Below are 54,581 nucleotides of genomic sequence, written 5' to 3'. Positions count from 1 at the left end.
AGCCGACCGACTCGCAGCGTTGATCGGCGACGAGCAGCGCATGAGCCACTTGCTGTTCACGTTGACGCTGTTCAGCCAGTTCGTGCTCGAAGAGCTCGGCTACGAACCCGACCCGGCGGACCTCACCGCGCTCACGAAACGCTTGCACGACAAGCACTACCGTCCTGGGGGCTCGTTCGAGGCGCTGCGCGCCGAGGCGATGGTCCGGGCTGTCACCGTCGAATCGGTCCTGCTCACCGAGATCCCGCACCTTGAACAGGGCGCCTACATGTGGGTCGTCATCGACGAACTCGCCGATCACACGACGTCCGAAACCGAACTGGCCGAACGCTTCGACCTCGCCCAGGAGGCCGGCGCCGAAATGTTCGACGAGGCGCTCGAATCGCCGATCCTCGCACCGATGCGACGCAAAGCAGCGCAAGCGAGACCGCCCGCATCGGACACCACCGCCACCACCACCGACACGACCGAAAGGGCCGAAGGGGCCGAGGCAGCAGAGGCGGCCGAAGCGACCGAGGCCGCCGAAGGTGTTGAGGCGGTCGAGGCGGTCGAGGCGGTCGAGGCGGTCGAGGCGGTCGAGGCGGTCGAAGGGTCGTCTGCGGCCACCGCACCCGCCCAAACCGCTCCCGTCCAGACCGCTCCCACCCAGGAAGGAACCGACGCATGACACCCGATGCGCTCCACCGCACCCACCTCACCGCGCTCGTCACCGGCGAAGTCGAAACCGCCGCGAAGCTCAGGCAGCAGTTCCAGACGAAGGACCACGGCATCGCCGCCGAACACCTGCGGGCCGCCACCGCCGTGACCCTCGAATACCGCTTCGGCCCCGGCGCCGGACTCGGGGCAGGCCCGATCGACTACACCCGCCTCGCCGCGTTCATGACCGAACTGCGCCAGGCCGGGCGCGGCGTCGTCCCGCCGCACGACCACCTCGCGGTCGAAGCCATCACGCGGGCGCTCTACGGCGAACCGCACCTCACCGAACCACTCTCCGACCAGCGACGCAGCCAGGCGCACTACACCGCGCTCGCCTACGAGCTGCGCCGCTACGCCTGGCTCAAGGCGAACCCGGAACACCTCGTCTACTTCGCGAGGAAACGCATGACCACCTGGACCCTCGGCCGCCCCGAGGAATAACCAGAAGGGGGCCGCCAATACCAGCAGCGCCGCACCGGTGCCGGTCGGCGGCCCCCGGTTCCCCGGCGACCCCTGGAATCAAGTCGCGAGCATGTAGACGATCGCGGCAGTGCCGACGACCGCGATGGCGCCGCGGAGGGCGGGGGCGGGGAGCCCGCGTCCGATGCGGGCGCCGATGAGACCGCCGAGGGCGGAGCCGGTGGCAATGAGGGCGACCGCGGGCCAGTCGAGGCTGGCGGGGGCGATCAGGGCGAAGGTGGCGGCCGCGATGAGGTTGACGACCATGACCAGGAGGTTCTTGAGACCGTTGAGGGACTGGATCGTCTCGGCCGTGAGCAGACTGAGCAGGCCGACGATGAGGATCCCTTGGGCCGCACCGAAGTAGCCGCCGTACACGCCGAGCAGGAGCACCCCCGCGAACGTGCCGGCGGTCTTCCACCACGGGACGCTCGCGGACTCGGGCCGGGAGGCCGCGCGGCGGGCCGCGGCGCGTTGCACGAGCGGTCCGAGCAGGGCCATCGCGATGCCGAGCGCGATGAGCGCGGGCACGATCAGCTCGAACGCCTCCGACGGCAGCAGGAACAGGAGCGCGGCACCGGCGGCGCCGCCGACGGCCGAAGCGGGCAGCAGGAGCCGCGCCAGGTGCGCGGTGGCGCGCAGTTCGCGCCGGTAGCCGAAGGTGCCGGAGAGGCTGCCGGGGACCAGCCCGAGCGTGTTGGAGACGTTCGCGACGACCGGCGGGTATCCGAGCAGGAGCAGCACCGGGAAGGAGATGAGGGTCCCCGAGCCGACGATGGTGTTGATCGTTCCGGCGCCGAACCCGGCGGCGAAGATCGCGGTCCACGCGAACCAGTCGGCGCCCGCGCCCGCCTGGCCGAGGGACGCGATCACCATCAGACGTTGCGGTCCCAGATCATTCGGAGGCCGTGGAGGGTCAAGTTCGGCTCGTAGTGGGTGACCGTCTCGCACTGCTCGATCACGACCGGAGCGAGGCCGCCGGTGGCGACGACCGCGGTGGGTTCGGCCCCGAGCTCTTCGGTGATGCGCCGGACCAGACCGTCCACTTGCGCCGCCGTGCCGTAGACCATGCCCGACTGCAGGCACTCCACGGTGTTCTTGCCGATGACGCTGCGCGGCTTGACGAGCGGGATCTTCAGGAGGTTCGCCGCGCGTGAGGCGAGGGCGTCGATGGAGATCTCGATGCCCGGAGCGAAAGCGCCGCCGAGGAAGTCGCCGTGCTCGGAGATCACGTCGATGTTCGTCGAGGTCCCGAAGTCCACTGTGATGCACGGACCGCCGTAGAGGTGGAAGGCCGCGTGCGTGTTCGCGATGCGGTCGGGGCCGGCCTCGCGCGGGTTGTCGATGCTCAGGCGCACCCCGGTCTTGATGCCGGGCGCGATCTGCACGAGGTGCGCGTGCGGGTAGTACCGCTGCACCATCTTCGCGACCTCCGCGCCCTGCTGGGGCACGGTGGAGGACAGCGCGATCCCGCTCAGGTCCACGCCGTCGCCGTCGAGCAGGGCCCGGAAGGTGAGCCCCAGCTCGTCGGCGGTGGCGTGGGGATCGGTGCGGATCCGCCACGAGTGCTTGAGGGTCTCGCCCTCGAATACGGCGAGCACCGTGTTGGTGTTCCCGATGTCGACGCACAGCAGCACGGTCTTACTCCTCGAAGTCGAGTCCGATGTCCAGGATGGGCGAGGAGTGCGTGAGCGCGCCGACCGAGATGTAGTCGACGCCGGTGGCGGCGTAGTCGACCACGCTGTCAAGGTTGATGCGCCCGGTCGCCTCCAGCTCGGCGCGGTCGCCGACGGACTCGACGACCTCGGCGAGTTCCTTGGGACTCATGTTGTCGCACAGGAGGAACACGGCCCCGGCGGAGACGGCCTCGAGCGCCTCGTCGAGGGTCTCGACCTCGACCTGGATGTCGATCTCGGGCTCGGCCGAACGGACGGCGGCGAAGGCCTCGCTGATCGAGCCGGCCGCCTCCTTGTGGTTGTCCTTGATCATCGCCACGTCGTACAGGCCCATGCGCTTGTTGTCGCCGCCGCCGGCACGCACCGCGTACTTCTCGAGGGCGCGCAGGCCGGGCGTGGTCTTGCGGGTGTCGAGCACGGTGGTGTGCCAGTCGGCGAGCACGTCCGCGAAGCGGCGCGTGTGGGTGGCGATGCCGCACATGCGGCACAGCAGGTTCAGGGCGGTGCGCTCGGCTGCGAGGAGCGAGCGGGTGGGACCCGAGACGCGGGCGAGGACCTGCCCGGCGCGGATACGCGCGCCTTCCTTTGCCAGATAAGTGAACTCGACGTCGCCGGGCATGGCGTGGAAGACCGCGTGGGCGATCGGGAGCCCGGCGAGGAGCCCGTCGGCGCGGGCGGTCATGGCCACAGTGGATTTGTGATCGGGGCCGAAGATCGACTCAGAGGTGACGTCGCGGCGGGCGTGGGAGAGGTCTTCGTCGAGGTAGTCCTGGACGGCGACGTAAACGTCCTCAGGGTCGAGGCGGAGGGCGAGCAGGCGCTCGTCCAGTCCGGCCCCGCCGGGCGCTTCGGCGAATCGGCTCATGCGATGGGCTCCCAAGTGGTTTCGAGCTCCCCGTCGGAGCTGATGGAAAGGCTGAGGTGGCCGAGCCAGTCGGCTTCGGCCTCAGGGTGGTCCTCGCGCCAGTGGCTGCCGCGCGTCTCACGCCGGCGGTGGGCGGCGGCGGTGACGGCGGCGGCAACGGTGAGCAGGTTCGTGGCCTCCCATGTGGCCGGTCGAGGACGACCGGACACATTGTCCCCCAAAGCCGTCAGCGACTGCGCGGTGGCCTCCAGTGACCGCTCGGAGCGGAGCACCCCGGCCCCGGCGGTCATGGCCTCCTGGATCGGCGCGCGTGAGGTGGTCGAGCAGACGTCGCCTTCGCCTTCGGGCGCTTCGGCAACGCCCGGGCTGGGCTTGTTCTCGGCGAGGTCGTCGGCGATGCGCTGGGCGAACACGAGCGCTTCGAGCAGCGAGTTGGAGGCGAGGCGGTTCGCGCCGTGCAGGCCCGTGCAGGCGGCCTCGCCGGCGGCGTAGAGGCCGGGGACGCTGGTGCGGCCGAACAGGTCCGTGCGCACCCCGCCCGAGGAGTAGTGGGCGGCGGGCGCGACGGGGACCAGGTCCGTGACCGGGTCGATGCCCTGGGCCCGGCAGGACGCGGTGACCGTCGGGAAGCGCGTCTCCAGCATGTCCTTGCCGAGGTGGCGGGCGTCGAGCCACACGTGGGACTGGCCTTCGGCGCGCATCCGCGCGGTCGCGGCCTTGGCGACGACGTCGCGGGGCGCGAGCTCGGCGAGCTCGTGGGCGCCGACCATGAACCGGTCGCCCGAGAAGTCGCGGAGGAGGGCCCCCTCGCCCCGGATCGCCTCGGTGATCAGAGGCTGTCGGTCCCCCTCGGTACCTTCGAGGTAGAGCGCCGTCGGATGGAACTGGACGAACTCGAGGTCGGTCACGGTCGCCCCGGCTCTGAGGGCCAGCGCCACTCCGTCGCCGATGGACACCGAAGGGTTGGTGGTCGACTGGAAGATCTGACCGAGGCCTCCGGTGGCGAGCACGACCGCGCGGGCCTCGACGCCGCCCACGCCGTACTCGACGCCTTCGCCGAGGACGTGGAGGCTCACGCCGGCCGCGTGCCCGCGGGCGTCGGTGAGCAGGTCGAGGACCATGGCGTGCTCGATGATGCGGATCCAGGGGTCGCGCAGGACCGCGGAGTGCAGGGCGCGCTGGATCTCGGCGCCGGTGGCGTCGCCGCCGGCGTGCACGATGCGGCGGGCGCGGTGGCCGCCTTCGCGGGTGAGCTGGAGTGAGCCGTCGGGGTGCCGGTCGAACTCGGTGCCGAGGTGGATGAGGTCGGCGATGCGGGCCGGGCCCTCGGTGACGGTGACGTCGACCGCGGCCGGGTCGCAGATGCCGACGCCGGCGATCTGGGTGTCGCGGGCGTGGGCCTCGGGGCTGTCGAGCGGGTCGAGGACGGCCGCGACGCCGCCTTGGGCCCAGCGGGTGGAGCCGTCGTCGATGCGGACCTTGGTGACCACGGTGACGTGGAATCCGGCCCGGCGCAGGTTGAGGGCGCAGGTGAGCCCGGCGACGCCGGAGCCGATGACGCACACGTCGGTGGTCTCGGTCCAGGACGGCGCCGCGGCGCGCAGCCGCCGTGGCAGGCGCGGCAGGTCCGGTAGCGGCACTGAGTGAGGCATGGTCGCGGGTGGCACGTGCCGTTGCCCTTCTAGCGGTGGGCGCCCGGTCGCCCGGGTGCCCGTTCGATGGGTGCGCCGCCGATGGGCTCGGCGGACGGCTCAACTGTGCCCCCGTGGACACGGTGGGTGCCAACCGGGTGTGGCGTGCGTCCCGGAATCCGGGCGACGAAGGCGGGGACGGGACGCTGCGGGCGGCCCGTGAACTTGAAGTCGGAGCACGCCGACGGTCCGCCGCGCCTCTGGGAAAGGGCCCCCGGTTGCAACGCTAGCGGGGCGAACCTGAAGGAGAGCTGAAGCGGGCCGCCGAGGCCGGTCAACGTACACGGCCGGGCCCGGCCTGGGCCGCTGTGCGCGGCTCCTGCCGGGCCCGGATACGTGTTCACGCTGGTGCTAGCCCCGGTTCGCGGTGCGCTGGATGAAGTCGGCGAGGTCGGCGGACTGCTGGACGCGCGACTCCTCGTGGACGTACATCATGTGCCCGGCCGGGTAGGTCTTCGTCTCGATCCGGTCGCGGTCGGCGAGCGGGATCTCGAGGTGGTCGAGGGTGTACTCGATGGCCTCGATCGGGACGCCGCCGTCGTAGCGGCCCATCGCGACGTGGACCTGCAGGAACGGGTTCAACCGCATGACGTTGCCGAGCTTGCCGATGACGTCGACGGCCTCGCCCTCGAACTCCTTGTACGACCACGGGTGCACCGCGCGCGACAGCCGCTCGTACACGTGGTCGTTCTCGTACTCGAGTTCGGAGCGCACGTAGTACTGGAGCGCGGCCGAGTAGGGGCCGTCGGTGCCGACCAGGAACGGGTCGTACGGCATCTGCTCGTGCGTGTAGTGGTCGGCGGGCCCGGTGAAGCGGGTGTCGAGGCGACCGGTGATCAGGCGCTTGTGGCGCAGCAGCTCGGCGTAGAAGCGGGTGTGCTCCAGGCGGAGGTTGGCGCGGTCGACGTAGTCCTCGCTCACGCCGGCGAGCGAGGCGATCTTGGCGACGGCGGCGGCGCGCTCCTCGGGGTCGAGGTTCTGGCCCTTGGCGAGGATGCCGCGGAACTCGTCGGCGTAGGCGCGGGCCTCGTCGACGACTTCTTCGAGGGTGCGGTCCGGGTGGAGGCCGTGGTAGTGGGCGGTGGCCGCGTAGGTCGGGAGGAACAGCGGGTCGGGAAGTTCCGAGCGGCTGGCGTGGTACAGGGTCTCGGTGTTGAACGCGGGGGCGATGAACATGACGCCGTTGAGCGTCATGCCGAACCGGGTCTGGAGGTATTCGGCGATACCGGCGCCGCGGGTGCCGCCGTAGGACTCGCCGATGAGGAACTTCGGCGAGAGCCAGCGGTTGTTGCGGGTCGTCCACAGCCGGATGAGCTCGCTGATGGACTCGATGTCCTTGGAGAAGCCGTGGTAGTCCTTGGCCTTCTCGCCTTCGACGGCGCGGGAGTAGCCGGTCGAGACCGGGTCGATGAAGACCAGGTCGGTGTGGCGCAGCAGGGTCTCCTCGTTGTCGAGCAGGCCGAACGGCGGCGGGGTGAGCGATCCGGCGTCGCCGGAGTCGACACGGCGGGGCCCGAGCAGGCCCATGTGCAGCCAGATCGAAGAGGAACCGGGGCCGCCGTTGAACGCGAAGGTGACGGGGCGTTCGGTGACGTCGGCGTCGTTGAGGGTGTACCAGGTGATGGAGACCTCGGCCTTGGGCTTGCGGCCGTTGAACTTGTCGTCCTCGGTGATCTCCTCGTGGAGCACCATCCGCCCGGTGGTGGCGGTGTACGCGAGCTTGCCGAGGGTGTGGTGGGTCGTCTTGAGGTCGTCGACGGGTTCGGCCTTGTCGGCCTTCTTCGCGTCGTCCTTTTCGGCGCCGTTGTCGGCGGCCTCGTGCTTCGGTTCTTCGGTCATGTGGACAGAACTTACCGCGCGGCTAGTGGCGACGCCACCGGGTTGCCTGCAGTGCCCGGCGCGGGGTGCGCCTTGTCCGCGTTGACCTCGATGATCTCGTTCCGCTCGTTCACGTGGACGACCGCGGGCGTGTACGCGCGGGCCTCGGCGTCCTCCATCTGCGCGTAGGAGATGAGGATGACGAGGTCGCCGGGCTGGACGAGGCGGGCGGCGGCGCCGTTGATGCCGATGACGCCCGAGCCGCGCTCTCCGGCGATCGTGTAGGTCTCGAGGCGGGCGCCGTTGGTGATGTCGACGATGGCGACCTGTTCGCCGTCGAGGATGTCGGCGGCGTCGAGCAGGTCGGCGTCCACGGTCACCGAGCCGACGTAGTGGAGGTCGGCCTGGGTGACGGTGGCGCGGTGGATCTTGGACTTGAACATGGTCCGGATCATCGGGGGTCTCCAATCCATACGGCTGCATTGTCGATGAGGCGGGTGGTGCCCGCTTTGGCGGCGATGAGAAGCCTCGCGGGCCCCTGTGCGGGGGCCTCGCCGAGGTCGGTGGCGCGGACGACGACGTAATCGACGTCCAGGCCGGGCTCGGCGGCCAGGGTCTTCTGTGCCGCGGCGAGCGGGTCGGTCGAGTCTTGAGCGGCCTTGACGGCGCTCGGGATGGCAAGGGCGGCAGCGCGTTCGGCCTCCGAGAGGAACACGTTGCGGCTGGAGCGGGCGAGCCCGTCGGCCTCGCGGTCGGTCTCGACGGCGACTATCTCGATCCCCATGTCGAGGTCGGCCACCATGCGGCGGACCATCGCGAGCTGCTGGAAGTCCTTCTCCCCGAAGCAGGCCGCGTCGGGCTTCGTCAGGTGGAAGAGCTTCGAGACGACGGTGAGCACGCCGGTGAAGAACCCGGGCCGCGATGCGCCCTCGAGGATCTCGCCGTCCGGTCCGGCGTGGACGGTGGTCAGCCCGTCGCGCCCTTCGGGGTACATCTCGTTGACGTTGGGCGCGAACACCAGGTCGACGCCCTCGGCCTCGCACATGACGAGGTCGGCGTCGAGGGTGCGCGGGTACTTGTCCAGGTCCTCGTTCGGACGGAACTGGAGCGGGTTCACGAACACCGTGACGATCACCGAATCCGCGATCTCCTTGGCGCGCTTGAAGTTCGCGCGGTGTCCGTCGTGGAGCGCACCCATCGTGGGGACGACGGCGACTCGCCCGGGCAGGCCCGCGCGGGCCTTCGCCAGGTCGGCCTTGGTGTGCACAAGCACCGTCACGGCGTCTCCTCCTTTTCGGGGTGGGCCAGGACCTCAAGGAGCCCTTCGGCATCGGCGCTCTTGAGACGACCCGAGGCTAGGGCGCGCTCGGCGGTGCGGCGGGCCATCGTCCGGTAGACCTCTTCGATCCCGGTCCCGGCCAGCGCCTCCAGGTGGCGGGCGACGGTCCCGGCGTCGCCGCGCGAGACCGGGCCGGTGAGGCCGGCGTCGCCGTGGCGCAGGGCGTTGTCGAGCGAGGCCGACACGAGCGGCGAGAGGAGCCGCTCGGGGTTGGCGACGCCGATGGCGCGCAGCTGCTCGGCCGCGTCGTTGACGAGCGTCATGAGGTGGTTGGCGGCGTAGACGAGCGCCGCGTGATAGCGGGCGCGGTCGGCCTCGTCGACGTGCTCGGGGTCGCCGCCCATCTCGAGGACGAGCGCTTCACCGATGAACCGGGCCTCGGCCTCACCGGTGATGGCCCAGGAGATGCCCGCGAGGCGCTCGAGGTCCTCGTCGCGGCCGGTGAAGGTCATGGCGGGGGCCAGCGCGACGGTGAGGGCGCCGGCGTCGCGGGCGGGGCGCAGCACGTCGGCGCCGAGCGCGCCGGAGGTGTGGACGACGATCTGGCCCGGCCGGATCGGCAGGGAGGCAACGAGCGGCGCGATGGCGTCGTCCGGGACGGCGATGAGCAGGAGCTCGGCCGCGGCGACCACGTCAGGGGCGGGGAGGATCTCGGCGCCGGGGAGGTGGCGGGCGGCGCGGGCGAGGGAAGCGTCGGATACGGCTGAGGCGGCGACGACCCGGTGGCCGGCGCGGGTGAGGGCCGCTCCGACGATGGAGCCGACCCTGCCTGCGGAGACGACCCCGACGGCGAGCCGAGAGGCCGGCCGCTGCGGGGCTGAGCTGCGCTGCTGATCCATGATGCTGATCCAGTCCTTGTGGAGGTACCGGTCATTGCTTACGCGTTAATTGTGCTTCGCAGGATCGTGAACGCCAGCCCGGGAGGCTCCGAGTGGCAATTCTCACTCGCGGTCTATGGTCGGGCTCATGACGGGGTTCGAGCGCTGGAGCGCGGCGATGGCTCGGGCCCTGTACGGGCCGGGCGGGTTCTACCGACATGAGCTGCCCGGAGGCCACTTCACGACCAGCGCGCAGACCCCGGCGTTCGCCGAGGCGATCGCCAGGCTCGCAGACCAGATCGACGAGCGCCTGGGCCGCCCGGAGGCCTTCACCGTGGTGGACGTGGGCTCGGGAGACGGCGAACTCCTGGAACGCCTCGCGAGTCTGCTCGACGACCGCATCCGCCTTGCGGCGGTGGAACTGCGCCCGAGGCCGACGCATCTGCCCGACCGCATCGATTGGCGGGCTGAACTCCCCGAACGGGTCGAGGGCCTCGTGATCGCCTGCGAACTGCTGGACAACGTCCCTTGCGACGTGGCGGTGGTCGACGCGCACGGCCAAGCCCGCTACGAGGAGGTCGACGAGCAGGGCGAGACCCGCCTGGGCGAACCGGTCGCCGACGCGGACGCGGCCTGGCTGGCCGAATGGTGGCCGATCGCTGCGGAGAGCGAACGCGCGGAGATCGGCAGGCCGCGCGACGCGATGTGGCGCAACCTGACCGCCCGCCTGACCCGAGGCACGGTCCTCGCCGTCGACTACGGCCACTTGAAGGGCCGGCGCCCGGAGGCCGGAACGATGACGGGCTTCAAGGAAGGCCGGGAGACCCCGCCGATCCCCGACGGCACCAGGGACATCACGGCGCACGTGGCGGTGGACGCCATCGGCTGCGACCGCCTTGAACCCCAACGGGAAGCCCTGCTGCGCCTCGGCCTCGACCCGATCCTGCCGCCGCTGTCGACGGCGTTCCAGGACCCGATCGCCTACGCCGAGGCGCTGGCGAGGGCCGGAGCCTCGGCGAGGCTCACGGATCCGGCGGGTCTGGGAGCCCACTGGTGGCTCAGATCCGACCGCCGGCCGGATCTCCCAAAGACCTTGCAGCCCTGACACCTTGCGGCCCTTCACAAACGGACGACGATCAGGGAGACGTCGTCGTGGGTGCCGCCCGCCACGCCGAGTTCGTCCAGCAGCGCATCGGCCATCTGCCGCGGACTCTGGGCGCAGTGCCGCGCCAGGCTCTCGCGCAGTCGGTCCAGACCCGCGTCGATGTCCTCGCCGCGCCGTTCGATCAGCCCGTCCGTGTACAGCACGAGCGTGTCTCCTGAGGTGTAGGGCAGCCCGGACTGCGAGCAGGGGACGTGCTGCGGACGTGCGCCCAAGGGCGGGTCAAGGGCCTGGTCCAGCAGTTCGCAACGGCCGTCCGGGTGAACCAGGGCCGGGGGCGGGTGTCCGGAGTTGCTGTAGATGATCAGTCCGCTGAGGGGGTCCACCATCGCCTTGACGGCCGTGCAGTTCAGCGCGCCCTCCATTGAGCGGGCGTACAGGCCCAGGACCTCAAGGGCGTGAGCGGGCCGCTCCAAGGCACGGATGGCGGCGTTCAGCACGCTGCGGAGCATGCCCATGACCGCGGCGGCCTCCAGGCCGTGGCCGACGACATCGCCGACGCCCACCGCGAAGCGGTCGCTCGACAGGTCGATCACGTCGTACCAGTCGCCGCAGACGTTCAGGTTCTCGATCGAGGGTAGGTATCGCACCGCGACATCGCTGTGGCGCTCAAGGTCCGGAGTGAGCAGCATGGCCTTCTGGAGCGTGACGGCGACCTCGCGGTCGCGTACGTTGGCCTCGCTCAGTTCCACGTTGAGGCTCTGCAGCTCACGGGCGCGTTCAAAGAGCTCGGCCTCCACCGCCAACGACTCGGACGGCGGGTCGGTGGGCGGGCGGTGGCGGGGGTCGTGGGTCTTCACGAACGCCGTCACATCCTCCGCCCGGATGAGGAGCCATTCGACCGGGCTGTTCGGGCCGGGGACAGGCGAGTTGATGAGCGACCACCAGCGTTCCTCGAATTCGGGAGGTGTGCCGCCGAGGGGGACGTCGTACTTCAGGAGGGCCATGGTGTGCTGCATTCCGGTCTCCAACACCCGGTTCAAGGAGGCCCTGACGTTTCGTTCGCCGCTGGCGTCCGGGTCGGGGAAGACCTCGAAGAGGGGCTGCCCCATCAGTTCGTCGTGCGTCTTGCCGGTGGCCTCCATGTAGGCCGGATTGAACGCGACGATCACGAAGTCCCGTGTGATGACGACGCACGGCGTCGGTATCGCCGCGAACAGTGCAGCGTAATCCAGATCAGCCATTTCCGACCGCCCCCTGCGCCTCGAGCGAGGCTCCCTAAGTCCCCTTTTTCACGCTACACGTCGGTACGGGGACGAAAGGAAAACGCGGAAATGCGCCTCCGCGGTCGCTCCAGGCCGCTGCCGCAGCTCGCGGCGCGGCGACGGGGTGATCCCTGGATTCCCGCGCCGCCTGTCGGCGGCTGCCGAGCCGGCAGCCGCCGTCAGGTTGTGGCCTTGGCGCGGAAGGTGGTGGGGCTCAGTCCTTTTCGGCGTTTGAAGGCGTTGCTGAAGCCGAACTGGTCGGCGTAGCCGATGCGGCGGGCCACTTGGGCCACGGTGAGATCGGGGTCGGCGAGGAGTTCTTCGGCGAGTTGCATGCGCCATTCGGTGAGGTAGGTGAGCGGAGGCTCGCCCATGATCTCGTTGAAGCGCTTGGCGAGGAGGGCGCGGGAGACGCCGGCCTCGCCCGCGAGGTCGGCCACTGTCCAGGGCTTCGCGGGGCGGGTGTGGATGGCTTCGAGTGCCGGTCCCGCAACGGGATCGGTGAAGCCCTGGTACCAGACCGGGGCGCGCTCGCCCTGGTCGTCGAACCAGGTGCGGAGGGTGCAGACCAGGCCCCAGTCGAAGAGCCGGTCGATGAACGCCTGCGTGCCGGGCTTGCGGCCTTCGAGGTCCATGGCGCAGGCGTCGAGCCAGGCGCACACGTCGGAGCCGTCGTCGATGACGAGGACCGGCGGCAGGGCGCGCATGAGCCGTTCGTGGCGGCGGCCCGAGGCCCGGTAGGCGCCGACGAACAGCGCCGTCGCCTCCCCTTCGTCCGCAACGAGATTCGGCGGCGAGCATTCGGCGGAGGCGCCGGGTTCGAAGCAGGTGAGCCAGTAGTCGAGGTGCGGGCGGTCGACGGAAGCGGTCTCGTCGGCCATGCAGAACGACTCGCCGCCGTTCACGACCGCGGTCTGACCGGCCCTGACCTTGACCTCGGTGCCGTCGGCCAGCAGGATGACGCCGCCGCCGCGCGCCACCGTGACCATCGTCAGCGGGGCCCGGTCGTCGAACCGGACCACCCAGGGGGCCTTGAGGATCGCGTCGCTGAGGATCGCGCCTTCAGCGCGGATGCCACCGAGGAGTTCACTGAGCGGGTCCATGCGCCAATCGTAGACGATCACGCATGGATCAGAGCGCCGCAGCCATCGTTCGTCCACGCTTTCGGGGCTGTACTGGATCCAGACACCCGAACGCCTGGAGGACATCATGGCCGACCGCACCGCTCTCATCGTCGTCTCGCACCACCGCGCCGATTCCCTGACCGTCCACATCGGCGACGTCGTGGCCGCGCGGCTCAAGGAGGCCGGGTACGCGGTCGACCTGCTCGACTTGAACGCCGAGGGCTTCGACCCCCGCATGACCGTCGCCGACCAGCCCGACTGGGACGACCGCGAGAAGGTCTACTCGCCTGAGACGCGAGCCCACATGGAGCGCATCCTCGCCGCCGACGCGATCATCCCCGTGTTCCCGGTCTACTGGAACAGCCCTCCTGCGCTCCTCAAGGGATGGATCGATCGAGTGTGGAACTACGGCTTCGCCTACGGGCGCAGCAAGCCCAAGCTCGCGGGCAAGCGGATGCTGTGGCTCGGACTGGCCGGTGCCGCTGAAGGCGACGAGTACTGGGCCATGCTGCAGGGGATCCTCGATCGCGTGCTGCGCGACGGCATCTCGTTCTACACCGGGATCAGCGAAGCCGCAGTCGAGGTCCTGCCCGACGCCGAGGGCGAGCCGCAGATCGTCGACGCCGACGGCAACTTCACCACGGGCGAGGCCCTCACCGGTGCCGAGCGCACCTCCCACTACGCGGCGATCGACCGCCGGGCCGTCGAACGCGTCGAGAAGTTCCTGGCCCTGGGTTAGGCCCAATGCCGTTCAGTTAGGTGTTGGGGCGGGTTGTCAAGCTCGGGCTCGGCCGGTAGGCGTGAGGCAAGGGGCTCTTGGTAGAACGGTTGTGCTGCAACCATGTTCATCATCCAAGGAGCCCCTTGCCTGCTCATACTGTCATAACTCGTGTCATCCGTGCCGCTGGCGGGGTCTTCGCGCCGGGACATCTGGGCGAGCTGACCCGAATCGTGCCCTTCGAGATGGTCGACGCGGTCTTGGCTGACTGCGACAAGACCGAGCGCCGCCGGCGCTTGATCCCGGCTCGGGTAGTCGTGTATCTGCTGCTGGCGGCTGGATTGTTCGCCGCATCGGGCTGGCCCGGGGTATGGCGCAAGCTCACCGGCGGCCTGGGAACGAGGGCCGAGCCGACCGCTTCGGCGCTGTACTACGCGCGCAAACGATTGGGGCCGGGCCCGCTCAAAGCGCTGTTCGATCTGCTTTGTGAGCCGACCTCAGCCGCGGCCCGATGGCGCGGCTTGTTGGTGTGCGCTATCGACGGCACCCTGCTCGATGTGCCCGCATCAGCGGCGAACCTGGCCGTGCACCGCTCCAGCGGACACACCCAATACCGGGGGTCGGGCTACCCGCAGATCCGCCTGGTGGCCCTGATCGCGACCGGCTCGCGCGCGCTGCTGGGCGCGGTTTTCGGTCCGATCGACCAGGGCGAGACCACCATGGCAGCCCGGCTCGGGGCGGCAATGGGACCGGGCCGCATCATCTTGGCCGACCGCCTTTTCGACGCGGCCGATCTGCTGGAAGCCATCAGGGACACCGGCGCGGACCTGCTAGTCCGCGTGAACACCCAGACCCGGCCACGGCACCTCGCCCGCCTCGCCGATAGTTCCCGCCTGGTCCAGCGCGGCAACCTGCGGCTGCGCCTGATCGAAGCGACGATCACGATCGCGACCTCGGAGGGGACCCGCACCGGCCACTACCGGCTCCAGACCAGCCTGCTCGACGTCCACCGCTACCCGGCAACCGAGGTCGTCGCCCTCTACCACCAGCGATGGGAGATCGAGACCGTCTACTGCGAGCTCAAGTCCGCCCTGCTGCGCCGCCGAGTGCTCCGCGCGAGTGACCCGGCCGGACTCGACCAGGAGATCTGGGCGCTCCTGGTTCTCTACCAGGCCATTCGCATCGCCATCGCCGATGCCCTGATCGGCACCGGCCACACCGGCGTCCAGGCCAGCTTCACCATCGCCGTCGAGTCCGCCCGCGACCAGATCACCCGCGCCCAGAACATCACCGACGCAGCGACCATCGACCTCAAAGGCCACATCGGGCAGCAAGTGCTGGCGCACCTACTGCCCGAACGGCGACTACGAACCGCGCCCCGCGTGGTCAAACGCGCGATCTCCAAACACCGAGCCAAAGGCCCGGTCAACCGCCGAACCTACAAAGCCACCCTCGACATCAACGTCATAGCCAGCCCCTAACTGAACGGCATTGGGGTTAGGCCGAAGGGCCCGGCACCCGCTGCGCCGCAAGGCGACAGCGGGTGCCGGATCTACGGCTCCACTCGGAGTGCGCTCGCCGGGCACAGGCGCACCGCGTCGGCCACGTCGTCGTCGCGGCCCTCGGCCTCCTCAGCGAGGAGCACGACCCGGCCGTCCTCGTCGTCCTGGTCGAAGTACCCGGGGGCGGTCAGCGCGCACATGCCCGCGCTCGCGCAGGCCTCGCGGTCGGCGACGATCTTCATAGCCTTCGCCTCCCTTACCAGGTCACCGGCAGTTCGCCGACCCCGTAGAAGCTCTGCCCGGTCACCAGCGGCACCTCGTGGACGGGCACGGCCAGCCGCAGGCCCGGGAACCGGTCGATGAGTCCCGAGAACGCGATCCGCATCTCCATGCGGGCCAGCTGCTGACCCAGGCACTGGTGCACGCCGTGACCGAACGTCAAGTGCCCCTTGGCGTCCCCGGTGACGTCGAGCTTGTCCGGTTCGATGAAGTGCGCCTCGTCCCGGTTCGCGGTCTGCACCGACACCGTGACGTACTCGCGCGCCTTGATCTGGTGGCCCTCGAACTCGAAGTCCTCCTTGACCTGCCGGATGAGTCCGGTGTGGATGATCGTGAGGTATCGCAGCAGCTCCTCGACGCCCCCGGCCATGAGCTCGGGCCGCTCGCGCAGCAGGTCCCACTGGTCGCGGTTCTCCAAGAGCGCCATGGTGCCCAGGGCGAGCATCTTCGCCGTCGTCTCGTGCCCGGCGACGAGCAGCAGGATCGCCATGCCGGCGACCTCGTTGTCTTCGAGCTCGTCGTCGGCGGCGAGGTCGGAGAGGAGGTCGTCCGTGGGGGCCGCTCGCTTCGCCGCGACCAGTTCGCCGATGAACGCGAAGAGCCGCCCGATGGCGGCCTCCTTCCCGGCGCCGGTCTCGTCCGTGGTGAAGATCGCGCGCGCGTCCGCCTCGAAGCGTTCGCGCTGCTCGTAGGGCACGCCGAGCAGTTCGCAGATCATCAGCGAGGGCACGGGCACCGCGAACGCCTCGACCAGGTCGACCGGCCGCGGCCCGGCGGCGAGGGCGTCGAGGCGGTCCTCCACGTGCTGGGCGATGCGCGGTTCGAGCTCCTTCATGCGCTTGACGGTGAAGACGCCGGTGAGCTTGCGGCGCAAGCGGGTGTGGTCCGGCGGGTCGAGTTCGATGAACATGCCCGGCGTCGTCGGGAAGTCGCCCTCGAAGTCGAGGTAGCCCTCCAGTCCCGGCATCGGGATCGGCACCTGGGCCGGGCCGCCGAGGGTGGAACTGAAGCGGGTGTCGGCCAGGACTTTGCGGGCCAAGCGGTGGCTGGTGACGAGCCAGCCGAGGCGGCCCTCGGGGTAGTACTTCATGCGCCGCATCTCGGCCCCGCGGTGGAGGGCCATGACGGCGGCGGGCGGGTCGAACGGGTGGTCGCGTTCGAGCGGGATGCCGTAAGGCACTCCTGCTTCAACGGCTGTGTCGGGTGTTGACATCGGCGTCTCCTCGGTGGTGGCGTGCGACCGCGCGTTGCGATCTACGTATATATAGGCTATACGTATATCAGTGGTTCGCGCAAACCCTCCCTCACCCCGCAAGGAGTTTGTCGACCGCATCGTCAGTGCGCGCGAACAGGTCCGCGTAGTGGCGCTCGCGCGCATCGCAGTGGAGGTCCTTGCCCTCGCTGTCGAACAGGGCCTGGGTGTGCACGTCGGCGATGTCGCAGAACTCGGCGATCCCGCGCCGCAGCGCCCCGTCGAGCAGGGCCGTCACGAGGTCGGCGTTCGGGTCGTCCTCGGGGAGCCCGGCCAGCCCGAGCCACAGCATCCGCTTGCCCGCCATGGGCTTCTCGCGCCGCCCGTACGTCAGACCGTAGTTCCAGACCCGGTCGATCCAGCCCTTCATCAAGGCGGGCAGGCCGAACCACCACACCGGGAACACCGCGGCCACGAGATCGGCGGCCAGCACGCGGTCGGCGTGGGCGTGCACCTCGTCCGAATACCGCTTGTCGCGGTTCCCGTAGTCGGGCTCGTCCTCGACGCGACCCCGCGGATCGAAGCCTTCCCCGTGCAGATCGAGCAGGTCGACGCGGTAACCGGCGGTTTCGAGGCGGGCCGCCGTGCGGCGCGCGAGCGCGGCCGTGAGCGAGTCGGCGCGGTGGTGGGCGACGACGACGAGCGCCGTGGGCTGGGTGTCCATGCGGGATCTCCTTCGGGTAGCGCCGCCCGTCGGCGGCGCCCCTTCAGTACAGCTGTATAGCCGTGGACGGCCCATGGTCGAAAGACGGGGAAACCTTCGCGATCGTCTACGGTTGCGGCATGGACCCGCTCAGCGACATGCTCGCCGACATCCGCGCCGAAGACGCCTCGGTGCACCAGGCGGCGCTCGAGGCGCCGTGGCGGCTCCGCTTCGAAGGCGGATCGCCGCTCACGATGGTCACCGTCGTCACGGGCGAAGCGGCACTTGCCCTCGCCGACGAGACCGTCCACCATCTCACCGCCGGATCGACCGCGATCGTCAGCGGCCCAAGCCATTTCGACCTGGTCGACGGCAGCGGCACGCTCGACCGGCCGATTCCCGCCGCCTCGATTCAAGAAGCGCCGCAATCGGACCCGGACGCCTCCACTGTGCTCATAGCGGGGACCTACCGGCCCGCTCGTGCCCGGCACCAGCGGCTCCTGCGCGCGCTGCCCGCCGCGCTCGTCCTCCACGAGGAGGTCGACGACGTGCTCTGGCTCCACTCCGTGCGCGACGCCCTCACCCGAGTCGATTCCCCTGGGGGGCAAGCAATGCTCGACCGCATCCTCGACTGGGGACTCGTGTGCACCATCGGCTGCTGGCTCGAACGCCAGGAGGGCGAAGGCCCCGGCTGGTACCGCGGGGCGCTCGACCCCGTGGCCGGCCCCGCACTCGAAGCCATTCACAGGCACCCCGACCGGGCCTGGACCGTCGACGCGCTCGCCGCCCGCGCGAACGTCTCGCGCGCCCACTTCGCCAAGCGCTTCAACGAGGTCATGGCGCAGCCGCCGCTGCGCTACGTCACCGAACGCCGCATGGAACTCGCCGCGGACCTGCTCGCCGACCCCGAGATCCCGGTGGCCGCGGCCGCCGCCGCGGTCGGGTACCGCGACCCGTTCGCGTTCAGCACCGCTTTCAAACGCCACCAGGGCATGAGCCCGCGCGCGTACCGGTCACAAAGGCGCTGATCACAACCGCGCCACGAGCCAGCCGACGCCGGCCAGGAGCGCGATGAGGCCGAAGAAGACGTAGATCGCCAGCTCGACCCATTCACTCGCCGAGCTCGGGCGCCAGAAGCGCCGGCGCGGCCGCCCGGGGTTCTTCGGGTCAGGGGTGTCGTTCATGAGTCCAGCGTAGGCAGTGGACCCCAACGGAGCCAACAGCGCAAATGACATTGACGACGTGCCGTTCACCGCACAGAATCGTGCCATGGGATTCGTGGACCTCTCCGGCGTACGGTACGGCCTCAGCGACGGCACGACATTGTTCGACGACGTGTCGTTCCGTGTCGGCGAGGGCGCCAAGGTCGCACTCATCGGCGCGAACGGAGCCGGGAAGACCACCCTGCTCAACATCGTCACCGGTGCGCTTGCGCCCCAAGCGGGCACGGTCTCGCACTCGGGCGGACTGGGCGTCATGCGCCAGCTCGTGGGCATGCGCGAGGGCGAGCGTGCGTTGCGTCGCCTCGCCGTCGACCTGGCCCCGCCGCCGGTGCGGGCGGTCGCGGCGCGCCTGGCGAAGGCCGAGGAGCGGATGAGCGGCACGGGCGGCACCGAGAAGGACCAGCTCGCGTACGCGCAGGCGCTCGCGGACTGGGGCGAGGCGGGCGGCTACGAATTCGACGTCCTGTGCGACACCGTTTCCGTCTCGATCCTCGGTCTGCCTTGGGAAGCGGTCAAGGACCGTCCTCTGCGGACGCTCTCGGGCGGGGAGCAGAAGCGGTTCGCGCTCCAATTGCTCCTGCAGGGCCGCGACGAGGTGCTCGTGCTCGACGAGCCCGACAACTTCCTCGACGTACCCGCCAAACGCGAACTGGAGCAGGCGATCCGCGACTCGGACAAGTCGATCCTGTTCGTCTCGCACGACCGGGAGGTCCTGGCCAACACCGCGAGCACGATCGTCACGCTCGAGGCCGGGACGACCTGGACGCACGGCGGCGGATTCGCGACCTGGCACAGCGCCCGCTCGCACCGCCACGAGCGGTTCGAGGAGCTGCGCCGCCGCTGGGATGAGGAGCATCACAAGCTGCGTGAGTTGATGCTCATGTACAAGAACAAGGCGGCGTACAACGCCGACATGGCCTCCCGGTACCGGGCCGCGCAGACGCGCCTGCGCAAGTTCGAGGAGGCCGGGCCGCCGCCCGCGCCGCCGCGCGATCAGGACATCCGGGTGAAGCTCGAAGGCGGGCGCACCGGCAAGCGCGCCGTGATCTGCGAGGGACTCGAGCTGGAGGATCTCACCTTCCCGTTCGACCTGGAGGTCTGGTACGGCGACCGCGTGGCCGTGTTGGGCGCCAACGGCACCGGCAAGAGCCACTTCCTGCGTCTGCTCGCCCAGGGCGGCTCGGAGCCGCTGCCCGCGACCAGGCACCGCCTCGAACCGGTGCGGCACAACGGTGTCGCTCGCCTCGGTGCCCGCGTCCTTCCGGGGCATTTCTCGCAGACGCACGAGCATCCCGAGTTCGACGGCCGCACCCTCCGCGAGATCCTCTGGGACGGCGACGAGGACCGGCCCTCGCTCGACCGCTCGAAGGCCATGAGCGCCCTCAACCGCTACGAGCTCACCGGACAGTCCGAACAGGACTTCAAATCGCTCTCGGGGGGCCAGCAGGCCAGGTTCATGGTGCTCATGCTGGAGCTGTCGGGCGCGACCTGCCTGCTCCTGGACGAGCCGACCGACAACCTCGACCTCGCCTCGGCCGAAGCGCTCGAACAGGGCCTGAAGGCCTTCGACGGCACCGTCCTCGCCGTCACCCACGACCGCTGGTTCACCCGCGGATTCGACCGCTTCGTCGTGTTCCAGAACGACGGCGAGGTCATCGAGTCCGACGAGCCGATCTGGGACGTGCGCTGAGCGAACGGGTGCGGCCGGGATGCCGCTGGTGGAACGGCTTCCCGGCCGCACGTCTCGGCGACCGGCCTCCACAAGGGCTGGTCGATGTGACGGGTTTCAGCGCAGGCGGATCGCCCCCGAAGGACACAGCTCCACTGCGTCCTCGACTGCGGCGTCCGGCTCCCCGACCCGGTCCAGCACGATGACGCGGCCGTCGTCCTCGTCCTGGTCGAACCATTCGGGGGCGGTGAGCGCGCACATCCCCGCGCTCGTGCAGACTTCGCGGTCGGCCTCGATCCTCATCGGCGCCTTACCACTCGACGGGCAGGGTGTGCACCCCGTACACGGCCATGTCGCTGCGCATCGGGATCTCCTCCGACGGCACGGCCAGCCGGAGCCCGGGGAACGCCTCCCAGAGCTTCGCGAAGGCGATGCGCATCTCCACGCGCGCCAGCTGCTGGCCCACGCACTGGTGGAGCCCGTGCCCGAAGGCCAAGTGCCCCTGGGCGTCGCGATCGACGTCGAGCTCAGCGGACCGCTCGTACTTCCCGGGGTCGCGGTTGGCGGCCTGGAGCGCGACCGTGACGTGCTCGCCCGCCCTGAACTGCGCGCCGTCGATCTCCGCGTCCTCCTTGACGATGCGCATGACCCCGTTGTGCGCCACGGTGAGGTAGCGCAGCAGCTCTTCGACGGCGGCGGGCCACCGCGCGGACGCTTCCCGCAGCAGGGCGAGCTGCTCGGGGTGCTCGAAGAGCGCGAGCGTCCCCAGCGCGAGCATGTTCGCGGTGGTCTCGTGCCCCGCCACGAGGAGGATCAGGCCGATGCCGGCGGCTTCGACGTCGTGCAGCTCCTCATCGGTGGCGAGGGCGCTGAGCATGTCGTCGCCGGGGTTCTCGCGCTTGGCCGGGACGAGCTGCATGAGGTAGCCGAACAGCTCGGCCATGGACTTGTTGCGCTCGTCGACGGTGCGGGAGAGGTCGAGCATGTCGGCGGAGTTCTGCTGGAACGCGTCGCGGTCGGCGTAGGGGACGCCGAGCATCTCGCAGATCACCAAGGCGGGCACGGGAAGTGCGAATTCGCGGACGAGGTCGGCGCCAGGGCCGGCCGCCCTCAGCTGGGCGACGCACTGGTCGACGATGTCGGCGATGCGCGGCTCCAGGTCCTTCATCCTCTTGACGGTGAACACGCCGGTGACCTTGCGGCGCAGGCGGGTGTGCTCGGGCGGGTCGAAGAACAGGAAGAAGCCGGGCGGGACCTGTTCGGAGATCGAGACGAAGACGTGCGGGAGCTCGGTGGGCGAGTGGACGAACTTCTCGCCGGTGACGAAGCGCGGGTCGGCGAGGATCTTGCGGGACTGGGCGTGGCCGGTGACGAGCCAGCCTTCGACGCCGTCGGGGTAGTAGGTGATGCGCCGGACCGGCTGCTCTTGGAGCTCCAGGAGTGCGGCGGGCGGGTCGTAGCGGGTCTCGCGCTGGTAGGGCATGCCGTGCGGGAGGGTGTCTGGTGTCGACATCGGGACTCCTGAAGGATCGGCGGCACCGTAACTGCGGCGCAAGGTCGTCGAAGTGCACCGTCGTGATCGGACGCGACGGCGCGAGTGGTCCCCACCACAACGGAGCTTAAGTCGGGGGGCGCTGGTGCGCAACGCCATCGGCGGGTCCTGTCAGGAACCCGACACCGTTCGTGAGACCGCCTGTGGCCGTGGGCTACAGGAGTTCGAGGAGTTCCTCGATGTATTGGGCGACGCCGTCGTCGTTGTTGCCGGCGGGGGCGATCTCGGTGGCGGCGGCCTGGACCCACGGGTGGCCGTTGGGCATCGCGACGGAGTGCCCGGCGGCCTTCATCATGCTGAGGTCGTTGGTGGCGTCGCCGAAGACGAGCACGTCGGACCAGTCGATGCCGAACTTGTCGAGCACGACCTGGATCCCGGCGGCTTTGGTGACGCCGACGGGGCAGACTTCGAGCATGCCGACGCCGGATTCGGTGACGGTGACGAGCGTGGGGTCGACCACGTCCTGGGCCGCGACGAGGAGTTCGGGGCCGGTGAACTCGTCGGAGATGAAGTAGCCCTTGACCATCGGGCCGGTGAAGGCGACTTCGCGCGGGGCGGTGTCGAGGACCACCGAAGGCCAGGGCCAGTCGGGCATGGGGTCGCCGGTGATGCGGCGTTCGGGGTCGGCGGGTTCGGCGAGGGCGCGCACGGGGCCGACCTCGGCCTCGACGAGGTGGAGCGCTTCGAGGAGCACTTCGCCTGCGACGGAGCGGTCGGCGAGTTCGACGACCGTGTCGTCGTAGCGGCATTCGTAGACGAACGCGCCTTGGCCGAGTACGAGGAAGTCGGCGGAGGGGACGTCGTTGCGGCACATGTCGAGCAGTCGCGGGCCGCGGCCCGTGGCGCCGACGAGGATGACGCCGGCGGCGGCAAGGCGCTTGAGCGCGGCCATGGTGCGTGGTGAGACTGACTCGTCAGAGCGGACGACGGTCCCGTCAAGGTCCGTCGCGACGAGCCGGGGAGCCCGGGCCAGTTGGATCATGCGTCCTCCTTGGTTGTCCCGCTTCGGGGTCAGACTCGTTCGGGGTCGGCGCTCCGCTTGCCGCGCGAAGGCCTCGGCTCTGTCAGAACCACCGTGCCAGCACTTTCGCCACCCCGTCCTCCCACACCGAGGGGGCGACCTCGTCGGCCGCGGCCCGCACCTCGGGAACCGCCTGACCCATCGCCACGGCCCAGCCCGCCCACGCGAACATGGTCAGATCGTTGTGGGCGTCGCCGAAGACGACGGTGTCGGCCGATGATACTCCGTAGTGGGCGGCGATGCGGGCGATGCCGGTCGCCTTGCTGATTCCGGGAGGTCCGATGTCGACCCAGCCGTTGTAGCCGACCTCGACGTGGTAGTCGGCCGCGTCGAGGGCCGCGCCCGCGGCGAGGCGCATCGCCTGCGGGCAGCGCTCGGCGCCGCCGTAGCGGTTGTTGGAGTCGACGCGGGCGACCATGCGGGGCGCCGGGCGCGAGACGAGTTCTTCGACGGTGATCTCCCCGGCCCATTTGGCGGGGAAGTCGCGGCGGAAGCCCTTGGTGTGCCACCAGCCTTCGAGGTCCCATTCGACCGCGAACTGGACGTCCGGGTCGGAGTCGAGCAGTGCCTTGACCGCGGTGGCGGCGTCGACGGCGTGCTGGTGTGAGATCTCGCGGGCGCCCAGGTCGTACTCGCCGGCGCCGTGGGAGGCGGAGGCGAAGCCCTCGTCGAGCCCGAGGTCGTCGGCGGTGCGCACGGCGCCCCAGACGGCGCGGCCGGTGACGACGGCGACGGGCACGCCGGCGTCGCGGACGGACTGGAGGGCTTCGATCACCGCGCGGCTGGGCCTGGTCGCCTGCTGGTCGTGGTAGTCCACGACCGTGCCGTCGAGGTCGACGGCGACGAGCTTCGGGGGCGTCTGGCGGGGTATGGCCGGGGCGGAGTCTGACACGCCTCAACGGTAACCCCGCTCCGGTGAACGGCAGGGTAGCGAGCGGCTGAACTCACGTGACCGGGCTCATGACAAGCGGCAATCACACCAAACCCACCCATCAGGACGGCATGCGGCATACGGTTCGTCTATGGGCGAGATCATGATCGAACGCGTCTACGACTACCGCCAGGACCCGCAGCGGGCTGGGGCGGTCTTCCTGGTCGACCGGCTCTGGCCGCGCGGCGTCAGCAAGGAGGACCTCGAAGGGGTCACCTGGGCGCAGGACGCCGCGCCGTCGCCGAACCTGCGGATCTGGTTCGGCCACATGGCCGACCGCTTCGAAGAGTTCACGGCCCGATATCGCGGCGAACTCGACGGCCACCCCGAACGCGCCGAGCCTCTCCTGGAGGCGGCCAGATCGGGCCCGGTCACCCTCCTCTACGCCGCCAAGGACCCGGACGTGAACCACGCCCTGGTCCTGAAGGCCTGGCTCGACGACCAAATAACCGAGTAACCATCGCGACCAGCCAAGCTTCGCCGAGACTGGGGCCCACAGGTTGGTCGGGTCGCCAAATCAACCGGAAACGCCGAAAGCAAAAGGCCCGCCGATCAAATGATCGGCGGGCCGTTCACATTTCGCGGCTACTTCTTCGGTTCGAGCACGTCCTTGCCCAGGAAGGGCTGGAGCGCCTTCGGCACCGCCACCGAGCCGTCGGGCTGCTGGTGGTTCTCGAGGATCGCCACCAGCCAGCGCGTGGTCGCGAGCGTCCCGTTGAGGGTCGCGGCGACCGCGTTCTTGCCCTGCTCGTCGCGGTACTTGACGTTCAGGCGGCGGGCCTGGAACGTCGTGCAGTTCGAGGTGGAGGTGAGCTCCCGGTACCGGCCCTGCGTCGGCACCCACGCCTCGCAGTCGAACTTGCGCGACGCCGAAGTGCCGAGGTCGCCCGCGGCGACGTCGATGACCCGGTAGGGCAGCTCCATCTTCTGGAGCATCTGCTCCTCATAGGACAGCAGCTTCTCGTGCTCGGCCGCGGCGTCCTCGGGCTTGCAGAACGAGAACATCTCGACCTTGTCGAACTGGTGGACCCGGATGATCCCCCGGGTGTCCTTGCCGTACGACCCGGCCTCGCGGCGGAAGCACGACGACCAGCCCGCGTAACGGCGCGGCGCGGTGAGCTCGCCGAGGTTCTCCCCCGAGTGGTAGGCCGCGAGCGGAACCTCGGAGGTGCCCACGAGGTACATCTCGTCGCGTTCGAGGTAGTAGATCTCGTCGGCGTGCTCGCCGAGGAAACCGGTGCCCTCCATGGCCTCCGGGCGCACGAGCACCGGCGGGATCATCGGCGTGAAGCCGGTCTCGACGGCCTGCATGATGGCGAGATTGAGCATGGCGAGCTGAAGCAGCGCGCCGTCGCCGGTCAGGTAGTAGAAGCGCGCGCCGGAGGTCTTGGCGCCGCGCTCGGTGTCGAGCAGGCCGAGGGCCGTGCCGATCTCGAGGTGGTCCTTCGGGTCCTCGATCGCCTTCTTCTCGCCGACCTCGCGCAGGACGATGTAGTCGTCCTCGCCGCCGGCGGGCGCTTCCTCGGCGACCAGGTTGGGGATGGCCTTCCCGGCCGCGTCGAAGGCGGCGGCGGTCGCGGTCACCTTGAGCTCGGCGGCCTTGACCTCCTCCGAGAGGGTCTTGGTGCGGTCCAGGAGGACGCGCTTCTCCTCGGCGTCGGCTCCGGCGATGCGCTTGCCCAGGCCCTTCTGCTCGGCGCGGAGGGTCTCGAAGGATTGGAGGGCACTGCGGTGGTCGGCGTCGGCGGAGAGCAGGGCGTCGACGGCTTCGACGGAGGCACCCCGCTTGCGCTGGCTGTCGCGGTAGGCGTCCGGGTTGTCTCGCAGTGCACGCAGATCAATCACGTGACCAGATTACCGGCCAGCTCATCGGGACACGATGCGCATATTGTGGGCGTGTGGCGGTCGATATGGGCGAGGCGGAATTCGAGGCTGCGGTGTCGGACGCGCTGGACGCGGTGCCTCCGGAGCTGATGGCGATGCTCGACAACGTGGCGATCCTCGTGGAGGAGGAGCCCGACGGCCCCGAGAAGGAGCTGCTGGGGCTCTACCAGGGGACGGCGCTGACCGACCGGGGCTGGGAGTACGGCGGGGTCCTGCCGGACACGATCACGATCTACCGGGGGCCGACCCTGCGGATGTGCTCGAGCACCGAAGAGGTGGTCGAGGAGGTCGCGGTGACGGTGGTGCATGAGATCGCCCACCATTTCGGGATCGAGGAGGCTCGCCTCCACGAACTCGGCTGGGGCTGACGCGGCCATCCGCAGATGCGAGGCCGTCGGAGTAACAGTCAGGTAAATACCAAGGCTCTTCGGTACCCGACCTCGCATCCGCGAGGTTAGGCTGATCTCGTGACGACGTTTCGCATAGGTGAGGCCGCCGAACTGCTCGGGGTCTCCGCCGACACGCTTCGGCGCTGGATCGACTCCGGGCGCATCGCCGCTTCCCGCGACGAGCACGGGCACCGTGCGATCTCGGGCGCCGACCTGGCCGCGTTCGCGCGCGAGCGGGCCGCGGTCCCGGACGCCGGGGCCGGGTCCTCCTCGGCGCGCAACCGGCTGCGCGGCATCGTCACCGCCATTGTGAAGGACCAGGTCATGGCCCAGGTCGACCTCCAGGTCGGCCCGTTCCGGGTGGTCTCCCTCATGAGCCGCGAGGCCGTGGACGAACTCGGCCTCGAGGTCGGCTCGATCGGGACCGCGGTCGTGAAGTCCACCAATGTCGTCGTCGAACGCACCGACCGCTAGAGCCCGGCCTCGCAGCAAAGGAATCCCATGCGTGCCAAAGCAGCCCTCACCGCGACCGCCGCCCTCGCCCTCGTCTCGCTCGCCGCGTGCGGCTCCGGCGACGGTGCCGAGGCCGGGTCCGGCGGCACCGTGACCGTGTTCGCCGCCGCCTCGCTCACCGAGGCGTTCACCGAGATCGGCGAGCGGTTCGAGGCCGAGCACGAGGGCGTCCAGGTCGAATTCAACTTCGCCGGGTCCTCCGACCTCGCCGCCCAGATCACCGAAGGCGCCCCCGCGGACGTCTTCGCCTCCGCCGACCAGCCCAACATGGACAAGGTCGTCGAGGCGGGGGCCGCCGCCGAACCGGACACGTTCGCCATCAACCAGCTCGTGATCGCCGTCCCCGCAGGCAACCCCGACGGCGTCACCGGCCTCGCGGACCTCGCCGGGCTCGACTTCGCCGCGTGCGCCGAGGAGGTCCCCTGCGGGGCCGCCGCGCAGACCGCGATCGACGCCTCCGGGACCGACCTCACCCCGGTCACCTACGAAGCCGACGTCAAGTCCACCCTGCAGAAACTCACCCTCGGCGAGGTCGACGCCGCACTCGTCTACCGCACCGACGCCCAGGCCGCGGACGACGAGGTCGACGCCGTCGAGTTCCCCGAATCCGCCGGCGCCGTGAACGCCTATCCGATCGCGGCGCTCGAGGACGCGCCGAACCCCAACCTCGCCGCCGAGTTCGCCGCGTACGTGCTCGCCGACGACACCCGAGCCGTCCTCGAAGCCGCCGGATTCCAGCGGCCGTGACAACCACCGCAGCGATGAGGAACGCCATGCCCGCCAAGCGAACCCGCCAGCGCCGCCGAGTCCCGGCCGCGCTGCTCGCCCCCGCGGTCATCGGCCTGGTGTTCCTCATCCTGCCGCTCGCGGGCCTGCTCGCCCGCGCCCCGTGGACCGAGCTGCCCGCCCGGCTCGCCGAGCCCGAGATGCTCGCGGCCCTCAGGCTCTCGCTGGTCACCGCGACCGCCGCGACCGCGCTGTCGCTGCTCTTCGGCGTCCCGATCGCCTGGCTGCTCGCCCGCGGCGACTTCCCCGGCCGGAGCGTGCTGCGCGCCTTGGTGACCGTGCCGCTGGTGCTGCCGCCGGTGGTCGGGGGCGTCGCGCTCCTGCTCGTGTTCGGCCGCAGCGGCATCATCGGTTCGTGGCTGTACGAGCGCTTCGACGTCACGATCCCGTTCACGACCACCGCTGTGGTGCTGGCGATGACGTTCGTGTCCATGCCGTTCCTGGTCGTCTCGGTCGAGGGCGCGCTGCGCGGGGCCGACATCCGCTTCGAGGAGGCCGCCGCGACGCTCGGGGCGGGCCGCTGGACCGTGTTCACGCACGTGACGCTGCCGATGGTCGCACCGGGCGTGCTGGCCGGGGCGGTGCTGTGCTGGGCGCGCGCGCTCGGCGAGTTCGGCGCGACCATCACGTTCGCGGGGAACTTCCCGGGCCGCACGCAGACGATGCCGCTCGCGGTCTACCTTGCGCTGCAGACGGATCTGGAGGCCGCGATCGTGCTCAGCCTGATTCTCCTGGTGGTGTCGGTGGTCGTGCTGGCGTCGCTGCGCGACCGTTGGACGGCGGCCCCATGAGCGGTCGGCGAGCGAACAAGTCCGGCACCGGCTTGGACGCGCACCTCGTAGTCGAAAGGGGCGCAGGCGAACCCGGCGGATTCCGGCTCGACCTGCCGCTGCGCGTCGCGCCGGGCGAAACGGTGGCGCTGCTCGGCCCCAACGGCGCCGGGAAGACCACGGCACTGCGGGCGCTGGCCGGCCTGGAGGCGCTCTCGGGCGGTCAGATCATCCTCAACGGAGAGATCCTGGACCGGCCGAAGGCTTCGGCGGGCCGATCGAGGGCCGCGCGAAGCGGGTCGCAGATCGATGGGCCCCAGCCTCGGCGAAGCTTGCGGGCCGTCAATTGGCACAGAAATAACCCTGACACAGCGGTACGACACACTCGGCCGGAAGAATTCGAACAGCGAGATAGCGAGCGGGTGCCGCCGCTCGAACAGCACGGCGCACGGTGGGTGCCGCCGGAGGACCGGCGGATCGGGGTGGTCTTCCAGGACTACCTGCTGTTCCCGCATCTGAGCGCGATCGACAACGTCGCGTTCGGGCCGCGGCGCCGGGGCTCGGGCCGGGCCGAGGCCCGGGCGCTCGCCGCCGACTGGCTCGACCGGGTCGGTCTGGGAGACTTCGGGAAACGGCGCCCGAGGCAGCTTTCGGGCGGCCAGGCGCAGCGGGTCGCGCTGGCCCGGGCGCTCGCCACCGATCCGGCTCTGCTGCTCCTCGACGAGCCGCTCGCCGCCCTCGACGCCCGCACCCGACTCGACACCCGCGCGGAGCTCCACCGGCATCTCACGGGCCATACAGGCCCGGCAATCGTGGTCACCCACGACCCGGTGGACGCGCTCATGCTCGCCGACCGGCTCATCGTGGTCGAGGACGGGCGGGCGGTCCAAGAAGGCGACGCCGAGTCGGTCACCGCCCGGCCCCGCACGGACTACATCGCGCGGCTCGTCGGCCTCAACCTGTATCGCGGACGGGCGGAGGGCCACCGGGTCCTCCTCGACCGCACCGCCGACGGCAGCGCTTCCGTCACTCGCTTCGATGCCGGAGACGAGCCCGCCGAGTCGCCCGAAGACGCAGTGGCGCTGGTCGTCTCCGATCCGCTAGAAGGCCCGGCGTTCGCCGCCTTCCCGCCGAGCGCCGTCGCGCTGTACCCCAGCCGCCCCGAAGGGAGCCCGCGGAACACCTGGCGGGCAACAGTTTCGGGAGTCCACCGCCACGGCGACAACCTCCGCGTGCAGCTGGACGGGCCGCTCAAAGCCGCGGCCGACGTGACTCCGGCCGCGGCCGCTCAACTGGGACTCGAACCCGGTCAGACGGTCTGGGCGGCGGTCAAGGCCACGGAGATCACGGCCTACCCCGCCTGAGCCCGCCCGGCATGTGCCAACGAGAGCGTCGGCCCTCGCCAAGCGGCGTCCCTCAAGGCGATGCTTCGTAGCGCGCCGCCAGCGCGGCGGCGCGCTCGCGCAAGGCGTCGCGCAACGACTGCGGGGCAAGGGCCTCCGCATCCGTGCCGAGCTGCCATACCGCCCATTCCGCATGCCGCGCATCCTGGTAGGTGACCTCCAGCCGCAGCCGTCCGTCCGCCTCGGGCGCTTCTGCGCGCACCGCGACCGCGGCGTCCAGCAGGTCCTCCCGTCGCTCCGGGTTCACCCGGACCAGCACGGTGAGGTGGCCGTCGGAGAGGAACTGCGCGCTGCGTTCGCGCCAGATGCGGTCCAGGTCGACCTTGTCGGGCCGCTGCGCCGGTGCGGCGAGTTCTTCGGCGGCCAGGATCCGCGACAGCCGGTACGTGCGGTCCGCGCCGGACCTCGTGGCGAGCAGATATCCCCTGTCGCGCACGGTGACCAGGCCGATGGGGTCCACCGTGCGCCACCGCGGGGCCTGGTCCGTGGCCGCGTAGTGGATGCGGAGCTGGTGTCCGGCGAGCACCGCGCGCCGGACCTCGATCATCGTGGCGTCGGGGACCGTCTCGGCGACCAGCCGCCGCGAGAGCAGGTCGGTCTCCGGTTCGACGAGGAAGCGCCGGGCCGCGTCGTTCGCGGTCTCCTGGTGGCTCTCGGGGAGTGCGTCGACGACCTTGCGCATGGCCGAGGCAAGCGCCGAGCCAAGGCCGAAGACGTGCTCGCCGCGGCCCGATCCGGCGGTCAGCAAGGCAAGGGCCTCTTCGTGGTTGAGGCCGGTGAGCTCGGTCCGGAAACCGGGCAGCAGCGCGAATCCGCCGTGCCGTCCGCGTTCGGCGTAGACCGGGACGCCGGCCGTGGACAGCGCCTCGATGTCGCGCAGCACGGTTCGGGTGGAGACCTCCAGCTCGCGGGCCAGGGAGTCGGCGGTCAGCCGGCCGTGCCGGCGCAGCAGGAGCACCAGTGAGACCAACCGGTCGGCGCGCATGCGAAAACTCTACCGGAATACACGACACAAGATGTCGTGATTCGCTGGGAGGCTGATCGGCATGACAGAGAAGCAAGTGGCCACTGAGCCGAACGACCTGGGGAAGTACTTCATCGAGCGCGCCAACGCGGGCGACGTCGACGGGCTGGTGGCGCTGTACGAGCCGGACGCCGTGGTCGCGTTCCCGCCCGGCAGCGTCGCGACCGGCCACGCGGAGATCCGCAAGATGTACGAGCAGTTCGTGGCCGTCGCGCCGGTGCTCGAGCTCGGTCGGCTGCACCCGGCGCTGGTGAGCGACGACCTGGCGATGACCGTGGCCACGCAGGTCAACGGCGACCTGACCGTCGAGATCGCCCGCCGCCAGCCGGACGGCTCGTGGCTGTGGGCGGTCGACCAGCCGGCGCTGGTGGCATAGCGAGGCGGCGGTGGGCTCGATTCAGCCGAGCCCACCGCCGCATGCCGATCACGCTGCCGCGTCCCACTCACGCAGTGGCCCAACGGGTCAAGCTGCGGCACCGGCGAGTTCGCGCTTCGCGGCCGGGGACGTCGTGCTCGCCGACTCGTCGCGGGTCGCGCGGCGGATGGCCGGCAGGCAGGCGAGCACGATCGCGATCGAGATCAGGCCGACCGCCATGAAGGCGACCTGCACGTCCATCACCGCGGACATCGCCCCGCCGAGCAGGAACCCGATGAGCTGGGCGGCACTCAGTCGACCGTGGACCGCCGCGTTCGCGCGGCCCCGGAAGGCCTCGGGGACCCGACGGGCCACCGTGATGCCGAGCGCCGTGTTCTCCCCGGCGTTGAACATCCCGCCGATCAGGTTGAGCGGCACCATGAGCAGCACGGTGAACAGCGGCATGCCCTGTCCGAAGCACACCAGGCCGACCCCGGCCAGGCAGACCATGACCATCCAGGCCAGCTGCACGTCGCGGTCCAGGCGCCGGATCACCGCGGCCGCGATCCACGCGCCGACGAGCATTCCCGCGGTCCAGCAGGCCTTGATGAGCCCGTACACGCTCTCGGTCGCGTCGTAGACCTCGCGCACCAGGAACACGCTGAGGACGTTCACCCGCGCACAGCGCCGCGATCACCGCACTGAAGGCGATGACCACCACGGTCATGAGCCGGTCGCCGCCCAGTTTCCAAGTGGCGGTGGCCTTCTCGCCGGGGACGGCGAGCTCCCGGCGGACCCCGCCGCGGCGGGTGCGGATGTCGCAACACAGCAGCACCCGTGCCACGGCGCAGACGGCCGCGAGCATGAGCGCGGCGCCGACGCTGTGCGCACCGATCACGAACCCGGCGACGGCGGGCCCGGCCGCGAGGCCGGCGAGCGTGCCGGTCTGGACCATCGCGACCGCGCGCGGGAGATCCTCGCGGCCGGCCATCGCGGGGACGAGGGCGCTCACCACCGGCTGCAGGACCGCGGTCCCGGCGGCGTTCACCATGACGAGTGCGTAGAGGACGTACAGGTTGTCGGTGAAGGCCATGGTGGCGATCGCGGCGGTCTGGACGAGGCCGGAGACCGCCATCAGCGCGCGGCTGTCGAAGCGGTCGGCCATGCGCCCGGTGAGCGGCGCGAGGAGGACCAGGGGCAGGGTCGCGCTGATGATGAGCGCGGCGATGGCGAAGCCGCCGTAGCCCTCCGTTTGGAGGCGGAGGGTGAGGGCGAAGTCGGCCGTGAACATGGCGGTTCCGGCGAGGAACGCGCAGATCGCGGCGGTGTGGATGTCCGACCAGCGGGTCCCGTCGAGGAAGGATGTGAAAGACATGCTTCGAAATTACTCTTTCACATCGAAATGCGAAAGAGGTTTTTCAGAATTTTCGAAGACTTTCTTTCACAACTTCAGGCGCGGTGACTCGGATGCCGCCCAAGCGGTTCCGGCAATGCGGACTCAGACCCTGGGGAAGAACCGGAACATCGTGGAGAACACGACCGTGCCGTCCTCAGGATCGGGACCCATCTCCGCCCGCTTCTGCGTCCGGTCGGCGTACTCCTGCTCCAGCTCCTGGAAGCGCCGGCTGAACTCCGCCGCCTCCTCGATCGTCAGCCGCAGGTGCGCCTGCTGGGTCAACGAAGCGTCCCGCAGCGCCGGGTCGACCTCGAACCGCTGGTCGAGCCAGCGCATGTAGTTCCGGTCGTGCTGCTCGATGAACGCCTCGCCCATGGTGCGCTCGATGATCTTGTCGCTCTCCGGCGCATCGGGCTCGGCCCTGATCGAGAAGCTGTGGATCTTCATGCGCCACAGTCGCTCACGCGCGTCCCCACGGCTCGGAGCCTCCTCGATGAACCCGGCTTTCGCGAGGGTCCGCAGGTGGTAGCTCATCGCGCTCGGGGTCATGCCCGCGACCTCGGCGATCTCGGTGGCCGTGGCCCCTTCGAGGCCCGCGACCCGCTGCCCGGCCAGGAAGTCGAAGACCGCCATGCGCGCGGGGTGCGCGAGCGCCTTCATCCGCTCCGGGTCGGAGATCCTCTCGTGATCCTTGCCCAGGAAGCGCGCCTTGGCCGCGGGCCCGGGCTCCGGCGCGCCCGCGTCGGGACGCGAAGCAGATGTTTCAGACATGGGTCAAGCTAACCACGCCGCGCGAAAGAGCGCGGCGACGACCGCTCAGGCAGGTTCTAGCTCGATGTGGCCGCCGCGTTGGCGCCGTCGCGGTTGTTGACCGCCTTGCGCGTCGCCGCACCGACCCAGTGGGCCTCCGCGAACGCCTTGAGCTCCTTGCGCGACGGCCGCATCTGGCGATCGGGGAACACCGTCTTCTCGAGGCGGATGGCGACGACGAGCGACAGGAGCGCCTCGGTGCGCGGGTCGAAGGCGCGGCCGGTCCGGGCTGCGGAGGCGAGACGGGTGCGGGCGCCGGCCGTCGCATTTCGGTCATTCGACAGGTATCGGTTGGTGGTGAAGACCCAGAGGGCCTTGCCGCGCTCGTGACGCAACGCGCCGGAGGCGACGAGCCCGTCGCGCACCGTCGGCAGGAGGCCCTTGGCGGTCCTGTCGACGAGGGCGTGGGCCGAGCGGGGCTTGTCGGCGGCGATGGCGGCGAGGCGGGAGTCGATGAGGGGATCGCCCGTGGGGGACGGGTCGAGGACGCGGACCTTCTTGCCGTCCAGGCCGATGCGACCGGCGAGCGCGAGCTCGTACAGGACCGCGCCGCCGAGGCCGAGGTCGAGATATGTTCCGGCGCGGCCGTTCGCGCTTTCGTGCGAGAGCAGCGTCAGCTCTTCGAGCAGTGCGGACATGCTCTCAGCGTAGGCGGGGCCCGCTTGCGGCGCGGTTCACGCGCCCCCGCCGCGGAGGCGGTCGAGCCAGGCGGCGGCGTCGGCGAAGTCGGCGTCGCTCAGGCCCTCGGGCGGGGGGACCGGCAGGTCGGAGTGGCCGCGCGGGTAGGAGCCCAGGTAGCGGACGTCGGCGCAGATGCGGCGCAGGCCCATGAGCGCCTCGCCCATGCGGGCGTCGGCGAGATGTCCGGTGCAGTCGAGGAAGAACGCGTACCGGCCCAGGCCCTCACCCGTGGGGCGGGACTCGATGCGGGTGAGGTTGATGCCGCGGACGGCCAGCTCGGTGAGCACGCCGAGGAGGGCGCCGACCCGGTCGTAGTCGATGTAGACGACCAGTGAGGTGATGTCGTTGCCGCTCGGCTCGGGCGGGCTGGTGGGGCGCACGACGTGCACGAAGCGGGTCTCGGCGTTGGCGTAGTCGCCGATGTCGTAGGCCTGCACGGGAAGTCCGACGGCCTCGGCGGCGAACGGCGGGCACACGGCCGCGTCGAACTCGCCGTCGACGACGCGCTGGGCGGCCTGGGCGGTCGAGAGGGCCTGGTGGACCACGGCGTTCGGGAGCTCGCGGCGCAGGAAGCGGCGGACCTGGGCGATGGCCACGGGCATCGAGGCGACCGTGGCGATCTCGGCGAGCGGCTTCTCGGAGGCGAGCACGAAGGTGACCGGGAGGACCACCTCCCCGACGATGACGAGCGGGTCGCCGCCGACGAGTTCGTCGACGGTGAGGGTGACGGTGCCCTCCTGGGAGTTCTCGATCGGCACGAAGCCGGCGTCGACGTCGCCGCGGCGGACGGCGTCGAGGACGTCGACGATCGAGGGCATCGGGGTGGCGGTGGCGCCTTTGGCGGCGGGCAGTCGGCGGAGCGCGGCCTCGGTGAAGGTCCCGCGCGGTCCCAGATAGGCGAACTCCATGGGCCCACGCTAGCAACCGAGGGCGGCGGGAGGCGCCGCGAGCAGCGCATCGACCCGTCCGCGCCCCGGTCCGGATGAGACGGCGATCTCAACACCGACCCGCCGTGGACGGACTTCCGGTTCTCCCGTATGCTTGTCGAGCCCGAGCGGAATTCCGCGGTGGTAAGCCAGAGAAACCGGAATGCGACTCTTGCAGTCGTGTGCCAAGATCACTGAGCGCCCCCATCGTCTAGGGGCCTAGGACGCCGCCCTTTCAAGGCGGTAACACGGGTTCGAATCCCGTTGGGGGTACGGCCCAGACGCGATGCCAGTCACATGGCAAGCGCCTGGTATAAATAAAGAGGTCTTGCGACCTTGTAGGACACGAAAGTGTTCGACCAAGGTCCCGTAGAGCAGCTAGGAGTGCTCGCCACCCTGTCAAGGTGGAGGTCGCGGGTTCAAATCCCGTCGGGACCGCAGAAAGAAAAGCCCGCTGGTTCGCCAGCGGGCTTTTCGCTTGCCTCGCAAAGACTCGGTCAGGACCGGGGCGGTGCGGGCTCGTCGGGAGGCGGCTCGTCGCCGTCCGGGCCCTGCGGCTCGGCCGGCTCGTCCGGGATCGGGTCGCCCGGTCTGGGGCCGCCGCCTTCGCCGGCCCACACCTCGGGCTCCTCCGCCGACAGCTCCAGATCCAGGGACGGCCCGCGGCGCTCCTCGGCCTCGGTCATGCCGAAGCGGTCCGCTTCGACGTAGTCCTCGGCGTCGAGGATCTCCTCCTCCAACTCCTCGTCCTCGTCCTCGTCCTCGTCGACGAACCCGAACGGCTCCTCCTCGTCCTGCGCGTACGCCGTGCTCTCGTCGGACATCGCGACCTCCTTTCCGCCCATGATCGCGGTTCGCCCGCCCCGTCGCCGGGTAATCGGTGTTCGCGGGCGGCGGCGTTCCCGCTCGCGCTACCTGGAGGACACTTTCGGCCCCCAGGCGACCGGGCTGCCGCGGATCGCCCCGCACGGCCGCGGCGCTTCAGGCGCGGGCTCGGCCACGGGGCGCTGAACGCAGGACGAACGGGACGCGCCGCCCATCAGATCCACTGTGGTCACGGACTGTGATCCGATGATCGTGAGCGAATTTCAAAGCCCGTTCACCGTGGGTTCACTTTCTTCGTTAACCTTGTGATGTATGACGAATAGTGACCCTGTTCCACTCGTTGAGACCGGTTTGCCGCCTGACCGGTTCCTCGACCGGGAAGAGAGCTGGCTGCGGTTCAACGGCCGGGTGCTGCGCCTCGCCCAGTCCCCGGAGCTGCCCCTGCTCGAACGGGTCCGGTTCCTCTCGATCTTCGCCAACAACCTCGACGAGTTCTTCATGGTCCGCGTCGCCGGGCTCATGCGCCGCCTGGCCACTGGCCTGCCCGTGCGCACCTCCTCCGGCCGCTCCCCCCACGCCGTCCTCGGCCGCATCGCCGGACTCGCCCACCAGCTCAGCATCGAGCACGCCGAGGTCTTCCGCGACGAGCTCGCCCCCCTCCTGGCCAAGGAGGACATCGCGATCGTCCGCTGGGCCGACCTCGAGGACGCCGAACAGGCGCGCATGCACGAGCTGTTCCGCACCCGCATCTACCCCGTGCTCACCCCCCTCGTCGTCGACCCCGCCCACCCCTTCCCCTACATCTCCGGCAAGTCCCTCAACCTCGCCGTGCAGGTCCACGACCCCCGCAACGGCACCACCCGCTTCGCCCGCGTCAAGGTCCCGCCGCTCCTGTCGCGGTTCATGGCCGTCGCCCCCGGGCGCTTCACCCCGCTCGAAGACGTCATCGCCGCCCACCTCGCGCAGCTGTTCCCCGGCATGGACGTGCTCGGGCACCACACCTTCCGCGTCACCCGCAACCAGGACCTCGAGATCGACGAGGACATCACCGAGAACCTGCTGCAGACCCTCGAACGCGAGCTGCTGCGCCGCCGCTTCGGGCCCGTGGTGCGCCTCGAGGTCGAGGACACCATCGACCCGAAGGTCCTCGACCGGCTCATCGCCGAACTCGGCGTCGACGAGGAGGTCGTCTACAAACTGCCCGGCCCGCTCGACCTCGCCGGCCTCGACGCCATCGCCGACCTCGACCGCTCGGAGATGAAGTACCCGCGCTTCCGGCCCTCCGAGAAGGTCCTGCCGCCCGACGCCGACCTGTTCGCCGTCATGCGCGACCGCGACGTGCTCGTCCACCACCCCTACGACTCGTTCACCACCTCGGTGGAGCGGCTCATCGAGGAGGCCGCCGCCGACCCGAAGGTCCTGGCGATCAAGCAGACCCTCTACCGCACGAGCGGCAAGTCCCCCATCGTCGACGCGCTCATCAGCGCCGCCGACGCCGGCAAGCAGGTCGTCGTCGTCGTGGAGATCAAGGCGCGCTTCGACGAGCAGGCCAACATCGACTGGGCCCAGAAGCTCGAGCAGGCCGGCTGCCACGTCATGTACGGGATAGTCGGGCTCAAGACCCACTGCAAGCTCGCGCTGGTCGTGCGCCAGGAGTCCGACGGCACGCTGCTGCGCTACAGCCATGTGGGCACCGGCAACTACCACCCGACCACCGCGCGGCTCTACGAGGACGTGGGCCTCCTCACCACCGACCCCGAGGTCGGCGAAGACGTGAACGCCGTCTTCAACCACCTCACCGGCTTCTCCCGCGACGAGGACTTCCACCGGCTGCTGGTCGCCCCGCACTCGCTGCGCCCGGGCCTGATCGAGCGGATCGACCGCGAGATCGAGAACCGCCGCAAGGGCCTGCCCGCGCGGCTGCGGTTCAAGTGCAACTCGCTCACCGACGAGGGCATCATCGACGCGTTGTACCGGGCCTCCCGGGCCGGCGTCCCGGTCGACCTGTACATCCGCGGCATCTGCGCCCTCCGTCCCGGCGTGCCCGGCTTGTCGGAGACCATCCGGGTCCGCAGCGTCCTCGGCCGCTTCCTGGAACACTCCCGGGTGTACGTGTTCGAGAACGGCGGCGACCCGGAAGTATGGTTGGGCAGCGCGGACCTCATGCACCGCAATCTCGACCGCCGTGTCGAAGTGCTCGTGCGCGTCGAAGGCGACGCCCACCGCGCGCAGCTGACCTCGCTGCTGGACCGCGGCATGGATGACGACATCCGGACCTGGAAGTTGGGCCCTCTGGGCCTGTGGACCCGCCAGAGGAGCGGGGGCGACCTCCAGGAACAACTCATGCAGGAGCACCGTTGATGCAACCCGAGATCTTCGCCGCCGGCGCCGTCCTGTGGCGCCCCGGAACGGAGGGGCCCGAGCTGGCCCTCATCCACCGGCCCAAGTACGGCGACTGGACCTTCCCGAAGGGCAAGTTGAAGCGCGGCGAGCACCTGCTCGCGGCGGCGCAGCGGGAGGTCTTCGAGGAGACGGGGATCCGACCGGTGCTCGGCCGCCCGCTCGCGCCCTCCTTCTACGACAAGGAGGGTCGGCTCAAGCGGGTCGACTACTGGTGCGCCACACCGGCCTCGGACGACACCGTCGACGAGGCCGTCGACCCGCGCGAGGTCGACGACCTCGAATGGGTCCCGCTCGACCTGGTCTCCGACCGGCTCACCTACGAGCGCGACCAGCCGGTGCTGGAGGACTTCTCGCGCCTCGCCGCCCGCGAGACCGTGCCGCTCATCTTCGTCCGCCACGCCGTCGCGATGTCGAAAGCGGACTGGTTCGACCAGGACGAGCTGCGCCCGCTGAACCAGCGCGGCCGCGAACGGGCCCAGCAGCTCGAGGTCCTGCTCGCCGCGTACCCGGCGGGTTCGGCCTACAGCGCTTCGAGCGCCCGATGCATGGAGACGCTGCTGCCGTACTGCGCCGCCGAGGGCGTGCCGGTGAGCGGCCTGCCCGAGTTCACGCTCGGCACGGACAAGCCGGCCCGGGCCGAGGCCCGCCTGGACGAGATCCTGGCCTCCGGAGCGCCTGCGGTGATCTGCGGCCACGGCGAGACGATCGACGACGCCATCGCCTACGCGAGCGACCGCCTCGGCACCTCAGTCCCCGTGAGCGCCTTGGACAAGGGCTCGTTCGTGGTCTTCCACACCGCCGACGGCGCCCTGGTGGCGACCGAGCACCACGACTAGGACGCTCGAACAGACTGTCGGTTTTACGACAAAGGCACGTCTTCGGGGGTCACCCACTCGTTTCACGGGAGAACCACGAAACGAAGGGAATCCCCCCTATGCCGGGAGATGCGCACGAGCTCATCGTCAAGGCCATCGAGGACGAACCGCTCACAGTGGCCTGGCTGATGGATCGGGTCGGCGAGTACCGGCAGGCGGAGCGCTGCACCGCAGCCGAAACCCGCTCGACCTCATTCGGCTCGCCCGGAAGAACAGAGCGGCGTGCCGACGCGGTCGTGAAACTGTCGTTCCGAAAAGAGGACGACCGAATCATCATCATCGAAGTCCAGAACGAATGGAAGAACGAAAAGTACTACCGGCTGCCGGGCTACATGGCCCGCGCCTTCGAGGACTACCAACTACCGGTCGAGCTGATGATCATCTGCTCCACCGACGCCCTGGCCCACAGGTTCTGGGACGGAATCCAACTCGGACCGGACAACAACATCAAAGTCCGCGCGCTCGGCCCCTCGAACCTACCGGAGATGGTCAACTCCTCGGAGCTGCCCACGGCTGCTGCCGCGGTGGTGACCGCCATCGTCGGCAAGTCCCCGAAAGGACGCAAAGCCGAACTGTTCATCTCGACACTCGACCGCCGTCTCGGTAGCATCGAACCAGGGCGAGCGGCCGACTACATCATGCAACTGCTCACGATCTTGGAAGACGAGCCCGCCCGAATGTTGGAGGACCTCATGCGCACGAAGACCCGCCCGTACCACTCCGCATACAGCGACCGCCTGCGCGACGAGGGCCGCGACGAAGGCCGCGAGGAAGGCGCGCTCCTGGAAGCGCGCCGCATCCTCGTCAGCATGATTGAGGCCACGCAAACCGGTATCACCGCCGAGCAACGCCAGCGCATCGAGGCCTCAACGAACCGCCAGGAGCTTGGTGCCTGGATCACCAAGTTCATAGCATCCGGTTCAGCGGCGGGGCTGTTCGAGGATTAGCCGATAAAGCGAAACGGGGTGCCAGGTCTGAAGGCCCGGCACCCCGTTTCGCGTCCGCCTAGCGGGCCAGGCGGATCGTGTCGATGTAGATGCCTCCGGTGCGGAAGACCAGGTAGAGGTCCTGTGTGCCTTCGGCGTTCGTGACTGGGGCGGAGACTTCGGTGAAGGACTGGAGGTCGCCGGTCTTCGGGACCTCGACTTCAGCGAGGAGCGGGCCGTCAGGGGCGGCGGCGCGGACCTCGATCACCGGGTCGGCGAGGTCGGCCCAGTCGGCTCCCGTGGTCGCGGTGCGGAGCTCAATGCCCTTGGCGCCGTCCAGGACCGCCTTCGTGAAGCCCACGTGGCTGCCCGCCCGGCGCGAGCCGGTCGAGTGGTAGCCGCCCTCGCGCTTGAGGGTGTGGAGCTTGGAGACCTCCCAGTAGGTGAGGCCCTCGGCGATCGTGGCCTTCTCCCAGACGTTGGCGGTCTGCGAGAGGTCGAGCGGGGCGATGGTCTCGCCCTCGATCCTGACCTGGGCCTCGGGGCCTTCACTGTCGACGCCGATGCCGAAGAGGTAGTCGCCGGTCTCCACGATCCGCTTGCCGCGCACCACGTCCCAGACGAAGAGGTGCTGCGGGTCGACCTCGATCTCGACGCGGCGGGTCTCGCCGGGCTCGATGTCCCTGGCGCGAGCGAAGCCCGCGAGCTGCGTCCCGGGGATCCGGTCGCCGTAGGCCGACGCCGCGATGCTCGCGAAGAGCAGCACGACTTCGTCGGAGGTGCGGTCGCCGGCGTTCGTGACGTCGATCGCGGCGGTGAACCGCTCCGAGGCGTCCACAGTCGACGGAACCTGGAGGTCGCCGTATTCGAAGTCGGTGTAGCTCAGGCCGTGTCCGAAACTGTAGACCGGCTCGGCCTTCGAGTAGCGGTAGGTGAGCCCGGCAGTGATGACGTCGTATTCGAGCATGTCGACCTCGCCGACGCGGAACGCGTCGTGCCTCGGGCCCGGCTTCGGGAGCGAGGACGTGTCGGCGAGCCAGGTCGAGGTGAGACGCCCGGCGGGCGAGAAGTCGCCGAGGAGGGCCTCGGTGATCGCGGCACCGGCGGCCTGCCCGGCGTGGGAGGTGTAGAGGATCGCGGCCACGTTGGGATCGGCGGCGATGTCGCCGATCGCCAAGGGGTAGGCGGAGACCACGACGACGATCGTGCGGCCGGGCTTGGCGGCGGCGACCTCGCGAACGAGGTCCGCTTGGCGCGGAGCGAGGTCGAGGCCGGGCCGGTCGAAGCATTCGCGGGCGTTGACCATCGGGTGGTTGCCGACGAATACGACGGCCCAGTCCGCTTCAGCCGCAAGGGTGGCGGCGGCTTCGGGGCCGTTCTCGACAACCGTCTCGGTGAGGATCGGGTCGGCGTTGCCCTTGGTGAGCGGCAGTGAGCCGTCCTCGGCGAGGCGCACGTGATAGGGGCCGTCGGCGTCGGAGGCGACGTGGTTGACGCCGAAGAGCTCGACCTTGTCACCCGCGCGGCGGTAGTGGAGGTTCTGGTGGGTGAACCAGGCGTCGCCGTCCTCCATCTCGGTCTCGAGGGCGAGGAGCCGCGGCCCGCCGCCGCCGGTGGCGCCGGCCTGGTTCTCGAAGGTGGCCGGGCCGTCGTTCTGCTGCAACAGGTTCGCCTGCAGGAACTTGCCGGTGGCGTTGTGACGGAACATGTGCTGCTCGTGCGCCCAGTCCCAGACCTCGAAGGTCTCGGTGTCGCCGAGGGTCTCGGCGCCGGCGACGACCGCGCCGTTCTCGGCGACGTTCAGGTAGCGGCCGCCGACTTGCCAGGCGACGGTGTCGTTGCCGCTGTGGAAGTCCACCTGCGCGAAGCGCTCGCGCAGGGCCTGGAGCGGGGTGGGGCGGCGCTCCGCGGGGACGGTGGGGCTGTAGAAGTCGCGGAGGTTGAGGTCGGCGAGCGGGCCGAGGACGGCGATGCGGGCGGCCTCGGGAAGCGGCAGCGCCGCATCGGTGTTCTTGAGCAGCACGAGCTGTTCGCGGGCGGCCCGGTGCGCGAGCGCGATCGACTCGGGCCGGTCCTGCGGGTGCGGGTCGGCCGGGATCAGGTTGTACTCGCAGGCGTCGCCGTCGAGTTTGCCGGTGCGGACGAGGAAGTGGAGCCAGTCGCGCACCGATCGCTCCACATGGGACATGGTGACGCCGAGCAGTCCGCGCCGTACCGCTTCGCCCGCGTTGGGAACGAACGGCAGTTCGGAGCCGTCGTGGAAGTGGCTGACTCCGGCGTGGAGCATGAGGGCCGAGGCGTAGACTCCGATCTCCTCGGCGTCGATCGTGCGTCCCTCCTCCGCCGCAAGGGCTTCGGGATAGGGCACGTCGCCGCGCGCGGGGACCTCCCAGGTGTCCCACGGCTGCCCCTTGGTGGTGTGCAGGTTGACGCCGTCCCAGCCGTCGGGCAGGAAGAAGAACACGCCGTCGTCGGTCCATTCGGCGCGCAGCGTCTCGAGGATCGGCGAGATGATCGAGGGCACGCCGTTGACGTTGTTGTACGCGGTCATCGCGCCCATCACCGCGCCCGCCTCGACCGGCATCCGGTAGGGCACGGCCTGGTACTCGTGGAGGGCGCGCACGCTCATGGAGGCGGAGCCCTGCGACCGGTGCCATTCGTGGCTGTAGCCGAGGAAGTGCTTCATCTGCGGGAAGGTCCGCACGTACTCGGGGTGGCGCCCGCGCAGGCCCCAGGCGTAGGCGGTGGTCATCGCGGCGACGTGCAGCGGGTCCTCGCCGAAGCCCTCCTCGAAGCGCCCGGCGAGCGGGTTGGAGCGGATGTCGGCGACCGGGCCGAACGAGGCGTAGACGTCGGTGTCGCGGGCGCGCACCTCGTGGGAGACCGCCGTCCCGATGGCCTCCATGAGCTCGGTGTCCCAGGTGGCGCCGAGGCCGATGGCCTGCGGGAAGAACGTGGCGTCGGGGAGCTTCCCGGAGCTGTGCAGGACCTCGTTGAACCGGTTGTCCAGGCTGGGGAGGGTGTAGCCGTCGGCGAGGACGGTCTCGGGCACACCGTTGAGGCACGCGAGCTTCTGGTCGTCGGTCATGAGGGCGAGGATCGCCTCCACGCGTTCGGCGACGGGCCGGTTCGGGTCGAGGTACACAGGAGCGCTCATGCTCGTCCTATCGGTCGGTATCGGATACCACGACATTACGACGGGCGACCAGACAAATTCAAGTGGGTATCCGATGGAAGCATCGACCTGCGGTTTCACGTATGCCCCAGCATGCAACCTGCGCCGACTGCGCGCGACACCGGGGAGGAACGCGAGTTCGTTACGATTCCTGTCATGAGCCCCGGCCCCCAAGGAACCTCGCTCGGCGTCGATTTCGGCACCTCGCACACCATCGCGGTGGTCCGCCGCGCCGACGGGAGCCTGCGGCCACTGCTGTTCGACGGCGCACCGCTGATGCCCTCGGCGGTGTGCGCCGACCCCGAAGGCGGGCTCCTCGTCGGCCGCGACGCGGTCCACGCCGGCCGCCGCCACCCCGAACGCTTCGAGCCCAACCCGAAGCGCCTCATCGACCGCCCCTCGACCCTGCTTGGCGCCCGCGAGTACCCGATTCCCGATCTCATCGCGGCGGTCCTGGACGCCGTCGCCGAGGAATGCCGCCGCGTCGTCGGCCAGCCTTCAGAGGTCACGCTCACCGTGCCCGCCGAATGGGGCCCGGCCCGGCGCCAGGTCATCGAGGACGCCGCGGCCCGCTCCGGCCTCGGCCGGGTCCGGCTCGTGCCCGAGCCGGTCGCCGCCGCGACCTACTACGCCGAGGCACTGAAGCACCGCATGACCGTCGGATCGTCCATCGTGGTCTACGACCTCGGCGCGGGCACCTTCGACGCGAGCGTAGTGCGCCGCACCGCGCAAGGCTTCGAGACGGTCGCGCTCGACGGCCGCAACGACCTGGGCGGCTTGGACATCGACGCGGCCCTCATCGAGCACCTCGGCACGACCTACGGCGACCGCGAAGGCTGGAAGCGCCTCGTCAATCCGTCCACCGTGGAGGAACGCCGGTACTTCCGCGAGTTCCAAGAGGAAGTGCGCGGAGCCAAAGAGCGCCTCTCGCGCCACCAGCAGTCGGACATCGCGATCCCGCTGCTCGACGTCGAGGCGCACCTGACGCGCACCGAGCTGGAGCAGATCGCCCACCCGCACCTGGAGCAGACGATCCGGGTCACGCAGGCGGTCATCCGCGCCGCCGGGCTCGACGTCGCGGCCGGCGCGGGCGTGTTCCTCGTCGGCGGCGCGAGCCGGATGCCGCTGGTGGGCACCATGCTCCACCGCTCGCTCGGCCTGGCGCCCACGGTGCTCGACCAGCCCGAGGTCGTGGTCGCCGAGGGCAGCGTGCTGTGGACGCAGGCGGGTCAGCGCACGACGACGTTCCCGATCCAGCGCCAGCCGCAGCTGGGCGGTTTCGCCGCACCCGTCACTCCGGCGGTCGCGAACCTCGCCCCGCCCTCGCAGCAGACCGCTCCCCCGCCGCAGGCACCGCCGCAGACCGCTCCGGTGCCGACCTACCAGCCCGCGCAGCAGTACGCATCGTCCCCTCAGGACGCTCGCGTGGATTCGACCGCGCCACAGACGACCGCATCGCAGCTCGAGCCGAGCCCGGCCCGCCACAACCTCCCGCCGCAGACCCGCGGTCCGATCCACACGCCGCCCGTGTCGGTGGAGGGCGACGAGCCGGAGCCGCCGCGTACCGAAGCGGAACGCCAGCGCGGCAAGAAGATCGGCAAGCGGGCGGTCATCGCGTTCATCCTCGTCGACATCCTCATCATCGCGGGCCTGGTCTGGTACTTCAATCCGGACCGCGGCGTGGACGACGAACCGTACGACGACGGCGGCGGCGGCACCGCCACGTGGTTCGAGCCCAACTGGTCCGAGGCCGAGGCGGGCACGCTGCTCTCCACCCTTGAAGGCGCACACGGCGGCGCGATCAACTCCGTGGCCTTCATCGACACCACCGACGGCCCGATGCTGTTCTCCAGCGGCGCTGACGGCTCGATCGACCAGTGGTCCATGGACTCCGGCGAGCTGGTCAACGAGTACCGGCCCGAATCCGGCATCAAGGCCTTGTGGGCGTCCGGGTCCTCCACGGGCGAGCAGATCATGGTCGCGATCGGCCAGGACTTCGAGCCGTACGTGTGGACGCCGGAGACGCAGGCGTTCGACGCCGCGGGAACGCCGGCGATGGTCGCGGAAGGCGCGGACATCCAGTACCTGCGCACCGGCGTCTTCGAGGACAGCGCCGCACTGGCCCTGCTCAACGGCGATCAGTTCGAGCTGTACGACCTGGAGAACCAGACCACGAGCTACGAGTTCCCGATCCCACAGGGATACAGCTATCCAAGGTTCTACACCTACCCGGACTGGAGCTACACCGACATTGTCGCGATCGACCCGGACCAACAGCTCGACACCGTCGACGCCTACAGCGGCGAACCCCGTGGCCTGCAGCTCACCGCGGACGACTGGGAAGGCAGGACCGCCGAGGCGTTCGGCGTCGTCTACCAACGGAGCACGCCGTATGCGATGGCCTACGGCGACGACGGGATGCTGCACTTCTGGGACATCGAACTGCAGGAACCGGTGTACGAGCCGATCGCCTACGACGACATCGACGCGGAGTATCACTTCGAGTTGGTCGACACCGTGAACGGGACCTCGCTGCTGTCGATCGACTCGCAGGGGACCGCAGCAGCGGTGAGCGTCGAATCCGGGGATACGGTGTACTTCGAAGCCGACGGCGGGTATCCGACCGAGTTGGTGCAGGTCACGATCGAGGAGCGTCAGTTCGCGGTCACCGGCGACGACCAAGGCGACCTTCGATTCTGGAGTCTGGGGAATTGATCTTCTTCATCATCGCGGCCGCGATCATCGCCGCCGCCACCGCTTACGGCCTGTGGGCGATCGGTCAGGAGCACCGGATCGAGACGACGGTGCACGTCGACGCGCGCGCCAACGAGGTGTGGGCGGTCCTCACCGACTTCCCGGCCTACGGCGAGTGGAACCCGTTCATCACCGAGATCTCCGGGCTCCTCGCCGAGGACGAGCGTCTTGAAGCGTCCTTCCTGCAGCCGAACGGCAAGACGAACCGATTCCGGCCGCGCGTGCTGCGCGTCTCCCCGGCTCGGCAGATCCGCTGGCTGGGGAAGCTCGGCCCCGGCGGGCTGTTCGACGGCGAGCACTACTTCGTGCTGGAGCCGCAGCCCGACGGTTCCACGGTGCTCACTCACGGGGAGCGCTTCACCGGGGTCCTGGTGCCGGCCATGAAGTCGCTCCTGGCCGACACCGAGCAGGGCTTCGCCTCGATGAACAGCGCGCTCGAAGCGCGGCTGAAGTCCGTGGAGAACTGAACGACGGCCCGCGCTGCGGACCGTCGTTCAAGCATCGACTTGCTGTGAAGTTTCCCGCGCCGTGCAGGTGCGGGCCGCTCTGCGGGTCTTAGAGAACGCCCGCGCCGGCCAGTTCGGTGACGCCCGCGACCGAGTCCGCAACACCTTCGGAGGTGGTGTTGCCGACTTGGCCGCCGACGACCGGCAGGCCGCCGGTCATGCCGCTCGCGGTGTCGAGACCGGGGACGGCCGGAAGCGCCTCTTCGTTGAGGTCCTCGTTCGCGGACTCAGAGGCGGCGAGCTCCTTGTGGCTGTCGTGGTGGTCGTGACCGCCGGGGATCTCCGCGTCCGAGCCGCCCTCGCACGAGGCGCTGGCGTGGCCGAAGATCGCGATGGCGTTGCCGCACACGTTGACCGGGGCCTGGATCGGGGCGAACAGCTGGTTGCCGTTGCCGAGGCCGACGTTGTCCTGGCTGGTCAGGTCGCCGGCGCCGGAGTAGTCGGCGTCGGCGCCGCCCTCGCACTCGGCGTCGGAGACGCCGCCGACGGCGACGGCGTTGCCGCAGGAGTTGATCGGCGCCTGGATCGGCGCGAGCAGCTGGTTGCCCGACAGCGCGCCGACGTTGCGCTGGGTGGTGGTGTCGGATTCGGCGTGGCGGCCGGACTCATTGGTGCCCGACTCGATGTCGGCGTCGGAGCCGCCGTCGGACCGGCCGTCCGCGACGCCGCCGACGGCGCCGGCGATGCCGCTGATCTCAGTGGGAACCTGCACGGGGGCGAACGCCTGGTTGCCGTTGCCGAGGCCGGTGTTGTTCCGGGTGGTCAGGTCGCCCGCACCGTCGAAGTCGGCGGTGGCGCCGCCTTCACAGCCGGCGGAGGCGGTCCCGAGGACGGCCGCGGCGACGCCGCAGATGTTGACGGGAGCCTGGATCGGCGCAACGACCTGGTTGCCCGACACGGCGCCGACCTGGTCCTGCGTGGTGACGTCAGGGCCGTAGGCCTGGGCGGAGCCGGCACCGGCGACGAGGGCGACCCCCGTAGCGACGAGGCTGGCCTGCGCGGTCTTGCGTGCCCATGAGTTATTCACGAAGTCTCACCTTTCAGGGAAATGGTTCTTGCTGTTCCATCACGTATCCCCCGTGAAGCTCCGTGGTTTCGAAAGCTTGTTCGCGTCCCGCGGGCTGGGTCCCGCTGAGGACGAGGTGCTAGAGAAACCGGGAGAGTTTTCCTTGCTCGGTCGTTGGGGCCGCCCGGGCCGGCGCTGACGTCGGCTGGTTCAGGCGCTTTCCGGGCGCGCTGCACCGACCGCTCGCCGAGCCGCGGCTGTGCACCGCCGCTTCGGCTCGTCGAGCCGTTCGCGTTTCGGACCCGGGCGGGCCCATCGACCGTGGTCCGCAGTGTGCCTGGCGGAAGCGCGCACTGCGACGTGTTCGGTGTGGCCGCCCTAGAAGGGCAGCCCGACCGGCAGGCCGCCACCGAGCTGCGAGAGCAGGTCGGTGGCCGGGTTGCCCGCGGGCTCCACCTGATCGGTCTGGTCCTTGACGTTGTCAGCGGCCTTGTCTACGACGTTGTCGCCCTTGGCCTCCGCGTCGGGGCCGGCAGGCATCAGGGCGTTCACGCCGGGGATCGAGTCCACCGCGCTCAGGCCAGGGGCCTTGTCGGTGCCCCCGCCCGCGAGGCCGGTGACCGCGTCGGGAGAGACCGGGAGCCCCCCGAGGGCCTCCGGAGTCGTCATGACGAGGTCGCCGGTCGATTCCGGAGCCTCGGTGTCGGCAGCCTGAGCCGCGGTACCGGTGAGCAGCAGAGCCCCCGTGGCGAGGCCTCCGACGAGGCCCGCCGTACGCACAGTGCGCATTTTCATCTGCTTCGTTGCCTTTCTCCGTACCGCAAGGGTGATGGCCGTCGGCTGGGGAAGCAGCGCGAATCGACCGCCTTGCGGTGCAAGATCGCTGAATTGTCAGTGGTTGACCAGCGGCTCGAGGCAGTGCGCTCGCCGCGGAGGCGTTCGCTTCTGCCGACTGCGGACCTCAGCCGCGACCTTGCCGGCTGGATCGCCGGCGGGTCGAGGACCGCGCTCGCTGTCCGATGGGCCGGTGACACTGCGGCCCTGCCGCGACGGGTTGGTGACGCGGCCACCCTGACTAACTGGAGAGACCTCGGGCCGGTTACGCCCAGACGCGAAGAAATTCGAAAACATTGCGTTGTTGCGCACGCAAAAGATGCGGATGACTCATATGCCCGACTGGCACAGGAAACGGCCCTCCACCCGAAGGTGAAGGGCCGCAACCCGAAAGAGTGAACGAGCGCTACTGCACGCGCCGCAGGATCATCGTGTCGGAATGCCCGGCGTTCCCGTTGTCGCCGTCGCCGCCGCGCTTCTTGCGGATGATCTTGATCGTGCGCGCCACCACGAACCACAGGAACAGCAGCCCGAGGATGCCGAGCACGAACTTGCTCAGGATGCCCGAGTACTGCTCGATCACCGGCTTGATCGCCGGGCCGAACGCGAAGCCCAGGCCGATCCAGATCGCGTTCCAGATCACCGAACCGACGAGGGTGTAGCCCGTGAACTTCCAGAACGGCATCTTCTCGATGCCCGCCGGGACCGAGATCGCGCTGCGCACCAACGGAAGGCAGCGGCCTGCGAGGACCGCGATGCCGCCCCATCTGGCGAAGACCTTCTCTGAGCGCTCGAAGTCCTTGACCTCGAAGAGCGGCAGCTTCTCGAACAGCCAGCGCGTGCGCTCGCGCCCGAACGCGTATCCGACGTAGTAGAGGATGTAGGCCCCGGCCATCGAACCGATCGCGGCGAACAGCATCACCAACCAGAAGTTCATCTTGTTGTCGAAGGCGAGGTACCCGGCCACCGGCAGGATCAGCTCGGAGGGGATCGGCGGGAACACGGACTCGATCGCGAGGGCCATCCCCACCCCGAGCTCCCCGAACTGCTCCATGAGGCCGAGGACCCACTGGATGAAGTCGCCCTGGCCCTCCGCCTCGGGGATCTCAGTCGACGCGGTGGCCAGTGCCAGGCCTTGGCTGAGGAAGTTGGTCACGCCGCCAGCGTATCCGGCTCACTTTCGCCCCCGCCTCGGTCGTCTGACCGAGATCGGCCCCCGCTCGCCCGCCGATCCGCGGACTGCCCGCGGCCAGGTGTCGCGAGGCGTGCGAAGCCGGGCCATACTTAGTGATAATTCCGCGCTTCTTTCGGTTCGCACACCCAGTGCCGGCCGTTCGGCGCATCGCGAATCGCAGTTGAGGGGGGCTTCGATGAGTCGCACGGTCGGACCGTACACCGATGTCACGACCGCGCGCGTCGAAGGCGCCTACGAGCTCTGCGAGGGCCTCGACGAGAACGCCCGGCCCGTCCAGATCCTCACCCTCGGCTCGACCTCCTCGAAGGACCCGGCCCGCCGCGGCCTCCTCTCCGACACCGTGGCCTGGGCCTACGCGACCGCCGGACCCGAGGACGCCCCGATCCTGGTGGCCGACCTCGAAGCCGAGCAGCCGTACGTGGTCGTCCTGCGCGACACCCGCCTGCGCGGCGCCGACCGCATCATGGACCGGCTCCTGGCCCTCGGCCCGGCCACCGGCCCGCTGCCCGTGGGGCCCGCCGCCGCAGCCCAGCGCGCCGCCCACCAACTGGCCGCCGCTCAGCGCTCCGCGGCCCCCGCCTCACCGGCGGGCGTGTCCGGTCCGCCGTCCCCGCCGCCCATGTCCCCGCCCGTGGTCATGATCGCGCCGCCGAAGCGGCCATCGCAGCTCAAACCGATCCTCATCGGGATCGGCTCCGTCGTGGTCATCCTCGCGCTCGTCGTCGGCGCCTGGGTCCTCCTGTCGAGCCCCGGCGGCGACGAATCGGGCGACTCCACCGCCGAACCGCCCGACAACGCCGCGGTCGACGACGTCTCGCAGCCCCCCGCCGACGAGGCCACCGAAGCCGAGAACCCGGTCCCCCAATGGGATCAGGAGGCCTCCACCGAACGCGTCGGCGGCAGCCTGTTCCCCGAGGACGCCGCCACGCACACCATCGCGTACCGCAACTGGCCCTACGCCTTCAAAGTCCCCGCCGACTACGAATGCGCCGAGGACGGCCAGACCGCAGTCTGCACCGCCGACGACGGCGACTCGCAGATCACCGTCGGCTGGGACTCCTGCGACGGCGAATGCCCGCGCTCCGCACGCAACTCGATGCGCGAGGCCCTCCCGTACCAGCCGCTGCAGGAAATGGACGGCGGCATCGCCGTCGCCGAGCGCACCCAGGTGTACGGGCGCTGGCGCGGATCGCTGAGCGTCTTCGTGACCGGCGCGGACGGCGCCTTCCATGCCTGGGCGACCGCCGACATCGACTCCGACCGCACCGACGAGGGCTGGCAGGTCTTCAACGACGTGCTCAACCAGGCGCTCGCGAAAGCCGCTGACGCGAAGACCCCCGACTAGCGGCCGATAGTGCCTTAGGCGTCTTCGCGGTCGTCCCAGCTCTGGAGCGTCGCGGCGACGACCTCTGCGGTCGCCGGCGCCGGCTGCGGCATCGCCGGGTCGAGCGCATGCTCGGCCAGCAGTTCCCCGTAGGCGTCGCCCTTGTAGGAGCGCAGCAGGTTCTGCGCGGCTTCGCGCTCGTTCTCGCCGAGGTCGGTGCGTGCCAGCATCGGGTACTCGAGCTGCCCGATCTGGGCTGTTCCGGTGGGCGCCTGGAGTTCGGTGTTCCCGGTGGCCAGCACTTCGGGGGCGGACATGACGGCGGTGCCGTCCCCGCCTTCGACGGTGTGCTCGTCGACGCCGAACAAGAGGATCCACATGAGACTCGCGGCGTGCCGGCGCGGATCCTGGAGTGCGACGTCGGCCTCGTCGGGGAGCACTTCGTCGGTGCTCTCGCCCGCGGGCAGGGCCAGGCCGACCGCGGAGCTGGCGGTCGAGTCCTGGAGGACCTCCCACTGCTCGGCGAGGCCGGCGTCGGGGAGGGTGAGCCAGAGCGCGGTCTCGGGGACCCACACGTCGGCGTCGGATTCGCCGATCGCGTTCCCGGAGACGGCTTCGACGGTGATGTCGGCGCACACGTCGGAACCGCGGGAGGGCGCCCCGCCGCCGGCGGCGACGAAGTCCTCGAGCGCGGCGGCCATTTCGGGGGCGGCGGCGACGTGCAGCTCCACTTCCGTCCCGCAGGACTGGACGTGGGCGATGGCCGCGTTGAGGGTGTAGGCGGTGACCGGGGCGAAGACGGCGAGGAGCGCGAGGCCGCCGAGGAGGCGGCGGCCCTCTTTCGAGAGGCGCCCTCGTCTGCGATGCACACCGGTCATGTGACGAGTGTATGACCTGACGCAAGCCCAGTCGAGATCGCGTTTTTCAGTTATCGATTGAGGACTGCGCGCAACGGCAGGTCAGTGCCGCACGCCCGCAGTGCTTCTCGGCTCAAGCGGTCAGTGAGCGGGACGCTCGCGGCCGACCCGGGCCCGCCTGCTGGTCGGCTGCCGGGGGCGGGTCGGCCGTTCACGTCCACGTTCGCTCAACGACGCCGCGGGCGGCGCTTCGGCGGCGTCAGCAGGTCGGCGACGATCCGCATCGTCTCGGGGACGAGGCGGAAGTACGCCCACACACCGCGCTTGTCGCGCTCGACGACCCCGGCCTCGGCCAGGATCCGCAGGTGGTGGCTGACGGTCGGCTGAGAGAGCCCGAGGGGCTCGGTCAGCTCGGCCACGCAGGCCTCCTGCTCAGGCGCGGCCTGGATGAGGCTGATGAGCTGGAGCCGGTTCGGATCGGCGAGTGCTTTGAGGACTCCCGCGATGCGCTCGGCGTCGGATTTGGAAAGCGTTTCGCCGCTGACCGGGGAGACAGGCGTCTCGGCCTCGACGGTGACTCGCACCATGATCGTGTTCCTTCCGGATTGGTTCCAGTCGGCTCTGGATTCGGCCGCACTGCCATTAATCCAGTTCCAACCCTGAATATGCCCTCGCGGTGTGGCCGGACGGTAACGACGACGCTTCCGGCTCGCAAAGGGTTTCGGTTCCTACGGATCTCGCTCGGGCCGCACCAAGTCCCTGACCGGATCCACCGCCGAGATTACGCCTGCCTTGCCAGCGGGTCCACCGTTGACACAAGATCAGTTTGCAGGCCACAGGGGCGGTTATTCAGTTAAAACCCCACTACCTGGAGTAATATCTAAATCTACCTATATTTAAGCGGTTGCCGTCTCCCGGATGAGAGCGGACTCACCCGCTTCTTTAGATCGACGTCCCAAAATATAGAACAGCCTGATTCCCCGAGCCTAGCGCGAAGCGTCAGGGAATGTGGCGCTCTTCTGTTTCAAGACCGTTACATGGGCTTGAGAAAGCGCACATCTATGGGCAAAGCGAAGGGCGGGGCCGAATGGCCCCGCCCCGCGATCGCGGTCGCTTCGGTTCGTCAGGGACGCGGACGGGCCGTCGAGTCGCGCTCGATGAGCTCGGCGTCGATCGAGAGCTCGTCGGGATAGTCGTCGTCGTCCACCAGCGCCGCCTCCAGTGCCCTGACGCCCATGTCGTGCAGCGGCAGGGCCACCGTCGTGAGCGAGGGGGTGAGGTCGCGCACGATCGGGATGTCGTCGAAGCCGGCCACCGAGACCTGCTCGGGGATGCTCACGCCGCCCTCGCGCAGCGCCGTGCACAGGCCCGTGGCCTGCACGTCGCTGGTCACGAACACGGCGGTGGGGAGCTGCGAACCGTCCAGGAGCGTCCGCCCGGCCTGGTAGCCGCCGTCGCGGCTGAACTCCGCCGTCACATGCACCACCTCGGCATCGTCCGGCAGCGCCGAGACGAACCCCTCGCGCCGCTCTCGCGACACCTGGAGCTGCTCGGGACCGGCGACCACGGCGAAGCGGCGGTGGCCCAGTTCGGAGAGGAACCGCGCCAGCGCGGCCGCGCCTTCGCGGTTGGCCGGTCGCACCACGCGACCGGGCAGGCCCGGCTGGCCCACGCTGACCACGGTGGCGCCCAGTTCCAGGAGGTCCGAGAGGTGCTCCGACAGGCGCTGCTCGGCGGCCTTGTCGGTGGTCCGCGAACCGGCGACGATCACCGCGCGCGGCCGGTAGCCGCGCAGCGAGTCCAGGTGCTGCACTTCCGAGTCGGGGTCGATGCCGGTGTCGGCGATGAGCACGCGCACGTTGCGGCGGGCGGCCTCGGCGAGGACGCCGCCGGCGATCTGCCCGAAATAGGGGTCGGTCACGTCGTGCAGGAGCAGGGCCACGGTCTGGGAGGTCGCGCGGGCGAGGACCTGCGCGCCGACGTTGGGGGCGTATCGCAACCGGCGGGCCGCCTCGCGCACCCGCTCGCTGAGCTGGTCGCTCACCCGGTGCGGGGAGCCGTTGAGCACGCGAGAGGCGGTGGCCACCGAGACGCCGGCGGCTCGGGCGACATCGGCCAGTCGGGCCGGTTGTTTGCGTTCCATCTCGCTGAGGCTACCCATCTGCGGAAAGCGCTGCTCAAGCGGTCCGGAGGCGCCGTTCCCTCCACACTCGCCAGACCACATACGCCACAGCCGCAACGCCGGCGGCGACGGCGACGACCTTGAGCGGACTCGGCCCCGAGAGGGGTTGGCGCAGGGCCACGGGGCGGCGGAACGTCAGCTGCGGCCAGCCTTCTTCCTGGGCGAGGCGGCGCAGGCCGCGGTCGGCGTTGACCGCGCGCGGGTAGCCGACGGTGCGGAGCATCGGCTCGTCGGTGATGGAGTCGGAGTAGGCGAAGGAGGTGTCGAGGTCGACGCCGCGCTCGGACGCGAACTTCTTGATCGCCTCGGCCTTCGCCGGGCCGGCCGCGTAGAAGTCGATCTCGCCGGTGTACCGGCCGTCGTCGCCGATGACCATGCGGGAGGCGATCACATCGGTGGCGCCGAGCATCCGCCCGATGGGGGCGACCATCTCTTCGCCGGAGGCGCTCACGAGGACGACGGCGCGGCCGGCGGAGCGGTGCGCTTCGATGAGGGCGGCGGCCTCGGCGTAGACGGCCGGGGCGATGAGTTCCTCGAGGGTCTCGTTCACGATCGACCTGACCTCTTCGGCGGGCCAGCCGCGCGAGAGCTCGGCGACGTAGTCGCGGGTGCGCGCCATCTGCACTTCGTCGGCCGAGCCGCCGAGGCGGAAGAGCAGGTGCGAGTAGGCGACCTTGAGGACGTCGCGGCGGGCGAGCAGGCCGCCCTGGTAGAGGGGCCGGGAGAAGGCGAGGCTGCTGGCTTTGGCGATCACCGTCTTGTCGAGGTCGAAGAAGGCCGCGCCGGGGCGCGGCGACGCTCCGGACGGCGATGCCGCTGCCGACAGTGCCAGTGCCGCGACCGGTTCGAGCGAGAGTGCCGGTGAGCCGTTCTTCGGCTCCGCTGCGTTCATGCCGCAAGTCTAAACAGCCGGACAACCCCGTTTCGATCACTTGTCCCCGGTTGATGGGTGTCACTGGGGTGGGGCGCGATGCGAACAGAGCGGTGTCGGGGGTGCCGCGAGGCGGCTGGGCGGCGCCGCACCGGGTGCCCCGGGATACCCGCCCATTCCCACCTTCACCACTACCAGTGAAAAGGACACCCTCCCACACGGGTCCGACATCCCCCGCCGGGAAATGCGAACCCGCAGGTGACCGGCC

53 protein-coding genes, 2 tRNA genes and 1 pseudogene (1 of these 56 cut by a window edge) are annotated in these 54,581 nt (G+C 69.9%); 22 read left to right on the top strand and 34 right to left on the bottom strand.

Translation table 11 applies throughout. From position 1 onward, the window contains the following. Both ACFO8M_RS11900 and ACFO8M_RS11895 read left to right on the top strand, forming a co-directional pair. Positions 1-667: the 3' portion of a hypothetical protein gene (locus tag ACFO8M_RS11900; RefSeq protein WP_387975107.1), read on the top strand. It extends 77 nt beyond the left edge of the window; the window shows 667 of its 744 coding nt (coding positions 78-744); its start codon lies beyond the left edge, outside the window; it ends in the stop codon at positions 665-667. Beyond that, positions 664-1,137 carry a hypothetical protein gene (locus ACFO8M_RS11895; RefSeq protein WP_387975104.1) on the top strand — a complete coding sequence of 158 codons (474 nt, stop codon included), beginning with the start codon at positions 664-666 and terminating at the stop codon, positions 1,135-1,137. The genes ACFO8M_RS11900 and ACFO8M_RS11895 overlap by 4 nt, the downstream gene beginning before the upstream one ends. A gap of 78 nt (positions 1,138-1,215) precedes the next feature. On the opposite strand, the gene ACFO8M_RS11890 is transcribed toward ACFO8M_RS11895, so the two are convergent. The 8 genes from ACFO8M_RS11890 to ACFO8M_RS11855 all read right to left on the bottom strand — a co-directional run bounded on the left by ACFO8M_RS11890 (position 1,216) and on the right by ACFO8M_RS11855 (position 9,383). Beyond that, a complete protein-coding gene (locus ACFO8M_RS11890) occupies positions 1,216-2,031 on the bottom strand; it encodes a sulfite exporter TauE/SafE family protein (RefSeq protein ID WP_387975101.1) in 816 nt (271 codons plus the stop codon). Then, a complete protein-coding gene (locus ACFO8M_RS11885) occupies positions 2,031-2,792 on the bottom strand; it encodes a type III pantothenate kinase (RefSeq protein WP_387975098.1) in 762 nt (253 codons plus the stop codon). The genes ACFO8M_RS11890 and ACFO8M_RS11885 overlap by 1 nt, the downstream gene beginning before the upstream one ends. Positions 2,793-2,796: 4 nt before the next feature. After that, positions 2,797-3,696, bottom strand: coding sequence for a carboxylating nicotinate-nucleotide diphosphorylase (gene nadC / locus ACFO8M_RS11880; protein WP_387975095.1), 900 nt, complete (start codon positions 3,694-3,696; stop codon positions 2,797-2,799). Beyond that, positions 3,693-5,348 carry an L-aspartate oxidase gene (locus ACFO8M_RS11875; protein ID WP_387975093.1) on the bottom strand — a complete coding sequence of 552 codons (1,656 nt, stop codon included), beginning with the start codon at positions 5,346-5,348 and terminating at the stop codon, positions 3,693-3,695. The genes nadC and ACFO8M_RS11875 overlap by 4 nt, the downstream gene beginning before the upstream one ends. Positions 5,349-5,738: 390 nt before the next feature. Next, positions 5,739-7,226 (bottom strand): S10 family peptidase, encoded by a 1,488-nt coding sequence (locus ACFO8M_RS11870; RefSeq protein ID WP_387975089.1) that lies wholly within the window; start codon positions 7,224-7,226, stop codon positions 5,739-5,741. 11 nt (positions 7,227-7,237) lie between these two features. Next, positions 7,238-7,660, bottom strand: a complete 423-nt coding sequence (panD, locus tag ACFO8M_RS11865; protein ID WP_387975086.1) for an aspartate 1-decarboxylase — start codon at positions 7,658-7,660, stop codon at positions 7,238-7,240. Further along, positions 7,657-8,484: a pantoate--beta-alanine ligase gene (gene panC, locus ACFO8M_RS11860; RefSeq protein WP_387975083.1), complete on the bottom strand. Its 828-nt coding sequence runs from the start codon at positions 8,482-8,484 to the stop codon at positions 7,657-7,659. Before panC ends, panD begins: the two co-directional genes overlap by 4 nt. Next, positions 8,481-9,383 (bottom strand): Rossmann-like and DUF2520 domain-containing protein, encoded by a 903-nt coding sequence (locus tag ACFO8M_RS11855; protein ID WP_387975080.1) that lies wholly within the window; start codon positions 9,381-9,383, stop codon positions 8,481-8,483. Before ACFO8M_RS11855 ends, panC begins: the two co-directional genes overlap by 4 nt. A 127-nt stretch (positions 9,384-9,510) precedes the next feature. Between ACFO8M_RS11855 and ACFO8M_RS11850 the strand changes: the two genes are divergently transcribed. Continuing rightward, complete coding sequence (locus ACFO8M_RS11850) at positions 9,511-10,467, top strand: SAM-dependent methyltransferase (RefSeq protein ID WP_387975077.1); 957 nt, start codon at positions 9,511-9,513, stop codon at positions 10,465-10,467. A 14-nt stretch (positions 10,468-10,481) separates the two neighbouring features. On the opposite strand, the gene ACFO8M_RS11845 is transcribed toward ACFO8M_RS11850, so the two are convergent. Continuing rightward, on the bottom strand, positions 10,482-11,708 hold the full coding sequence (locus ACFO8M_RS11845) for a SpoIIE family protein phosphatase (RefSeq protein WP_387975074.1): 1,227 nt from the start codon (positions 11,706-11,708) through the stop codon (positions 10,482-10,484). 200 nt (positions 11,709-11,908) lie between these two features. Then, positions 11,909-12,832 carry an AraC family transcriptional regulator gene (locus ACFO8M_RS11840; RefSeq protein ID WP_387975071.1) on the bottom strand — a complete coding sequence of 308 codons (924 nt, stop codon included), beginning with the start codon at positions 12,830-12,832 and terminating at the stop codon, positions 11,909-11,911. A 106-nt stretch (positions 12,833-12,938) separates the two neighbouring features. Between ACFO8M_RS11840 and ACFO8M_RS11835 the strand changes: the two genes are divergently transcribed. Together ACFO8M_RS11835 and ACFO8M_RS11830 are read left to right on the top strand one after the other, a co-directional pair. Then, positions 12,939-13,592: an NAD(P)H oxidoreductase gene (locus ACFO8M_RS11835; protein WP_387975068.1), complete on the top strand. Its 654-nt coding sequence runs from the start codon at positions 12,939-12,941 to the stop codon at positions 13,590-13,592. A gap of 125 nt (positions 13,593-13,717) precedes the next feature. Further along, positions 13,718-15,052: an IS4 family transposase gene (locus ACFO8M_RS11830; RefSeq protein ID WP_387975065.1), complete on the top strand. Its 1,335-nt coding sequence runs from the start codon at positions 13,718-13,720 to the stop codon at positions 15,050-15,052. 71 nt (positions 15,053-15,123) lie between these two features. Here the strand turns inward: ACFO8M_RS11830 and ACFO8M_RS11825 are convergent, their stop codons facing one another. The 3 genes from ACFO8M_RS11825 to ACFO8M_RS11815 all read right to left on the bottom strand — a co-directional run bounded on the left by ACFO8M_RS11825 (position 15,124) and on the right by ACFO8M_RS11815 (position 17,343). Then, complete coding sequence (locus ACFO8M_RS11825) at positions 15,124-15,315, bottom strand: ferredoxin (protein WP_387975062.1); 192 nt, start codon at positions 15,313-15,315, stop codon at positions 15,124-15,126. A 14-nt stretch (positions 15,316-15,329) separates the two neighbouring features. Then, a complete protein-coding gene (locus ACFO8M_RS11820; RefSeq protein ID WP_387975059.1) occupies positions 15,330-16,565 on the bottom strand; it encodes a cytochrome P450 in 1,236 nt (411 codons plus the stop codon). A gap of 91 nt (positions 16,566-16,656) precedes the next feature. Next, the gene (locus tag ACFO8M_RS11815; protein ID WP_387975056.1) at positions 16,657-17,343 is read right to left on the bottom strand and encodes an NAD(P)H oxidoreductase; all 687 of its coding nucleotides are present in this window, start codon (positions 17,341-17,343) and stop codon (positions 16,657-16,659) included. Between the two features lie 44 nt (positions 17,344-17,387). Here ACFO8M_RS11815 and ACFO8M_RS11810 point away from each other — a divergent pair, with 44 nt between their 5' ends. Continuing rightward, entirely contained in the window at positions 17,388-18,275 is an 888-nt protein-coding gene (locus ACFO8M_RS11810) for an AraC family transcriptional regulator (protein ID WP_387975053.1), read from the top strand. Here the strand turns inward: ACFO8M_RS11810 and ACFO8M_RS11805 are convergent, their stop codons facing one another. After that, positions 18,276-18,431, bottom strand: coding sequence for a hypothetical protein (locus ACFO8M_RS11805; protein WP_387975050.1), 156 nt, complete (start codon positions 18,429-18,431; stop codon positions 18,276-18,278). It abuts the gene before it with no gap. Positions 18,432-18,516: 85 nt separating this feature from the next. Here ACFO8M_RS11805 and ACFO8M_RS11800 point away from each other — a divergent pair, with 85 nt between their 5' ends. Next, entirely contained in the window at positions 18,517-20,160 is a 1,644-nt protein-coding gene (locus ACFO8M_RS11800) for an ABC-F family ATP-binding cassette domain-containing protein (protein ID WP_387975047.1), read from the top strand. A 96-nt stretch (positions 20,161-20,256) separates the two neighbouring features. On the opposite strand, the gene ACFO8M_RS11795 is transcribed toward ACFO8M_RS11800, so the two are convergent. The 4 genes from ACFO8M_RS11795 to ACFO8M_RS11780 form a co-directional block, all read right to left on the bottom strand. Beyond that, positions 20,257-20,442, bottom strand: a complete 186-nt coding sequence (locus ACFO8M_RS11795) for a ferredoxin (RefSeq protein WP_387975044.1) — start codon at positions 20,440-20,442, stop codon at positions 20,257-20,259. Between the two features lie 7 nt (positions 20,443-20,449). Continuing rightward, positions 20,450-21,652 (bottom strand): cytochrome P450, encoded by a 1,203-nt coding sequence (locus ACFO8M_RS11790; RefSeq protein WP_387975041.1) that lies wholly within the window; start codon positions 21,650-21,652, stop codon positions 20,450-20,452. Between the two features lie 193 nt (positions 21,653-21,845). Continuing rightward, entirely contained in the window at positions 21,846-22,673 is an 828-nt protein-coding gene (locus ACFO8M_RS11785) for an HAD family hydrolase (protein ID WP_387975036.1), read from the bottom strand. An 82-nt stretch (positions 22,674-22,755) separates the two neighbouring features. Continuing rightward, complete coding sequence (locus ACFO8M_RS11780) at positions 22,756-23,604, bottom strand: HAD family hydrolase (RefSeq protein WP_387975033.1); 849 nt, start codon at positions 23,602-23,604, stop codon at positions 22,756-22,758. 130 nt (positions 23,605-23,734) lie between these two features. On the opposite strand from ACFO8M_RS11780, the gene ACFO8M_RS11775 reads away from it, so the two are divergent. Beyond that, complete coding sequence (locus ACFO8M_RS11775; RefSeq protein ID WP_387975030.1) at positions 23,735-24,100, top strand: DUF488 domain-containing protein; 366 nt, start codon at positions 23,735-23,737, stop codon at positions 24,098-24,100. A gap of 128 nt (positions 24,101-24,228) precedes the next feature. Here the strand turns inward: ACFO8M_RS11775 and serS are convergent, their stop codons facing one another. Then, on the bottom strand, positions 24,229-25,488 hold the full coding sequence (gene serS / locus ACFO8M_RS11770; protein ID WP_387975027.1) for a serine--tRNA ligase: 1,260 nt from the start codon (positions 25,486-25,488) through the stop codon (positions 24,229-24,231). Between the two features lie 65 nt (positions 25,489-25,553). Here serS and ACFO8M_RS11765 point away from each other — a divergent pair, with 65 nt between their 5' ends. From ACFO8M_RS11765 to ACFO8M_RS11745, 5 genes are all read left to right on the top strand, one after another. Continuing rightward, positions 25,554-25,895, top strand: coding sequence for a metallopeptidase family protein (locus ACFO8M_RS11765; RefSeq protein WP_387976364.1), 342 nt, complete (start codon positions 25,554-25,556; stop codon positions 25,893-25,895). Between the two features lie 99 nt (positions 25,896-25,994). Beyond that, the gene (locus ACFO8M_RS11760; RefSeq protein WP_387975024.1) at positions 25,995-26,390 is read left to right on the top strand and encodes a TOBE domain-containing protein; all 396 of its coding nucleotides are present in this window, start codon (positions 25,995-25,997) and stop codon (positions 26,388-26,390) included. A gap of 27 nt (positions 26,391-26,417) precedes the next feature. Then, positions 26,418-27,176 carry a molybdate ABC transporter substrate-binding protein gene (modA, locus tag ACFO8M_RS11755; RefSeq protein ID WP_387975021.1) on the top strand — a complete coding sequence of 253 codons (759 nt, stop codon included), beginning with the start codon at positions 26,418-26,420 and terminating at the stop codon, positions 27,174-27,176. A 14-nt stretch (positions 27,177-27,190) separates the two neighbouring features. Continuing rightward, positions 27,191-28,006, top strand: a complete 816-nt coding sequence (locus ACFO8M_RS11750; RefSeq protein ID WP_387976361.1) for an ABC transporter permease — start codon at positions 27,191-27,193, stop codon at positions 28,004-28,006. Continuing rightward, a complete protein-coding gene (locus ACFO8M_RS11745; RefSeq protein ID WP_387975018.1) occupies positions 28,003-29,349 on the top strand; it encodes an ABC transporter ATP-binding protein in 1,347 nt (448 codons plus the stop codon). Before ACFO8M_RS11750 ends, ACFO8M_RS11745 begins: the two co-directional genes overlap by 4 nt. Before the next feature lie 52 nt (positions 29,350-29,401). On the opposite strand, the gene ACFO8M_RS11740 is transcribed toward ACFO8M_RS11745, so the two are convergent. Then, complete coding sequence (locus ACFO8M_RS11740; RefSeq protein WP_387975015.1) at positions 29,402-30,373, bottom strand: helix-turn-helix transcriptional regulator; 972 nt, start codon at positions 30,371-30,373, stop codon at positions 29,402-29,404. 61 nt (positions 30,374-30,434) lie between these two features. Here ACFO8M_RS11740 and ACFO8M_RS11735 point away from each other — a divergent pair, with 61 nt between their 5' ends. Beyond that, entirely contained in the window at positions 30,435-30,788 is a 354-nt protein-coding gene (locus tag ACFO8M_RS11735) for a YybH family protein (RefSeq protein WP_387975012.1), read from the top strand. Between the two features lie 87 nt (positions 30,789-30,875). Here the strand turns inward: ACFO8M_RS11735 and ACFO8M_RS11730 are convergent, their stop codons facing one another. The 5 genes and pseudogenes from ACFO8M_RS11730 to pheA form a co-directional block, all read right to left on the bottom strand. Next, entirely contained in the window at positions 30,876-31,442 is a 567-nt protein-coding gene (locus tag ACFO8M_RS11730; RefSeq protein WP_387975009.1) for an MFS transporter, read from the bottom strand. Between the two features lie 103 nt (positions 31,443-31,545). Beyond that, positions 31,546-32,058 (bottom strand): annotated as a pseudogene (locus ACFO8M_RS11725) (MFS transporter); the annotation flags it as partial. Between the two features lie 207 nt (positions 32,059-32,265). Then, the gene (locus ACFO8M_RS11720; RefSeq protein ID WP_387975006.1) at positions 32,266-32,934 is read right to left on the bottom strand and encodes an ArsR/SmtB family transcription factor; all 669 of its coding nucleotides are present in this window, start codon (positions 32,932-32,934) and stop codon (positions 32,266-32,268) included. 56 nt (positions 32,935-32,990) lie between these two features. Beyond that, positions 32,991-33,611, bottom strand: a complete 621-nt coding sequence (locus ACFO8M_RS11715; RefSeq protein ID WP_387975003.1) for a GOLPH3/VPS74 family protein — start codon at positions 33,609-33,611, stop codon at positions 32,991-32,993. A 36-nt stretch (positions 33,612-33,647) separates the two neighbouring features. Beyond that, a complete protein-coding gene (gene pheA, locus ACFO8M_RS11710; RefSeq protein WP_387975000.1) occupies positions 33,648-34,562 on the bottom strand; it encodes a prephenate dehydratase in 915 nt (304 codons plus the stop codon). Positions 34,563-34,780: 218 nt separating this feature from the next. Between pheA and ACFO8M_RS11705 the strand changes: the two genes are divergently transcribed. Continuing rightward, positions 34,781-34,853, top strand: a tRNA-Glu gene (locus ACFO8M_RS11705). Between the two features lie 90 nt (positions 34,854-34,943). Further along, a tRNA-Asp gene (locus tag ACFO8M_RS11700) sits at positions 34,944-35,018 on the top strand. A 59-nt stretch (positions 35,019-35,077) separates the two neighbouring features. Here ACFO8M_RS11700 and ACFO8M_RS11695 read toward each other — a convergent pair. Beyond that, positions 35,078-35,404 carry a hypothetical protein gene (locus ACFO8M_RS11695; protein WP_387974998.1) on the bottom strand — a complete coding sequence of 109 codons (327 nt, stop codon included), beginning with the start codon at positions 35,402-35,404 and terminating at the stop codon, positions 35,078-35,080. A gap of 313 nt (positions 35,405-35,717) precedes the next feature. On the opposite strand from ACFO8M_RS11695, the gene ACFO8M_RS11690 reads away from it, so the two are divergent. From ACFO8M_RS11690 to ACFO8M_RS11680, 3 genes are all read left to right on the top strand, one after another. After that, on the top strand, positions 35,718-37,766 hold the full coding sequence (locus tag ACFO8M_RS11690; RefSeq protein WP_387974995.1) for an RNA degradosome polyphosphate kinase: 2,049 nt from the start codon (positions 35,718-35,720) through the stop codon (positions 37,764-37,766). Then, positions 37,766-38,644, top strand: coding sequence for an NUDIX hydrolase (locus ACFO8M_RS11685; RefSeq protein WP_387974992.1), 879 nt, complete (start codon positions 37,766-37,768; stop codon positions 38,642-38,644). Before ACFO8M_RS11690 ends, ACFO8M_RS11685 begins: the two co-directional genes overlap by 1 nt. A 98-nt stretch (positions 38,645-38,742) precedes the next feature. Continuing rightward, the gene (locus ACFO8M_RS11680) at positions 38,743-39,630 is read left to right on the top strand and encodes a hypothetical protein (protein WP_387974989.1); all 888 of its coding nucleotides are present in this window, start codon (positions 38,743-38,745) and stop codon (positions 39,628-39,630) included. A 58-nt stretch (positions 39,631-39,688) separates the two neighbouring features. Here the strand turns inward: ACFO8M_RS11680 and ACFO8M_RS11675 are convergent, their stop codons facing one another. Continuing rightward, positions 39,689-42,766: a glycoside hydrolase family 3 C-terminal domain-containing protein gene (locus tag ACFO8M_RS11675; RefSeq protein WP_387974987.1), complete on the bottom strand. Its 3,078-nt coding sequence runs from the start codon at positions 42,764-42,766 to the stop codon at positions 39,689-39,691. Between the two features lie 174 nt (positions 42,767-42,940). Between ACFO8M_RS11675 and ACFO8M_RS11670 the strand changes: the two genes are divergently transcribed. Together ACFO8M_RS11670 and ACFO8M_RS11665 are read left to right on the top strand one after the other, a co-directional pair. After that, positions 42,941-45,499, top strand: coding sequence for an Hsp70 family protein (locus ACFO8M_RS11670; RefSeq protein ID WP_387974985.1), 2,559 nt, complete (start codon positions 42,941-42,943; stop codon positions 45,497-45,499). Continuing rightward, positions 45,496-46,005 (top strand): SRPBCC family protein, encoded by a 510-nt coding sequence (locus ACFO8M_RS11665; protein WP_387974983.1) that lies wholly within the window; start codon positions 45,496-45,498, stop codon positions 46,003-46,005. Before ACFO8M_RS11670 ends, ACFO8M_RS11665 begins: the two co-directional genes overlap by 4 nt. A gap of 88 nt (positions 46,006-46,093) precedes the next feature. On the opposite strand, the gene ACFO8M_RS11660 is transcribed toward ACFO8M_RS11665, so the two are convergent. From ACFO8M_RS11660 to ACFO8M_RS11650, 3 genes are all read right to left on the bottom strand, one after another. Further along, entirely contained in the window at positions 46,094-47,071 is a 978-nt protein-coding gene (locus tag ACFO8M_RS11660; protein ID WP_387974980.1) for a chaplin family protein, read from the bottom strand. Positions 47,072-47,428: 357 nt separating this feature from the next. Further along, a complete protein-coding gene (locus ACFO8M_RS11655) occupies positions 47,429-47,839 on the bottom strand; it encodes a hypothetical protein (RefSeq protein WP_387974977.1) in 411 nt (136 codons plus the stop codon). A gap of 451 nt (positions 47,840-48,290) precedes the next feature. Continuing rightward, a complete protein-coding gene (locus ACFO8M_RS11650) occupies positions 48,291-49,040 on the bottom strand; it encodes a DedA family protein (RefSeq protein WP_387974975.1) in 750 nt (249 codons plus the stop codon). A 214-nt stretch (positions 49,041-49,254) separates the two neighbouring features. Between ACFO8M_RS11650 and ACFO8M_RS11645 the strand changes: the two genes are divergently transcribed. After that, complete coding sequence (locus ACFO8M_RS11645; protein ID WP_387974972.1) at positions 49,255-50,424, top strand: hypothetical protein; 1,170 nt, start codon at positions 49,255-49,257, stop codon at positions 50,422-50,424. Between the two features lie 14 nt (positions 50,425-50,438). Here ACFO8M_RS11645 and ACFO8M_RS11640 read toward each other — a convergent pair whose 3' ends face one another. The 4 genes from ACFO8M_RS11640 to ACFO8M_RS11625 all read right to left on the bottom strand — a co-directional run bounded on the left by ACFO8M_RS11640 (position 50,439) and on the right by ACFO8M_RS11625 (position 54,334). Further along, complete coding sequence (locus tag ACFO8M_RS11640) at positions 50,439-51,281, bottom strand: hypothetical protein (RefSeq protein WP_387974969.1); 843 nt, start codon at positions 51,279-51,281, stop codon at positions 50,439-50,441. Between the two features lie 206 nt (positions 51,282-51,487). After that, positions 51,488-51,847, bottom strand: coding sequence for an ArsR/SmtB family transcription factor (locus ACFO8M_RS11635; protein ID WP_208497819.1), 360 nt, complete (start codon positions 51,845-51,847; stop codon positions 51,488-51,490). A gap of 536 nt (positions 51,848-52,383) precedes the next feature. Continuing rightward, positions 52,384-53,403 (bottom strand): LacI family DNA-binding transcriptional regulator, encoded by a 1,020-nt coding sequence (locus ACFO8M_RS11630; RefSeq protein ID WP_387974965.1) that lies wholly within the window; start codon positions 53,401-53,403, stop codon positions 52,384-52,386. 34 nt (positions 53,404-53,437) lie between these two features. Then, complete coding sequence (locus tag ACFO8M_RS11625) at positions 53,438-54,334, bottom strand: HAD family hydrolase (protein ID WP_387974963.1); 897 nt, start codon at positions 54,332-54,334, stop codon at positions 53,438-53,440. Positions 54,335-54,581: the final 247 nt, after the last annotated feature.

It is taken from the genome of Glycomyces rhizosphaerae (assembly GCF_042647865.1).
Taxonomy (GTDB): domain Bacteria; phylum Actinomycetota; class Actinomycetes; order Mycobacteriales; family Micromonosporaceae; genus Glycomyces; species Glycomyces rhizosphaerae.
Note: the sequence above shows the minus strand (reverse complement) of the source record. Positions and strands in the feature narration are given on the sequence as shown.

Excerpts from the sequence above, each read along its gene's own strand:
- ACFO8M_RS11895 (WP_387975104.1), top strand. The coding sequence starts at position 664 with ATGACACCCGATGCGCTCCACCGCACCCACCTCACCGCGCTCGTCACC.
- ACFO8M_RS11890 (WP_387975101.1), bottom strand. The coding sequence starts at position 2,031 with ATGGTGATCGCGTCCCTCGGCCAGGCGGGCGCGGGCGCCGACTGGTTC.
- nadC (WP_387975095.1), bottom strand. The coding sequence starts at position 3,696 with ATGAGCCGATTCGCCGAAGCGCCCGGCGGGGCCGGACTGGACGAGCGC.
- ACFO8M_RS11875 (WP_387975093.1), bottom strand. The coding sequence starts at position 5,348 with ATGCCTCACTCAGTGCCGCTACCGGACCTGCCGCGCCTGCCACGGCGG.
- ACFO8M_RS11870 (WP_387975089.1), bottom strand. The coding sequence starts at position 7,226 with ATGACCGAAGAACCGAAGCACGAGGCCGCCGACAACGGCGCCGAAAAG.
- panD (WP_387975086.1), bottom strand. The coding sequence starts at position 7,660 with ATGATCCGGACCATGTTCAAGTCCAAGATCCACCGCGCCACCGTCACC.
- ACFO8M_RS11855 (WP_387975080.1), bottom strand. The coding sequence starts at position 9,383 with ATGGATCAGCAGCGCAGCTCAGCCCCGCAGCGGCCGGCCTCTCGGCTC.
- ACFO8M_RS11850 (WP_387975077.1), top strand. The coding sequence starts at position 9,511 with ATGACGGGGTTCGAGCGCTGGAGCGCGGCGATGGCTCGGGCCCTGTAC.
- ACFO8M_RS11845 (WP_387975074.1), bottom strand. The coding sequence starts at position 11,708 with ATGGCTGATCTGGATTACGCTGCACTGTTCGCGGCGATACCGACGCCG.
- ACFO8M_RS11840 (WP_387975071.1), bottom strand. The coding sequence starts at position 12,832 with ATGGACCCGCTCAGTGAACTCCTCGGTGGCATCCGCGCTGAAGGCGCG.
- ACFO8M_RS11835 (WP_387975068.1), top strand. The coding sequence starts at position 12,939 with ATGGCCGACCGCACCGCTCTCATCGTCGTCTCGCACCACCGCGCCGAT.
- ACFO8M_RS11825 (WP_387975062.1), bottom strand. The coding sequence starts at position 15,315 with ATGAAGATCGTCGCCGACCGCGAGGCCTGCGCGAGCGCGGGCATGTGC.
- ACFO8M_RS11820 (WP_387975059.1), bottom strand. The coding sequence starts at position 16,565 with ATGTCAACACCCGACACAGCCGTTGAAGCAGGAGTGCCTTACGGCATC.
- ACFO8M_RS11815 (WP_387975056.1), bottom strand. The coding sequence starts at position 17,343 with ATGGGCCGTCCACGGCTATACAGCTGTACTGAAGGGGCGCCGCCGACG.
- ACFO8M_RS11810 (WP_387975053.1), top strand. The coding sequence starts at position 17,388 with ATGGACCCGCTCAGCGACATGCTCGCCGACATCCGCGCCGAAGACGCC.
- ACFO8M_RS11805 (WP_387975050.1), bottom strand. The coding sequence starts at position 18,431 with ATGAACGACACCCCTGACCCGAAGAACCCCGGGCGGCCGCGCCGGCGC.
- ACFO8M_RS11800 (WP_387975047.1), top strand. The coding sequence starts at position 18,517 with ATGGGATTCGTGGACCTCTCCGGCGTACGGTACGGCCTCAGCGACGGC.
- ACFO8M_RS11795 (WP_387975044.1), bottom strand. The coding sequence starts at position 20,442 with ATGAGGATCGAGGCCGACCGCGAAGTCTGCACGAGCGCGGGGATGTGC.
- ACFO8M_RS11790 (WP_387975041.1), bottom strand. The coding sequence starts at position 21,652 with ATGTCGACACCAGACACCCTCCCGCACGGCATGCCCTACCAGCGCGAG.
- ACFO8M_RS11785 (WP_387975036.1), bottom strand. The coding sequence starts at position 22,673 with ATGATCCAACTGGCCCGGGCTCCCCGGCTCGTCGCGACGGACCTTGAC.
- ACFO8M_RS11775 (WP_387975030.1), top strand. The coding sequence starts at position 23,735 with ATGGGCGAGATCATGATCGAACGCGTCTACGACTACCGCCAGGACCCG.
- ACFO8M_RS11765 (WP_387976364.1), top strand. The coding sequence starts at position 25,554 with ATGGGCGAGGCGGAATTCGAGGCTGCGGTGTCGGACGCGCTGGACGCG.
- modA (WP_387975021.1), top strand. The coding sequence starts at position 26,418 with ATGCGTGCCAAAGCAGCCCTCACCGCGACCGCCGCCCTCGCCCTCGTC.
- ACFO8M_RS11750 (WP_387976361.1), top strand. The coding sequence starts at position 27,191 with ATGAGGAACGCCATGCCCGCCAAGCGAACCCGCCAGCGCCGCCGAGTC.
- ACFO8M_RS11745 (WP_387975018.1), top strand. The coding sequence starts at position 28,003 with ATGAGCGGTCGGCGAGCGAACAAGTCCGGCACCGGCTTGGACGCGCAC.
- ACFO8M_RS11740 (WP_387975015.1), bottom strand. The coding sequence starts at position 30,373 with ATGCGCGCCGACCGGTTGGTCTCACTGGTGCTCCTGCTGCGCCGGCAC.
- ACFO8M_RS11735 (WP_387975012.1), top strand. The coding sequence starts at position 30,435 with ATGACAGAGAAGCAAGTGGCCACTGAGCCGAACGACCTGGGGAAGTAC.
- ACFO8M_RS11720 (WP_387975006.1), bottom strand. The coding sequence starts at position 32,934 with ATGTCTGAAACATCTGCTTCGCGTCCCGACGCGGGCGCGCCGGAGCCC.
- ACFO8M_RS11715 (WP_387975003.1), bottom strand. The coding sequence starts at position 33,611 with ATGTCCGCACTGCTCGAAGAGCTGACGCTGCTCTCGCACGAAAGCGCG.
- pheA (WP_387975000.1), bottom strand. The coding sequence starts at position 34,562 with ATGGAGTTCGCCTATCTGGGACCGCGCGGGACCTTCACCGAGGCCGCG.
- ACFO8M_RS11695 (WP_387974998.1), bottom strand. The coding sequence starts at position 35,404 with ATGTCCGACGAGAGCACGGCGTACGCGCAGGACGAGGAGGAGCCGTTC.
- ACFO8M_RS11690 (WP_387974995.1), top strand. The coding sequence starts at position 35,718 with ATGACGAATAGTGACCCTGTTCCACTCGTTGAGACCGGTTTGCCGCCT.
- ACFO8M_RS11685 (WP_387974992.1), top strand. The coding sequence starts at position 37,766 with ATGCAACCCGAGATCTTCGCCGCCGGCGCCGTCCTGTGGCGCCCCGGA.
- ACFO8M_RS11680 (WP_387974989.1), top strand. The coding sequence starts at position 38,743 with ATGCCGGGAGATGCGCACGAGCTCATCGTCAAGGCCATCGAGGACGAA.
- ACFO8M_RS11675 (WP_387974987.1), bottom strand. The coding sequence starts at position 42,766 with ATGAGCGCTCCTGTGTACCTCGACCCGAACCGGCCCGTCGCCGAACGC.
- ACFO8M_RS11670 (WP_387974985.1), top strand. The coding sequence starts at position 42,941 with ATGAGCCCCGGCCCCCAAGGAACCTCGCTCGGCGTCGATTTCGGCACC.
- ACFO8M_RS11655 (WP_387974977.1), bottom strand. The coding sequence starts at position 47,839 with ATGCGCACTGTGCGTACGGCGGGCCTCGTCGGAGGCCTCGCCACGGGG.
- ACFO8M_RS11645 (WP_387974972.1), top strand. The coding sequence starts at position 49,255 with ATGAGTCGCACGGTCGGACCGTACACCGATGTCACGACCGCGCGCGTC.
- ACFO8M_RS11640 (WP_387974969.1), bottom strand. The coding sequence starts at position 51,281 with ATGACCGGTGTGCATCGCAGACGAGGGCGCCTCTCGAAAGAGGGCCGC.
- ACFO8M_RS11635 (WP_208497819.1), bottom strand. The coding sequence starts at position 51,847 with ATGGTGCGAGTCACCGTCGAGGCCGAGACGCCTGTCTCCCCGGTCAGC.
- ACFO8M_RS11630 (WP_387974965.1), bottom strand. The coding sequence starts at position 53,403 with ATGGAACGCAAACAACCGGCCCGACTGGCCGATGTCGCCCGAGCCGCC.
- ACFO8M_RS11625 (WP_387974963.1), bottom strand. The coding sequence starts at position 54,334 with ATGAACGCAGCGGAGCCGAAGAACGGCTCACCGGCACTCTCGCTCGAA.